The sequence below is a fragment of the Bradyrhizobium sp. 62 genome (genome assembly GCF_023073035.1).
Classification (GTDB): Bacteria; Pseudomonadota; Alphaproteobacteria; order Rhizobiales; family Xanthobacteraceae; genus Bradyrhizobium.
In genome coordinates this window covers 198,570-253,326 of sequence record NZ_JADPIT010000002.1, presented here as the reverse complement: position 1 = coordinate 253,326, position 54,757 = coordinate 198,570, and the positions used below count along the sequence as shown (strand labels likewise).

Sequence of the window (54,757 nt, the reverse complement as noted above, 5' to 3'; positions counted from 1 at the left end):
GATCGCCGCGATGTTGGTCTTGTAGGCGTCCTGCGTGCCGCCCCTGAACACGGACGTGCCGGCGACGAAGGCGTTGGCGCCGGCTGCGGCCAGGGGACCTGCGACGTCGGGGCCGACGCCGCCGTCGACTTCGATGTCGATCGGACGGCCCGCCGTCATCGCGCGGATGTCGCGGATCTTGCCGATCGCGGAGGGGATGAAGGCTTGGCCGCCGAAGCCGGGATTGACCGACATCACCAGCACGAGGTCGACCAGGTCCAGAACGTATTCGAGCGCGCTGATCGGCGTGCCCGGATTGAGCGAAACGCCGGCCTTCTTGCCGAGAGCGCGGATCGCCTGAAGCGAGCGGTGCAGATGGGGACCGGCCTCGGCATGCACGGTGATGTGGTCGCAGCCGGCTTTCGCAAAGGCCTCCAGGTAGGGGTCGCAGGGCGAGATCATCAGATGCGCGTCGAAGATCTTCTTGGTGTGCGGGCGCATCGCCTTGATGACGTCGGGGCCATACGAGATGTTGGGAACGAAGTGCCCGTCCATGACGTCGAGATGGATCCAGTCGGCTCCGGCAGCGTCCACGGCGCGCACCTCCTCGCCGAGCCTGGAGAAGTCCGAGGCCAGGATCGAGGGCGCGATTGCCAGGGGGCGGGGAGCGATGGCTTGGGTCATGGCGGTTTCCCGTGGCGGCCGTGAAAGATGGACTCGCCTAACATGGGCCTCTCAGCCGGGCAATGCAGGGGCGGCGTGCTTCCTGTGGGCGGAAATTTCTGCCGCGACCGGCATGAATTGCCGGTGTTCCCGGCCGTGCAAAGCGCGGTGAAAGCGGATTTCATTGAGCTTTTTGCGCTGGCACGGCGCTTGCTGACTTCACCTGAACAGAACATTGGCCGCGGCATGCCGCATCGGTTGGAGTTGTGCAATGTTGTTCGCTCTTGGGGCCGTATCGAGCGCGCTCGACGCGATCCAGTCGCTGACGAATTCGAAATCGTCCTCTTCGACGCAGAAGACGGGGTCCTCGCAAAAGCCTGCGACCAATCCGTTCGCGGTCGACAGCGGCAGCAACAGCACGACCGGCGCGACCTCGTCGGTCAATGCGGGCAAAACCCCGCAGATCTCGCCGGAGACGATGAACGCGCTGTTCGCCGCGCAGAGCCAATCCTCGGACACTACGAGCAGCGCAGCGAGCTCGACCTCGTCCAGTTCGACATCCTCGTCCTCGACGCGCCGCGACGCCGCCCTGAAGGACCTGTTCTCGCAGATCGATGGCGCCGGCGACGGCAAGATCACCAAGTCGGAATTCGAGAATGCGCTCGGCGCCGGCGGCACCAACCTCGCGCAGGCCGACGACGTTTTCTCGAAGCTGGATTCGAATACCGACGGCAGCGTCAGCCTCGATGAGATGTCGAAGGCACTGAAGAGCGGCCATCGCGGCCACCATCACGCGCAAGGTGCGGGCGATGCGTCCGGCGGCGGTTCGGATTCCTCCTCGCCGTCCAGCGGCGGCTCGACTTCGACTTCGACGACCGGCGCCGACGGCTCGACCACCACCACCGTCACCTACGCCGACGGCTTCAAGATGTCGACGACGGTCCCGGGCGCCTCCAGCCCCCGTAATTCGGCGTACGATCTGTTCGCGCAGTTGATGCAGCGGCAGGGCGGGCAGGGACAAGGCGCCTCAGCGGCTGTCGGTTCATCGATGTCGATGAGCGTGTAACCTTGCTCACGGCTAGCCTGCATATTCGTGAGTGATGTCACGGTAGACATAACGGTCGCGGATTTCGCGGTTGAAGAATGTACCCTTTGAGCGCGCATTCCTGAACGCCGCGGCGACCTCGGGCGGAACGTCCTCGTAGACATAGAGGCGTCCGCTCACGAAAGTCACTTTCAGCTCGCGAGTCTCGGGCGCATAACGGAAAAACCGGATCACGGAAGACGGCATGGCGGTGCACCTTGGCCCGTCAGGGTAACGCCGTGTCAGCCGTTTCGTTTCTAGCCGAACCGATCCTTCCACGCCGGCAGCGCGCCGGCAAACGGCAGGGCCGTCGCATTGTAGACGCCGCGAGCGATCGCGCGTGCGACCACGTTGGCGGCGACGGTTCCCAGTTCGGTGAGGCCGACCAGCGGCTCGATCGGCTTCTCGCCCGTTGCGGCGGCGAACAGCACGTCGCCATCGGTTGGGGCATGCACAGGATAAATCGCACGGGCGAACCCGGTATGCGCGATCATCGCAAGCCGCTTGGCCTGGGCCTTGGTCAGCATGGCATCGGTAACGACGAGGCCGATCGTGGTGTTCTCACGTGCGCTCGCGGCGGGTCCGCCCTTGATGCGCATCGCCAGCATGTCCGGCGTGAACGCGGACGGCAGGCCGCGCCCGCCGAACTCGCCGTTCTCCTCGAACGGTGCAGCCCAGAACCAAGGCCCCTCGCCAACCGTTGTGCTGCCGACCGCGTTGACGACGATGATCGCAGCGACCTTGATGCCATTGGCCAGGACCGCGGAGGCCGATCCCAGTCCGCCCTTGAAGGTTGCGGTGGTGGCTCCGAGGCCGGCCCCGACGCTGCCCAGCGCGAAATCGTCGCTGGCGGCCAACGCTGCGGCGTAGCCGAGATCGCGATAGGGCGCGAAGCGTCCCCAGCTCTTGTCGCCACCGTTGAGCAGGTCGAAAACGATCGCGCCGGGGACGATCGGAATCACAGCCTCGCGAATCCGCAAGCCGCGGCCTTGTTCGGCGAGCCAGGCCTGGATGCCGCCGCCGGCGTCGATTCCAAAGGCTGAGCCGCCGGACAGCGCAATGGCGTCAACGCGATCGACGGTGCTGGCGAGGTCGAGCAACGCGTCTTCGCGCGTGCCGGGTCCGCCGCCGCGAACATCGATGGCCGTAACAGCGGGGGCGTCGAAGATGATCGCGGTCGTGCCAGTGGCAATTTTCGCATCCTCGGCATGGCCGACGCGGACGCCGGCGATATCGGTGAGAAGGTTTTTCAAGGCGGCTCCGCAGGGCTGAAGGGCGTCCGCTTCAGCGATATCGCAGGGATGCCGCAGGCTCAACCCGCGAGCGCGGTCCTCAGCATCTTGGCGAGCTCGGACTTGCGGTAGGGCTTTGCCAGCAGCAGCACGCCGGAATCGAGCCGTCCGTGATGGACGATGGCGTTCTCGGTGTAGCCCGAGGTGAACAGCGTCTTCAAGTCGGGGCGGCGGCGAGCCGCCTCGTCGGCGAGCTGGCGTCCGTTCATGTTGCCCGGCATTATGACGTCCGTGAACAGCAGGTCGATGTTCTTGTCGGCGTCGATAATGACGAGGGCCTCGGCCGCGTTGCCGGCTTCGAGGGTGACATAGCCGAGGCTCTTGATCTGGGTCACGACATATTGGCGCACCAGCGCGTCGTCCTCGACGATCAGGATCTTTTCGTGGCCGCCGGTGACGGGCGCGTTCTGGAGCGCCTCGAACTCGGTCTCCTGCACGCCGCTCGAGCGCGGCAGGTAGATCTTCACGCTCGTGCCGTGGCCTTCCTCGCTGTAGATCTTGATGTGTCCGCCGGACTGCTTGACGAAGCCGAACACCATGCTGAGCCCGAGGCCGGTGCCCTTGCCGACCTCCTTGGTGGTGAAGAAGGGATCGAACACCCGGTCCATCAACTCCGGCGGGATTCCGGAGCCGGTGTCGCTGACGGCGATCATGACGTAATTGCCAGCCACCACGTCGGGGTTCATGCTGGCATAGCCGTCGTCAAGAAAGATGTTGCGGGTCTCCAGCACCAGCGTGCCGCCGTTGGGCATGGCATCTCGCGCGTTCAGCGCGAGATTGAGGATCGCGGTGGAAAGCTGGCCCGGGTCGATCAGTGCCGGCCACGCATCCTCGGTGAGTTGCGGCATGATGGTGATCTGCTCGCCGAGCGTGGGATGCAGGAGCTTTGCGGCCTCGAGCGTCAATGCGTTGACGTCGATTTCGCGCGGTTGGAGCGGCTGCTTGCGGGCGAAGGCGAGCAGATGCTTGGTCAGTTGCGCGCCGCGTTCGGCGGCGTCATCGATCAGCTTGGTGATGGCAGCGAGCTCGGGACGGTCAGCGACCGCGTCCGCCAGGATGCCGATCGTGCCGGTGATGACGGTCAGCACATTGTTGAAGTCGTGCGCGACACCGCCGGTCAATTGACCGATGGAGTCCATCTTCTGGACGTGCCTGAACTGCGCCTCGGCGGCCTGCTTCTCGGTGAGGTCGCGACCGATGAAGAAATGGCGCTTGACCGGATCGGACCAGGTGCCCATCCAGTTCAGCGTGACCTCGTGACCATCGTAGTGGTAGTAGCGCGCCTCGAAGCTGCGCTTGACCGCGCCACGCCGCGCCGCGCGCATCTCGTCGCGCGTCTTCTGGAGGTCATCGGGATGAATGAACTCGGTGGCGCTGTGCCCGATCATGTCCTCCGGACTCAAGCCCAGAATGGTCTTCACGCTGGGGCTGACCTGGATGAAATTGCCAAAACCGTCGGTGACCAGGATCAGGTCCTGCGAGGTCTCGAAGATCCGCTGCCGCTCCTCGACCTCGCGGCGCAGTTTTTCTCTTGCCTGCTTCTCTTCCGTGATGTCGTGGGCGATCTTGGAAGCGCCGATGATCTGTCCGTTGGCTGATTTGAGCGGAGAAACATTGAGAACGACGTCGAGCGGCCGACCGTCCTTTCGGATCCGGACCGTTTCATGCTGGGCGATCGTTTCATTGCCGCCGACCCTGTTCAGGATACCCCTGACCTCGGCCTTGCGGTCCTCCGGCACGATGATGTCGATCGGCTGGCCGATGGCCTCCGCGGCGGCATAGCCGAACAGATGTTCGGCGGCCTTGTTCCAGCCCGTGATGACACCGTCGAGGGTCTTCGTAATGATGGCATCATTGGCGGATTCGACGACGGCCCCGTACAGCGCAAGGCGCTTGCCATAATAGTCGCGATCCAATGCTGACTGCTGGCGCAACCTGCCGACGAGCCCCAGCGTGTGCGCCTGGAGGCGGACATTTTCGATCAAAAGCACTGCGAGCACGAAGGTCGCCGCGCAGAGGCCGTAGACGCGGCCGGCGTAGAAGCCGAGATCGAAGCGCGCGACGTTGACGATCGCCGACAGCGCGATGTCGAACAGCCACGCGCACATCACCACCATGAGCCAGACGTCGATGACCGAATGCGGACGGCGGAACCACAGCGAGACCAGCGCGGCAAAGCTCAAGGACCAGACAAAGGCCACCACGCCGATCATGATCTGCGTGTAACGGCCGTCGCGCAGCAGGACCGGAAGCAGGTCGTGCTGGGCAGTGACGATCCAGGTCAAGACGACCATGACCGCGGCGACGCCGACCACGCTGGCGTAGATCGCCTTGCTTGCCGAGCCCGCGATCCGGGCGCCGCCGTCGGCCTCCTTCAGCCAGGCATAGGCCAGCACGCAGAGCGGGAAGCCACCGTGCCAGATCATGTAGAGCCAGACCGTGGTCTGCTGGTTGGCTCCCAGCAGCCCGGTCGGCGAAAAAAGTCCGGGGAAGGTGAGGGCATGGACCACGGCCGCGGCAGCGGTGAACAGATAGCCCGTCGCCAGCACGAGCAGCGCGCGGGTCCTGAGCACCGCAAACTGCGACAACAGCAGGACCGCGGTGACGATGTCCGCGACGACGAGCGCGGATTGATAGCTCGCGACGAAGGCTGGCACGGGCAGCAGCGGGATACCTGCGAAGGGCACGGCCATTGCGAACAGGATCGACGAGACGCCCACGATCGCCAATGCTGCGGTGCGGTCTTTCGGGGTGGCCGGCAACGTCGAAAGGAATGTGCTCCGATCGGTCGGCGCGGACACGTGAAGCTCTCGCAGATCGGTCTTGAGCATCTTCGCCAATCTCATTTGGCCCAATCAATTTTGGTCCATGGTAGCGGGTTCTGGGCACGCATCATGACAAAACCCACCGCGACTCAACCGAAGGTTACAGTTTACTTAATTTTATGGGGAACGCGCACGGGGGATCGGGTAAGATGCGCTTTACTGGACGGTGCCATAATGCTCTCCCGCTGCTACGGGTTCCAGGTTTGAATCAGGCATTTTGAATCAGGATCCGGGAGTTGTTCCCTATGCCCCGCGTTCTCATCATCGACGACCAGAAGGACGTCCGTGCGATGGTCGCGATCGTGCTGCGCGTCAACCGTTACGACGTCGTTGAGGCCGATAGCGGCGCAGCCGGGGTGAAAGCCTTCACCGAGACCTGCTTCGACGCGGCAATCGTCGACATTTTCCTTGGCGATACCAGCGGCGTCGAGGTCATCACGACGCTGCGCGAGCTTGCACCGAGTCTCCCGGTCGTTGCGGTGTCGGGGATGATGGCACTGGACTTCATGGAACAATCGCCCCACCTCGCCAACGTGGTCTGCCTGCAAAAGCCGTTTCGGCCGAACGATCTTCTTCAGGCACTAAGGAACGCCCAAGCTGCGGCGGACGGCGCGCTGCCTGCAGCCGTCTGATTCTGACGCAGGAAGAAACGCCCCGGGGCAAGCCGGGGCGCTATGATGATTGAATGAGGCGTTCAGGCCCCCGGCAAGCGTGCTTAGGTGCCGTTGCCGCTGATCGCGGCGTAGCCGCCCTTGGCGTCCCATTTGTAGACGACGTAGTCGAGCTGCTTGATGTCGCCCTTGGCGTCATACTCGATCGGCCCGATCACGGTGTCCCACTTGCCGGCCTTGATGGCCGCCATGACCTTCTTGGCATCGGTGGTGCCGGCCTTCTTGGCCGCCTGCGACCAGACCTGCATCGCCGCGTAGGTGTAGAGCGTGTAGCCCTCGGGGTCGATGTTCTTGGCCTTGAAGGCCTCGACGATCTTCTTCGCGGTCGGCTTATTGCGCGGATCGGGGCCGAAGGTGAACAGCGTGCCTTCGCCGGCAGGGCCGGTGATGGAGGCATATTCCTTATCGGCGAGCGCGTCGCCGGCCATCAGCACGGTCTTGAGGCCCTGGTCGCGCATCTGGCGCAGGATCAGGCCGCTCTCCTGATGGTAGCCCCCGACATAGACGAGATCGATGTTGTCGCGCTTCAGCCGCGAGACGATCGCGTTGAAGTCCTTGTCGCCCTTGTTGTAGGACTCGTACATCTTCTCGGTGACGCCGGCCTTGTTGAGCGCCTTCTTGGTCTCGTCCGCAAGACCCTTGCCGTAGGTGGTCTTGTCGTTGAGGATGGCGATATTCTTGCCCTTGTAGTTCTTGGCGATGTACTGGGCGGCGACCAGACCCTGCTGGTCGTCACGGCCGCAGACGCGCGCCACGTTCCACAGTCCGCTATCGGTGAACTTCGGATTGGTGGAGGCGGGAGTAATCTGGAGCACGTTGCCGTCGGCATAGGCTTCCGACGCGGGGATCGACGACGACGAGCAATAATGCCCGGCCACGAAGGGGATCTTCGCGCCGGCGATCTTCTCGGCGATCGAGCGCGCCTGCTTCGGGTCGCAGGCGTCGTCCTCGACGGACAGCGCCAGCTTCTTGCCGTTGAGGCCGCCGGCGGCGTTGATGTCGGCTACGGCCATCTCGGCGCCGTTCTTCATCTGGCGGCCGAAAGCGGACTCGCCGCCGGTCATCGGACCTGCGACTGCGACGGTGACATCCTGCGCGAATGCCGCGCTCGACAGCGCGATCGACGCGCCGAATGCCAGACCGATGAGCTTCAGTGATTTCATGAGATACCTCGAGGGTGGTCGCCTGTGGGAGTTACCGGGCATGCCCGGTTCAAACCGGCGCTATTCTTGAATGAATTCGAGGAGAAGTCACCGGCAAAATACGGGCATGGGCAGAGATATCTCGCCACATTCGGCAGCGCGGGTTCGACCTGGGAGGCCTTAACCGTGCCGGCCGCCTTCCAGGTAGGCGGCGCGAATCTCGGGGCGCTGCAACAACTCGGCGCCGGTCCCGGCCAGCGTGATCAGGCCATTGACCATGACATAGCCGCGATGGGCGAGCTTGAGCGCATGGTTGGCGTTCTGCTCGACAATCAGCACGGTCAGGCCGTCCTGGCGGTTCAGGGTGCGGATCGCATCGAAAATCTGGCGCGCGATCAGCGGCGCCAGACCGAGCGAGGGCTCGTCGAGCAGGAGCAGGCGAGGACGGCTCATCAAGGCGCGGCCGATGGCCAGCATCTGCTGCTCGCCGCCGGACAGGGTTCCGCCACGCTGGGCGTAGCGTTCCTTCAGCCGCGGAAACAGCGTGAACACGCGTTGTAGCGTCGCCTCGCGTTCGGCGTCAGTGCACTCGGTGGCGTCCGCCCCCATCTGGAGATTTTCCGCCACGCTCATGCGCGGGAAGATGCGGCGGCCTTCCGGCGATTGCGCGATGCGCAAATGCGCAATCTCGTGGGTGGGCACTTCGGTGATGTCACGGCCTTCGTACAGGATCTGGCCGGCGCGGGCGCGCGGCTTGCCGAAGATCGTCATCATCAGCGTCGACTTGCCGGCACCGTTGGCGCCGATCAGCGCCACGATCTCGCCGGCAGTGATCTCGAGGTCGACGCCCTTCAGCGCCTCGATCTTGCCGTAGGCGGCGCGAAGGCCGCGGATCGCGAGCAAGGCAGTGGGCGACGTCACGACCCGCCCTCCATCACGGCCGCCGCCTCTTCCTCATCGGTGCCGAGATAGGCGGCGATCACCTTTGGGTCGTCGCGAACCTCGCGCGGGGAGCCTTCCGAGATCTTCACACCGTGGTCCATCACAACGATGTGGTCGGAGATCTCCATCACCACAGACATGTCGTGCTCGATCAGCAGGATCGAGGTGCCGAGCTCGTTGCGGATCGACAGCAGCAGCTCGCTCAGGGCGGCACTCTCGCGCGCGTTGAGGCCGGCTGCGGGTTCGTCCAGGCACAAGAGCGCGGGCTCGGTGCACATCGCACGTGCGATCTCGAGCCGTCGCTGGTCGCCATAGGCAAAATTACCGGCGGCATCGTCGGCGCGATCGAGCAAATTGACCCGCTTGAGCCAATCGGTGGCGAGATCGATCGCGCGCTTCTCGGCCTCGCGGTAGACAGGCGCGCCAATGAGCCCGAGCAAGGTGAAGCCGGAGGCGCGCATCAGCGCGTTGTGCTGCGCCACCATCAGGTTTTCCAGCGCGGTCATGCCGGGGAACAGGCGGATGTTCTGGAAGGTGCGGGCGACCTTGGCCTGCTTGGCGATGCGGAAATCGTTCAGCCGCTCCAGCGCGATCACCTTGCCGTCGTCATGGCTGAGGCGGATGGCGCCGCCGCTCGGCTTGTAGAACCCGGTGATGCAGTTGAACACCGTCGTCTTACCGGCGCCGTTGGGTCCGATCAGCGCGGTGATCTTGTTCCGCTCGGCAGCAAACGACAGGTCCTGCACCGCGACGATGCCGCCGAAGCGCATGGTGAGCCGGTCGACCTCGAGAATCTGGTCGCGGCTCATCCGTGTCCCTCCTTGACGAGGTCGGATGAGATCGCGTGGGCCTTGGTCAGATACACGGTCGGCGCGCGATGGCCGATCAGGCCGCGCGGCCGCCAGATCATGATCAGCACCATGGCCATGCCGAACACCAGCATGCGATAGCTCTCGAGGCTGCGGAACAGCTCGAAACCGCCGATCATGGCGAGCGCGGAGAGCGCAACCCCAAGCTGCGAGCCCATGCCGCCGAGCACGACGATGGCGAGCACCAGCGCCGATTCCTGGAAGGTGAAGGATTCCGGGCTGATGAAGCCCTGGCGAGTCGCGAAGAACGCGCCGGCAAAGCCGCCGAACATCGCACCGGTCGCGAATGCCGTGAGCTTGGTCGTCGTGGTGTTGATACCGAGCGCGCGGCAGGCGACTTCATCCTCGCGCAAAGCTTCCCAGGCGCGGCCGATCGGCAGGCGGCGCAGCCGGATCGTCACCCAGTTGGTGAGCAGCGCGAGCGCCAGGATCAGGTAGAACAGGAAGACGATGCGGTGGGTCGGCGAATATTCGATGCCGAGCCTGGCGGCGAGCCCGTTGTCGCTGTTGTCGAGCGGGATGCCGAAGAAGGAGGGGCGGGGAATGCTGGAGACGCCGTTGGGGCCGCCGGTCAGATCCTGCCAATTGATGATGACGAGGCGGATGATCTCGCCGAAGGCGAGCGTCACGATGGCGAGGTAGTCGCCGCGCAGGCGCAGCACGGGAAAGCCGAGCAGCACGCCCCAGAATGCGGCGAGGACGCCGGCGAGCGGCAGGCAGATCCAGAATGACCAGCCGAAATTGGTCGCAAGCAGCGCGTAGGAATAGGCGCCCACCGCATAGAAGGCGACGTAGCCGAGATCGAGCAGGCCGGCGAGGCCAACCACGACATTCAATCCCCAACCCAGCATGACATAGGTGAGCACGAGGATTGCGAGGTCGAGGATGTACCGCTGGTCATAGAAGATCACGGGCACCAGCAGCGTGAAGATCAGGAGCGCCGGTGCGAGATAGCGGCCGAGGAACGACATTCCGCTCTGCACCGCGGGCGGCACCAGCTTCTCAGCGCCGGTCGGACCGATCCATTGCTTGAGCAGCTCGAGCACGATCGAGCCGCCGAATACCGCGGCGACGAGGGAGGCGACCTCGCCGAAGCGCGTCCAATAGGTGAGCTGGCCGTCGGAACCGGCTTCGGTGCGGACGCCGACCATCAGCGAGAACAGCACCAGCGCGATCAGTGCGTTGACGCAGGCGGTCTTCAGGAGAGCGGGGATGCCCGATGCAGCTTTGGCCGTATTGCTCGAAGGAGTTTTCACGCGCGCGACCGTCAGACTTTTTCGACTTCGGGGCGGCCGAGCAGGCCGGTCGGCATGAAGATCAGCACGACGATCAGGATCGAGAACGCGGCGACGTCCTTGTACTCGACCGAGAAATAGGCCGACCAGAACGTCTCGATCAGCCCGATCGCGAGCCCCCCGAGCATGGCGCCGGGCAGCGAGCCGATGCCGCCGAGTACGGCCGCGGTAAACGCCTTGATGCCGGCGACGAAGCCCATGAAGAAATCGACCAGGCCGTAATAGAGCAGGTACATCAGGCCGGCCACCGCGGCGAGCGCAGCGCCGATCACGAAGGTCATGGAGATGGTGCGGTCGACGTTGACGCCCAGCAGCGCCGCCATGGTCTGGTCCTGCTCGCAGGCGCGCATGTCGCGCCCGAGCCGGGTGCGCGACACCAGCCAGGTGAAGATCGCCAGCAGCACGATGGTGGTGATGACCACCACGATCTGGATGTTGGAGAGCTGGATGACGAATCCATCGGCGCTCTCGTGCAGCGTATATCCGCCGGTGATCACTGGCGGCACTGGCTTCACCCGTGCGCCTTGCGCCACCTGCGAATAGTTGGTCAGCACGAACGACATGCCGATCGCCGACAGCATCGGCGCCAGGCGGAAGGAGTGGCGCAGCGGACGGTAGGCGATGCGCTCGATGGTCCAGCCATACAGGGCGGTGACCGCCATCGAGACCAGGATCACGATCAAAAGGATCACCGGGACCGCAGTCAGGCCGGTCGAGACCAGGAGAAGGAAGGTGATCAGCGCGATGAAGCCGCCGATCATGAAGACATCGCCATGGGCGAAGTTGATCATGCCGACGATGCCGTAGACCATCGTGTAGCCGATCGCGATCAGCCCGTAGATCGAGCCGAGCACGAGGCCGTTGATGAGCTGCTGGGCGAAATAATCCATAGGCTGCCGTACCCAAATCTGACGCGGCTCAAAGGGAGCTCTTCGAGAGAGAGTGCTGGTTTCTTCTCGGGCCCCGGCAGCCCTTAAGCATTCTCGTTTTGTAACAGGAGGGAACTGGCGGCTGCAACCGGCCCTGCCTCCGCATCAAGGCTTTTACAGAGATCATTTGGGGCGCTCCGGTTCCCCGCAATGGCCGGAACCGGCGCCGCCGGCGCCTAATTGGATGCCTGGCGGGAGGCAGTTAAGGTAAACAAAGGGTTTAAATTGCCGCCACAGTCTGATGCGAGTTAGCTCCCGGCAAAGCCTTCCATCGAAGGCGCGGGCCAAACGAAGCGGGAAGCGGCATGTTCGGAAACTGGCGGATCGGTTCGGTCAACGGCGCACTTCTGGCGGCCTATTTCATCCCGGCCTGGACCCTCGTTGCCTTCAACATCATGGTGGCGCCGGTGCACGGCCTCTATGAGCGGCCGAGCGTCGCAGTGGCGCTTTTCCTCAGCGACCATCTCCAGATGGCGGGGATGGACACGGTGCGCGCCGCCTGGCTGCTGGCACTGGGGCGACTGACGGTGGTGGCGTTCTTTGCGATCTACCTTGCGCTGCTCTGCATCCCCCGCATCCGCAAGAACGGCGGCAGCGACGAAGCGCTCGGCATTGCGCTTGCGATCGGCAGCCTGATCTCGTTTGCGAGCATGATCATGGCCTCGAAGGTCGGCGAGATGGCCGCGCTGCGGCTGCACGCCACCGAGCTCCTGCTCCTGCTCGGTGCCGCCATCGTGGTGGTGATCGAACGGCCCGCGGCGGCGCCCAAGATCGTTCAGAGGACCGTCGAGGCCACCCCGCCGCTAGGTCTTGAGCAGGCCGAGCTCCTGCACAATCGCTGAGGCTTCCTTGACGGCGTGGTTCGCCGCCGGCACGCCGCAATAAATCGCCTGCTGCAGCAGGATTTCCTTGATGTCGTCGGGCGTGAATCCGCCCTCGGCGAGGGCTGCGCGCACATGCAGGCGGAATTCGTCCCATTGGCCGAGCGCAACCATGGTGCCGATCACCAGCACCCGCCGCGTGCGCTCGTCGAAATGCGGCCGCGTCCAGATCTCGCCCCAGGCGTAGCGCGTGATCATGTCCTGGAAATCGGTGTTGAATGCATTGCGACCCGCGATCGACTTGTCGACCCAGGCATTGCCCAGCACTTTTCGGCGCACGTTCATGCCGGCATCGCGGCGTTTCTGGTCGTCCATGCTGTTCTCCTCCTTCGTCATTGCCAGTCTGTCACCGCGGAGGGATTGCAATCCAGAATCCGTGCCGCGGAAATAGCTGGATTGCTTCGCTGCGCTCGCAATGACGGTTGCGACTAACGTTGCGTCAAGAAGCCCACCACTGCGTCGGTGAACGCGTGCGGCTGCTCGACATTGGAAATATGGGCGGCGTCGATGATGGTCATGCTTGCGCCGGGAATGTTTGAGCGGATCAATTCACCCGCCGAAATCGGCGTCGCCATGTCGTGGCGGCCGGCGATCACCAGCGTCGGGCTTTTGATCTTCGGCAGCAGCGCGCGCTGGTCGAGCGTCGACAGCGCTTCGCAGCAGGCGAGATAGCCTTCGACCGGCGAGGCCAGCAGCATCGTCTTCATCCTGGCGCTGATGTCGGGTGCGCGCTCGCGGAAATCCTGGGTGAGCCAGCCGGCAATAACGGCATCGGCGACGGCGGCGATGCCGCCCTTCTTCACGGCATCGATGCGCTCGAGCCATTTGGTCGGCTCGGCATAGTAGCAGGAGGTGTTGGCGAGGATGAGCTTGCCGAAGCGCTCCGGCGCGTTCGCGCCCAGCCATTGCCCGACCATGCCGCCCATCGACAGGCCGCACCAGTGCACTTTCTCGATATTGAGGTCGTCGAGGATCGCGAGCACGTCGCGGCCGAAGCGCTCCATCGTATAGGGGCCGGGCGGAACGTTGGACTTGCCGTGGCCGCGGCGGTCGTAGCGGATGACGCGGAATATCTGCGTCAGCGCCTTCATCTGCGGCTCCCACATCTGCAGCGTGCAGCCGAGCGAGTTCGACAGCATCAGCGTCGGCCCGCCGTCGCGGCCCTCGACGGAGACGTTGATCAGGCAACCGTCGGCATCGATCATGGGCATGCTGGCGTCTCCGTTTTATGTCCGCTCAAGGCTGCTCTATTCGCGTTCGAGGCTGTCGAGCAGGCGGTCGATCAGGGCTTGGGAAGCGCCTTGATAGGCCATCGGCTCGAACAACGCCGCAATTTTTTCCTGCGAAAGATACGCAGTGACCTGCGAATCGGCTGCGAGCACCTCGCGCAGATGCTTCTTCTCGGCGACCGCGCGCTTGCTCGCGGCCTCGATCAGATGATGCGCATCGCTCTTGCCGATCTTGTCGGCCAGCGCAAAGGTGACCGCTTCCGCCATGATCAGCCCGTGCGTCGCATCGAGATTGCTGCGCATGCGCGCGGCATCGACATCGAGACCCTCGGCGATGTCGACGATGGCGGCAAGCGCGCCGGAGGTGACCAGCATTAATTGCGGCAGCGTCGGCCATTCCGCGTGCCAGGGACCGGCGCTGCGTTCGTGGTCCTGCACCTGTGCGGCAAAAATCGTCGCTGCGAGCTGAGGCGCCATGGTCGCGCAGCCCAGCGCACTTGCGGCCGCGACCGGGTTGCGCTTGTGCGGCATGGTCGAGGAGCCGCCGCGGCCTTCGCCGGCAGGCTCGAACGCTTCGCCGACATCGGTCTGCATCAGCAGCGAGACGTCGCGCGCGATCTTGCCGCAGCTGCCGGCGAGAATCGCAAAGCTTGATGCGGCTTCCGCGATGCGGTCGCGATGGGTGTGCCAGGGCGCTTCGGGCAGCAGCAGGTTCAGCTCCCGCGCCAGCCGTTCGGAGACCACGAGCCCCTTGTCGCCGAGTGCTGCAAGCGTGCCGGCCGCGCCGCCGAATTGCAGTGCGAGGCCCTCGCGGGAGAGCCGCCTCAAGCGGCAGCGGGCGCGGGCGAGGCTTGCGGCGTATTCGGCAGCCTTCAGGCCGAACGGCATCGGCAGCGCGTGCTGGAGCCAGGTCCGCGCCACCATCGCCGTGTTGCGATGAGTGCGCGCCAGTGCGGCAAAGCCCTTGATGGCGCGGCTGAGATCGGCGTCCAACGCATCGATGCCGGCGCGAAGCGTGAGCATGGTCGCGGTGTCGATGACGTCCTGGCTGGTCGCGCCCCAATGCACGTAGCGGGCGGCCTCTGCGTCGGCCCTGCCGACATTGGCGGTCAGCGTCTTGACCAGGGGGATCGCGAGATTGCCGGATCGCGTCGCGGCCTCGGCCAGCGCAGCCATGTCAAAGGTATCGGCCTTGCATGCGGCTTCGATCGGGCCCACCGCGGACGCGGGAATCACACCGGTGGCGGCCTCGGCTCGGGCCAGGGCTGCCTCGAAATCGAGCATGTTCTGGAGGGTCGACCGGTCGTCGCAGACCGCGCGCATGGCCACGCTCGACAGCATCGGCGCGAGCAGGGGGGAGAGGGATGTGCTCATATTATGCGGGACCTAACCACCATGGCCCGCCTGTGCCAATCCCAAACCGGCGGCGCAAGCTTTTTGCAGTTGCGAATATGCATTGCCCGTGACCGGAGGCCACCCTTTCTTTTGCCGCCTCCGTGCGGTACTTGAGCAGCATTAAAGTTGCACGATCCAAGTTCGGTATCCGGGGAGGCACCCAATGGCCATGACGATGAACGGCGAAGTCCAGCTTGCGGCGCCGCGCGAGGCCGTGTGGGCCAAGCTCAACGATGCCGAGGTGCTGAAGGCCTGCATCCCCGGCTGCGAGGAGCTGGAGAAGACCGACGATGGCGGCTTTCGTGCGACGGCGAAAATGAAGGTCGGTCCGGTGTCGGCGCGCTTCAAGGGCAAGGTCACGCTGTCCGATCTTGACCCGCCGAACGGCTACAAGATCTCCGGCGAAGGCGAGGGAGGGGTGGCCGGCTTCGCCAAGGGTGGCGCCGTGGTCAAGCTTGCGGAGAAGGACGGCGGCACCCTTTTGTCTTACGAGGTCGAGGCACAGATCGGCGGCAAGTTGGCGCAGCTCGGGCAGCGCCTGATCAACGGCGCCGCCAAGAAACTGGCCGACGAATTTTTCGCGAACTTCGCCAAGGCGGTACAGGGCTGAACGCTATCGCCTTTCGGCATGGCGCCTTGCATTCCCGGTGATGTTGCCCCGGGGCATAATGGCCCATATGATGGGTTGGAATAATTATAAGAACCGCTTCGACGGGACCCGTCGGGGCGCTGATAGAGAGTGCTTATGGCAAAAATCTCCCTCATCGTGAACGGCAATCCTGTTACGGCCAATGTCGATCCCCGCACCCTGCTGGTGCAGTTCCTGCGCGAGAATCTGCGGCTCACCGGCACCCATGTCGGCTGCGACACCTCGCAGTGCGGCGCCTGCGTCGTGCATCTGGACGGCAAGGCCGTGAAGTCCTGTACCACGCTCGCCGTCATGGCCGATGGCCACGAGGTCAAGACGATCGAGGGGCTGGCCGCCGACGGCGCGCCGCTGCATCCGATGCAGGAGGCCTTCCGCGAACACCATGGCCTGCAGTGCGGCTTCTGCACGCCCGGCATGATCATGACCGCGATCGACATCGTCCATCGCAAGGGCAACGAGCTCGACGACCACACCATCCGCGAGGAGCTGGAAGGCAATCTCTGCCGGTGCACCGGCTACCAGAACATCGTCACCTCGATCTCCGCCGGCGCCAAGGCGATGGCGAAATCCGATCTCGCGTAAACCTCGCGCGCACTCTGCGATCAGGACATTCAGATGTACGACTTCAAATATCATCGCCCCGGGACCGTTCGGCAGGCCGCCAACATCCTGGTCAAGAACGAAGACGCCAAGGTGATCGCCGGCGGCCATACGCTGATTCCCGTCATGAAGCAGCGCCTCGCCAGCCCGCCGCATCTGGTCGACCTCTCCCATATCGATGGGCTCAACACGATCGAGATGAAGGGCCGCGCGCTTGTGATCGGCGCCACCGCCAGGCATGCCGAGGTCGCAAGCTCGGCCATCGTCGGCGAGGCGATCCCGGCGCTCGCGAATCTTGCCAGCCAGATCGGCGATCCCGCCGTGCGCCACAAGGGCACGATCGGCGGCTCACTCGCCAACAACGACCCGACGGCGGACTATCCGGCTGCAGTGCTCGCGCTCGGCGCCACCATCGTCACGAACAAGCGCCGCCTCAAGGCGGAGGAGTTTTTCCAGGGCCTGTTCACGACGGCGCTCGAAGCCGACGAGATCATCACCAAGGTGATGTTCCCGCTGCCGAAGAAGGCGGCCTATATCAAATTCCGCAACCAGGCCTCGCGTTACGCGCTGGTCGGCGTGTTCGTGGCGCGGCGTCCCTCCGACGTGCGGGTCGCGGTCACCGGCGCCGGCTCCGAAGGCGTATTCCGTGTCACCGCGTTCGAGGAAGCCCTGAAGAAGCGCTTCGCCGCGAAAGCGCTTGACGGCATCGAGGTGCCGGCGGACGGCCTCAACAGCGACATCCATGGCAGTGCCGAATACCGCGCGCACCTCATCGGTGTGCTGACGCGGCGTGCCCTCGACGCCGCCAACGCCAAGGAGTGAGTGATCCTCACGCCTCGGCCCAAACTTGTCCCCGGTGAGGGCGTAGCGAGACTGGCTTTTTCATGACCTCAGCGGCCAATACGTCCGGTGCCAATACTTCAGTTGTATTGCCGGCATCGGTCGATTCGATGCTCGAACTCCTGACGTCGCGCGGCTATCTCGCCGAGCGATCGCTGGCGACGGTGACCTATCTGTCGCTGCGCATGGGCCGGCCGCTGTTTCTCGAAGGTGAGGCCGGCGTCGGCAAGACCGAGATCGCAAAAGTGCTGTCGGCGGCCCTGGGGCGGAAGCTAATCCGCCTGCAGTGTTACGAAGGCCTCGACGTCTCCTCGGCGGTCTACGAGTGGAATAGCGCCGCGCAGATGATCGCGATCCGGATGGCCGAGGCCGCCGGAGATACCGATCGCGATCAATTGTCGTCCGACATTTTCGCCGATCGCTACATGATCAAGCGACCGCTGCTCCAGGCGCTCGAGCCTGACGTCGCCGGGCCGCCGGTGCTGCTGATCGACGAGCTCGACCGCGCCGACGAGGCGTTCGAGGCCTATCTGCTCGAAATCCTCAGCGACTTCCAGGTGACGATCCCCGAATTCGGCACCGTGAAGGCGCCGAGCCCGCCGATCGTCATCATCACCTCCAACCGCACCCGCGAGATCCACGACGCGCTGAAGCGGCGTTGTCTCTACCACTGGGTCGATTATCCCGACGCCGACCGCGAGCTCGCGATCGTCAAGTCGCGCGTGCCCGGCATCTCCGCAAAATTGTCGCAGCAGGTCGTGCGCTTCGTCCAGGCACTGCGCAATCAGGATTTCTACAAGTCGCCGGGCGTCGCCGAGACCATCGATTGGGCCACCGCGCTGTCGGAGCTCGACGCCCGCTCGCTGACCCCGCAAGTGGTCGGCGACACGCTGGGCGCGCTGCTCAAATACCAGGACGACATCACGCGGATGCAGGGCGACACCTTGCAGAAGGTACTGAAGGACGCGACGAGCGACTAACTTGTCATTCCGGGGCGCGCGAAGCGCGAACCCGAAATCCCATTGGGCCGCAGAGTGAGTAGATTGAATGGATTCCCGACTCGCGCCCATGAGGGCGCGCCCCGGAACGACGGCTGAGAGTGATGAACCATGGCCATCAACCACCTTGCGCCTGAGCAGACCGAGCAGTTCGCCGACAACATCGTCGGCTTTGCCCGCGCGCTGCGTTTGGCGGGCATGCCGGTCGGGCCGGGTGCGGTCATCGATGCCATGAGCGCGCTCCAGGTGATCGACATCGGCAACCGCGCCGACGTCTTCACCACGTTGGAGGCGATCTTCGTCAAGCGCCACGAGCATGCGCTGATCTTCAAACAGGCTTTCAACCTGTTCTTCCGCGCGTCGGAAGAGTGGAAGCACATGCTGGATTCGGTGCCGTTGCCGGAGCAGGCCAAGAAGAAGCCGCAGGCCGGCTCGCGCCGTGTGCAGGAGGCGATGTCGCAGCCGCGCATGACGGAGACGCCGCAGCACCAGGAGCAGGATTTGCGTCTGTCGGTCTCGGACAAGGAAATCCTTCAGAAAAAGGATTTTGCGCAGATGAGCGCGGCCGAGATCACCGAAGCGCTCCGCGCCGTCGAGCGGATGCGGTTGCCGCAGGCCGAGCTTCTGACGCGCCGGCACCGGCCCGATCCCCGGGGCCTGCGCCTCGATCTCCGCCGAACGCTGCGCGCCTCGTTACGCACGGGCGGCGACATCATCGACATCCATCGCCTCGGGCGGATCGAGAAACCGGCGCCGATCGTCGCGCTGCTCGACATCTCGGGTTCGATGAGCGAGTACACCCGCCTGTTCCTGCATTTCCTGCATGCCATAGGGGACGCGCGAAAACGTGTCTCGGTCTTCCTGTTCGGCACCCGCCTCACCAACGTGACCCGGGCGCTGCGCCAGCGCGATCCCGACGAGGCGCTGGCGAGCTGCTCGGCCTCGGTGGAGGACTGGGCCGGCGGCACGCGGATCTCGGCCTCCCTGCACAATTTCAACAAATTGTGGGCGCGGCGCGTGCTGAGCCAGGGCGCCATCGTGCTGCTGATCTCCGACGGGCTGGAGCGGGAGGCCGATTCCAAGCTCGCCTTCGAGATGGACCGGCTGCACCGTTCCTGCCGGCGGCTGATCTGGCTCAACCCGCTGCTGCGGTTTGGCGGCTTCGAGGCCAAGGCCCAGGGCATCAAAATGATGCTGCCGCACGTTGACGAATTCCGTCCGGTACATAATTTGAGCTCGATCCAGGAGCTGATCACCACGCTCTCCCGGCCGCTGCCGCCGCATCACCGCAGCTTGATCCGCTCCGCAGCCTGAGAGGTAGCCATGCTCGATCGCGACGAGGATATTCTGAAGGCGGCGGAGGACTGGCAGAAGGCCGGCCGTGGCGTCGCGCTCGCCACCGTGGTGGAGACCTGGGGCTCGGCACCGCGCCCGGCGGGCTCGAGCCTCGTCATCAACGACGAGGGCACGTTCCTGGGGTCCGTCTCCGGCGGTTGCGTCGAGGGCGCCGTGGTCACGGAGGCCATGGATGTGATCCAGAGCGGCAAGCCCAGGATGCTGGAGTTTGGCGTTGCCGACGAGGCTGCCTGGAATGTCGGGCTGTCCTGCGGCGGCACCATCCGCGTCTTCGTCGAGAAGGTCGGCTAGCCGTGAAGCTCGCAATCCTGCACGAACTCAATGCCGAGCGCGCCGCGCGCCGCCCGGTGATCCTGGTGACGGACACCGAGAGCGGCGAGCAGCGCCTTGTGAAAGCCAAGGATTTCGCCAAGGATCCCTTGGGCGCTGAACTCGACAAGCAGCTTCGCATGGGCAAAAGCGCCAGTGTCGAGGCCGGCGGCAAGAAGCTCTTCCTCAACGTTTATGCGCCGACCGCAAAGCTCGTCATCGTCGGCGCTGTCCATATCAGTCAGGCGCTGGCGCCGCTGGCGCGCTCGCTCGGCTACGACGTCACCGTGGTCGATCCGCGCACGGCCTTTGCGAGCCCCGAGCGCTTCCCAGACGTTCCCTTGGTCGCGGAATGGCCCGACACGGCGCTGCCGCCACTCAACGTCGATGCCTACACCGCTTTCGTCGCGGTGACGCACGATCCAAAGATCGACGATCCCGCGCTGCTGCACGCTTTCGAGCGCAACTGCTTCTATATCGGCGCGCTCGGCTCGCGGAAGACGCATGCCAAACGCGGCGACCGGCTGCGGGCGCAGGGCGCCAAGGACAACGACATCGCGCGCATCCATGCGCCCATCGGGCTTGCGATCGGCGCGGTCTCGCCGTCCGAGATCGCGGTGTCGATCATGGCCGAGATCACGGCGGTGCTTCGCCTGCCGCCCAAAGAAAAAGAAGAAGCCGCATGAAATTCGGCCCGGCGAGTCCCAGGGATGCGATCGGCGGGGTGACCGTCCACACCCTGCGCCAGGGACCGCTGGTGCTGAAGAAGGGCACGACGATCGGGCCTGCCGAGGTCGAGGCGCTGGAGCGCGCCGGCATCAAGGACATTGTGGTGGTGCGGATGGAGGCGGGCGATGTCTCCGAGGACGTCGCTGCCGCCAGCATCGCGCTCGCCGTCGGTGGCGATGGCATTCATGTCGAGCGTGCCTTTACCGGTCGAGCCAATCTGTTCGCCGCGCGCCCGGGCGTGCTGGTGATCGATCGCGCCGCAGTGGACCGCATCAACAATATCGACGAGGCCATTACCTTTGCCACGCTCTCCGCCTTCAAGCCGGTGGTCGAGGGCGAGATGGTCGGCACCGTCAAGATCATTCCGTTCGGCGTCGAAGGAAACTTGCGTGATGCCGCGGTGAAGGCCGCGGGTCGCGACGTTCTGAAGATCGCGCCTTACGTCATCAAGCGTGTCGGCGTGGTCTCGACGCTGTTGCCCGGCCTGTCCTCCAAGGTGATCGACAAGACGTTGCGCGTCACCGCCGAGCGGCTTGCGCCAGCCGGCGCTGGCATCATCGCCGAGCGGCGGGTCCCCCATGAGGAGCAGGCGCTGTCGGCTGCGATCAACGAACTGCTGGAACTTGGCGCCGAGCTCGTGATCGTGTTCGGGGCATCCGCGATCGCCGATCGCCGCGACGTGATCCCTGCGGCCGTGACCGCCGTCGGCGGCGAGATCGAGCATTTCGGCATGCCGGTCGATCCCGGCAATCTTTTGCTGATTGCCCGGGCCGGCGCCGTTCCTGTGCTGGGTGCGCCCGGCTGCGCGCGCTCGCCGGTCGAGAACGGCTTTGACTGGGTGCTGATGCGGCTGCTGGCCGGCATCAAGGTGACGCGGTCCGAGCTGATGGGCATGGGCGTCGGCGGCCTCCTGATGGAGATCGTCACGCGTCCGCAGCCGCGCGCAAAACCGGAGATCGAGGGCAACAACCAGGTCGCGGTTATCGTGCTCGCGGCGGGCCGTTCGACCCGGATGGGTGGGCCGAACAAGCTACTGGCCGAGCTCGACGGCAAGAAGCTGGTGCGGATTGCGACCGAGCAGGCGCTGGTCTCGAAAGCATCGGAGGTCATCGTCGTCACCGGCCATCAGACCGAGCTGATCGAGCAAGCCTTGCAAGGCCTGAAGGTGCGTTTCGTCAAAAATCCGGATTTTGCCGGCGGCATCGCAAGCTCGGTCAAGGCCGGTATCGCGGCCGTTCCAGAAGCTTGCGACGGCGCTGTGGTCTGCCTCGGCGACATGCCGCTGATCAATGCCGGCCTGATCGACCGTCTCATCGACGCGTTCGCACCGGACCGCGGCAATCTCATCGTCGTGCCCGTCAGCGAAGGCCGGCGCGGCAATCCCGTGCTGTGGTCGCGCCGCTTCTTCACGGAGTTGATGACGCTCGATGGCGATGTCGGCGCGCGCCATCTGATCGCCAAGCACACCGAGGCGGTCGCCGAAGTGCCGGTCGACGGCGAGAGCGCCTTCCTCGACATCGACACGCCGCAGGCGTTGGAAGCGGCAAGACGCGGGTGACGCTGCGGTATGGTGGGCAAAGGCGCGTAGCGCCATGCCCACCATTCCCCAGACTGCGATCTGAAATTGGTGGCACGCCTCAATTTCAACGCCCCGTTCACCATCTGGAAACGACCGGCGCTTACAGTCCACTTCACCTGCCTTGGGGGGAGGGGTTTTTCCATGGCTTCGAACGTCGTCGCGCGCCGTTGCGCGATGTTTTTCTTTGCGCTGTCCGTCTGCGTCGCGGGCGCTCGCCATATCACCGATGCGCACGCCGCCGGTGCATTTGCGGTCGGCAAGTGCGGCGCCTATGGCCAAGCGTTTGATTATGGCGCCGAGCACGAAGCGCGTGCGGCGGCGCAGAAGCAGTGCAAGGGCGATTGCACGACCGTGACGATGAAGCGCGCTTGCGCCGCGATGTCGGTCGATCTGTCCAATCCCTGCGGCGCCTATGGCTATGCCGTCAAGCCGAAGATCTCGGCCACGCTCAATGCCGCGACGCGCGAATGTTACAAATACGGCGGCAAGGAATGCGTGATCCGCGCCTGGGCCTGCGACGCAAAGGGTTGATTCCTGTTGCCGTCATTCCGATGTTGCGTAGCATCGAGTCCGGAATGACAGTTGGGGAATTCAATGCAATTCGACACTAAAATCGCCGTTGTGATCCGCACTGATCTTCAGCCCTGGCAGAAGCTCAACGTTGCCTCGTTCCTGACCAGCGGCATCGCGGCTGCGTTTCCCGACTGCATCGGCGAGCCCTATGAGGACGCGTCGGGCACGAAATATCACGCGCTGATCGGACAGCCGATCCTGATCTATGGCGCCGACGGTCCCGCATTGACGCGCGCGCTCGATCGGGCCCTGACGCGCAGCGTCAAGCCGGCGGTCTACACCGAGGACATGTTCAAGACCACGCATGATGCCGCCAATCGCGAGGCGGTGAGGGCAGTGGCGCGCCCTGACCTCAACCTCGTTGGACTTGCGATGCGCGCCGAGCGCAAGGTGATCGACAAGATCGTTGATGGGCTGAAGTTTCATAGTTGACGTGAATGCGCGCGGTCTTGCGCGCTTCCACTTGCGATGCCTTACCCCGGCGGCATGCCAGCGAATTTCGGCAGGTCCGGGTCAAGACGATCCCAGTCATGTCCGCGCGCGGCGAAAGTGACCGCCTGCGGCTTGTAGCGGGCGGGCTCGTCGAGGCTTGCGGCGCGGATCGTAAAGACGTCGGGCTGTGCCGCGAAGGTCATGTACACAGGCACGCCGCACTGCGTGCAGAAACCGCGCGTCTTCACGTTGCCGCTGTTGGCGACCATGTCCCAATGCGTCGCCTCGCCGGTAAGCGTGACGCCGGCGCGCGCGAAGGTTACGTAAGAGCCGTGCCCGCTGCCGCTTTCGCGCTGGCAGTCCCGGCATTGGCAGTGATTGCTGAACAGGGGCTCACTGGCGATCGAATAGCGGATCGCGCCGCAGGCGCAGCCGCCGGTAAAGGGCTTGGTCATGCGATAACTCCTTACTTATCTTCGCCGCTGATCTCGTCGAGCTGGCGGACGACCTTCTTCCAGCCGCCGCTCATGCCCGTGTAGGCCGACTGGTTCCTGGGTATGACGAAGCCCGCATGAACCAGACGGATCCGCGTGCCGGCCTCCACCGGGGTGAGGGACCACGTCACGACAGTGTCGAGCGGCGCGCCGTAGCCGGTGTTGCGCTCATCGCCGCCCTTCCAGGCGTAGACGAGGCGCCGGTTCGGCATGACTTCAAGGACGCGACAATGGATGACGCCATCCCAGGCGCCACCCGGCGTGGTCTGGTAGGTGAAAGTGTTGCCTTCGACGGCCTCGAAACCGGTCGGCGGCATCAGCCAGCGCGCGATGAGCTGGGCGCTGGTCAGCGCCTTCCAGATCGTCTCTGGCGCGTGAGGGAGCACCTCGTCGAGGACGATGTCTTTTGTCTCGGCTTTCAATTCAAGAGCACTCACGGATCGATCTCCTTCAAGAGGTCACGCAGGTTCTGGAAGCGCTCGCGCCAGAACACGCCGTAATGGTCCATCCAGGAGACCAGCGGTTCGAGGCCTTGCGGCGCGGCACGGTAATAGACGTTGCGGCCCTCGGCACGCTCGGCGACGAGGCCGGCCTGCTTGAGGGACTTCAAGTGTTGCGAGATCGCGCCTTGCGTCACGCCGCTTCCGCGCGTGAGCTCGGCGACGCTGATCTCCTTGCTCTCGAAGACGCGCTCGAACACCGCGCGCCGGGTCGGATCGGCGAGGGCGCGCATCACGGTGGTGACGGGATTTGGGGCGGCTTCGATCATGGGAATTAGATTAGTATCAACTAATGAATTAGTCCAGGCTAATTTATTGGCCTGGTTGGGTCTGTAATCCTGTCTTGACTGTGACTGACCAGTCAGTCATGTAATCAGAATGACCAAGAAGCCGACCAAACCCGCCGCTCCGTCCACAGATCGCGCCAGCGCAAAGGCCTCTGCACGCGCTGGCAACGACGCGGCACCCGCGTCGAGCCGCGCCACGCGCGCGGCGGAACGGCGTGCCGCGATCGTGGAGGCCGCGATGGAGGAATTCATCGCGCGCGGCTTTGCCGCGACGCGGCTCGACGACATCGCGAAGCGCGCGGGTGTCGCCAAGGGCACCATCTACCTGCACTTCAAGGACAAGGAATCCATGTTCGAGGAGCTGGTGCGGACCGTGATCGTCCCTGTGGTGACGCGGTTGACAGCATTGCCGCCGCCGGCGGGCTCGGTGCGTGATCTCGTCGAGACGTTTGCCAGCAACTTCCTCAAGGAGGTGATCGGCACCAGACGCGGTGATCTCGTGCGCCTGATCGTGGCCGAGGGACCGCGCTTTCCGTCCGTGGCCGATTTCTACTACCGCGAGGTCGTCTCGCGCGGGATGGCCGCCATGCGCGCCCTGATCGAGCTCGGCATTGCCCGCGGCGAGATCCGCCAGAAGAACCTGGCGCATTACCCGCAGATCCTGGTCGCACCCGCGATGATCGCGGTGATCTGGCAGAGCCTGTTTGCGCGGCACGCGCCGCTCGACGCGCAGGACATGCTGCGCGTCCATCTCGATTTGATTTTTGGCGAACGGAGCACGGCATGAGGTCGTTGCGAGCAATTTTTATATTCGCATCAGTCGCGGTCCTCGCAACCGGGCTTGCTGGCTGCAAGGACAAGCGTGAGCCCGGCTTCCAGGGCTGGGTCGAGGCCGACATGATCTTCGTCAGCCCGGACGAGGCGGGCCGGGTGACGAAGCTGAACATCCGCGAGGGCGACGAGGTCAAGGTCGGAGATCACCTCTATTCAGTCGACGACGATCTCCAGCTTGCCGATCTCAACCTGAACAAGGCGACGCTTGCCAACGCGCAGCAGACCTATGACCGCGCGGCCTCGCTGAGCAAGACCGGCTCGGGCACGCAGGCCAATCTCGACTCGGCCGTCTCTGCCTTGCGCGTCGCCGAGGCGCGGGTGGCGACCTCGGAGACGCGGATGGCGCGGCGCAAGGGCTTTGCGCCCGTGGCCGGTACCATCCAGCAGATCTATTTTCGCGAGGGCGAGATGGTGGCAGCGCAGCGGCCCGTGCTCTCGATCATGCCTCCCGGCAACATGAAGCTGCGTTTCTTCGTGCCGGAGACCGAGCTGCCGAAGCTTGCGATCGGCGACACGGTGCGGATCGCGTGCGACAGTTGCGCCGCCGATCTCACAGCAAAGATCTACTTCATCGCGACTTCGGCCGAATACACCCCGCCTGTCATCTACAGCCTCGAGGAGCGCAACAAGCTCGTCTACCTGATCCAGGCGCGGCCGTCGCGCCCCGATGCGCTGCGTGTCGGACAACCTATCGACGTCCATCTCAATCCAAAAACCCCCGTGGCGGACAAGCGATGAACGGCGGCAATGGCATTGCGATCGACGTCAAGGGCCTGAGCAAGTCGTTCGGCGGCCGCGAGGTCGTGCACGATTTGTCGATGCAGGTGAAGCGGGGTTCGATCTACGGCTTCCTCGGCCCGAACGGCTCGGGCAAGACGACGACGATCCGCATCCTCTGCGGCCTGCTCACGCCCGACAGCGGCGAGGGCACCTGCCTCGGCTACGACATCAGGCGCGATGCCGAAAAGATCAAGCGCCAGGTCGGTTACATGACCCAGCGCTTCAGCCTCTATCAGGATCTCTCAGTCCGCGAAAACCTCGAATTCGTCGCGCGCCTATACGGCCTTCGCGATGCACGCGGCGCCGCGCGCGACATGATCAAGCGGCTGGGGCTCTCGGGCCGCGAGGAGCAGCTCGCGGGCGAGCTCTCCGGCGGCTGGAAGCAGCGGCTGGCGTTGGGCGCCTGCACATTGCCCAGTCCTAAACTGCTGCTGCTGGACGAGCCGACCGCCGGCGTCGACCCGAAGGCGCGGCGCGATTTCTGGAACGAGATTCATGCACTGGCGGCCGACGGTCTCACCGTGCTGGTCTCGACACACTACATGGACGAGGCCGAGCGCTGTCACGAGATTGCTTATATCGCCTATGGCCATCTGCTCGTGCACGGCACCGTGGACGAGGTAATCGCGAAATCCGCGCTGACGACCTACACCGTGACGGGCGAGGACCTGAACGAGCTTACGGCTGCGCTCACCGGCAAGCCCGGGATCGACATGGTGGCGCCGTTCGGCACGTCGCTGCACGTCTCCGGCCGCGACGTCGCCGCGCTCGAGGCCAGCATCGCGCCGTGGCGCGAGAAAAGCGGGCTGCATTGGCACAAATCATCGCCTTCACTGGAAGACGTGTTCATCGAATTGATGAGTCGTTCCAAGGACAATTTCCAATGAGCGCGGTCGATCGTCCCGAACCCCAGCACGCGATCCGGGAGCGCTTCGGCTTCTGGAGGCGCTCCTATGCGATGCTGATCAAGGAGTTCATCCAGCTCAGGCGCGACCGGGTGTCGTTTGCAATGATCGTGATGCTGCCGGTGATGCAGCTGCTCCTGTTCGGCTATGCCATCAACACCACGCCGCACAATCTGCCGAGCGCGGTGTTGCTCCAGGAAGACTCCGATCTCGCCCGCTCGATCCTGAAGGCGCTGGAGAACACCGCCTATTTCCACTTTCTCTACGAAGTGCACGACGTCGATGACTTCGACAATCTCCTGAAGTCAGGCAAGGTTCTGTTCGGCGTCGAGATCCCGCGCGGCTTCGAGCGGGCGGTACGGCGCGGCGACAGACCGGCGCTGCTGGTCGCGGCCGACGCGACCGATCCCGTTGCAGCGAGTGCGGCGATCGGCTCGCTCGGCATGGTCGTGCAGACCGCACTCAAGCACGATCTCTACATCGGAGATCCCCCGGAGATGCCGTTCGAGATCCGCGCGCATGCCCGCTACAACCCCGCCGCCGCGTCGAGCCTCAACATCGTGCCGGGCCTCGTCGGCACCATCCTCACCATGACCATGCTGATCTTCACCGCGCTCTCGGTCACGCGCGAGGTCGAGCGCGGCACGATGGAGAGCCTGCTGTCGATGCCGATCAGGCCGGTCGAGGTGATGTTCGGCAAGATCATCCCGTACGTGCTGGTCGGGTTCGTGCAGGCGTTCCTCATCATCGGCATCGGGGTCGGCCTGTTCGGCGTGCCGGTGCTCGGCAATCTGTTCCTGCTGGCGCTGCTCTCGACGCTGTTCATCACGACCAACCTGGCGATCGGGTATACGATCTCGACGCTGGTGCAGAACCAGCTCCAGGCGATGCAGATGTCGATGATGTTCTTCCTGCCGAGCATCTTGCTGTCCGGCTTCATGTTCCCGTTTGCCGGGATGCCGGCCTGGGCGCAATATGTCGGCGAGTGCTTGCCGCTGACGCATTATTTGCGCATCGTCCGCGCCATCATGCTGAAGGGCGCGAGCATGCAAAATTTGCATTTCGACGCGCTGGCGCTGGCGGTCCTGATGCTGCTCGCCATGACCATCGCCGTGACGCGCTTCCGCCGCACGCTGGATTGAGGCAAGATGCCCCGGAATCAAGGGGGCGGAATGGTCAGTTTTGCGAGCAGGAAGGCCCGGCAGCATGCCGTGGTCTCCGAAGACTTCGAGCGCGAGCTGACGCGCGAAGTGCTGCGCACCGAGCTCGTGCGGGTGAGGGCGCTGATCACGACGGGCTGCGTCATCGTCGTGTTTCTCACTGCGATCTATCTTGTCGATTCCTCCGTGGTGCAGCGGGTCTGGCGGGGCACCGAGGGGCTTGCCGAGGTCTATGGTCTCCTGACCGGCTTCATCCTGTTCGAGGTCTGGGTCCACAGCCAGATCAGGCGAAACCTCAAGCTCGACCGCGATCTGCCGGTGATCCGGCGCTATATCGGTGCGCTGATCGAGACCTCGCTGCCAACCGTCATCCTGATCCTGCAGATTCGCAGCATGGGCGCGAGCCAAGCGCTCGGCTTCGTCGTGCCGCTGATCTATTTCATTTTCGTCATCCTTTCGACCCTGCGGCTGGACTTCTGGCTGTCCACCTTCACCGGCTTCGTCGCTGCGGGTGAGTTGCTCACTGTGGCGCTGATCTTCGATCCCGCCAGCGGGAGCGGCGAGCCGCAGATCTATTTCCACGCGGTACGAAGCACCATCATCCTGATCTGCGGCGTGCTTGCCGGCGCGGTCGGTGCGCAGCTCCGCCGCCAGTTCGCCGCGAGCATTGCCGCAGCGACCGCGCGCGACCGGGTGACCAACCTGTTCGGCCAGCACGTTTCGCCGCAGGTGGTGGAGCGGCTGATGGCGGCGGGGACGAGCGCCGCCGGCGACCTCCGCCGCGTTGCCGTGATGTTCGTCGATTTTCGCGGCTTCACCGCGGGCGCGCACTCGCGAACCCCGCAGGAGGTGGTCGACCGGCTCGACGGCGCCTTCGCCGTCCTGGTCGACATTCTCGACCGCGAGGGTGGCATCGTGAACAAGTTTTTGGGCGACGGCTTTCTCGCCCTGTTCGGTGCGCCGCTGGAGACTTCCGACGCCGCGCACCGCGCGGTCGCCGCGGGCCGCGAGATGCTAACCGCGATGGAGCGCATCAACGCGCAGACGAGCTGGCCACTCAAGATCGGCATCGGTATCCATTTCGGCGAGGTCGTCGCCGGCAATATCGGCTCGCCCCGGCGCAAGGAATACACCGTCATCGGAGACACCGTGAACTTCGCCTCACGGCTGGAGGCGCTGAACAAGGAGTTCGGCTCGCAGCTCTTGATCTCGGCGGCCGTTCGCGAGGCACTTGGCAAGGACTGCGACGATGCGGTCTCGCTTGGGGAGGTCGAGGTGCGCGGTTACGAACAGAAGGTGGCGGTGTTTCAACTGGGGTGAGGGCCGCTTCCTGCGCTTTCAAATGTGAGTCGCGCTTCGCTGAAGCGGGTCGGGTTCGTTGAAGGCGCGTGATGAAATATCTCTGCCAGCTTTTGGGGCTTGCATTGTGGAAGCCGCTTCTCGGCCTCCAACGCGTCACCGCGATTGCTCCGATTGCACTCAATTTTGGGGAATGACGGACGATGTTGCCGGCTTGTAGAGTGCCGGCGACGCGGCCGATTGCGGCTGCGATTGCGTAAGGGAAATGAAGATGCAGCGCCGCTACATCACCGTCGACGTGTTCACCGACCGCGCCTTCGGCGGCAACCAGCTCGCCGTGGTACTCGATGCCGGCGGGTTGTCGACCACGCAAATGCAGGCGATCGCGACCGAGTTCAACTATTCCGAGACGACCTTCGTGTTGCCGCCGCGTGACAAGGCGAATGATGCAGAGGTGCGCATCTTCACGCCTGTCAGGGAGCTTCCTTTCGCTGGCCATCCCAATGTCGGCACCGCCTTCGTGCTGGCCTCGATCGCGAAGGAGCCGAAACCGCGTCTGCGGTTCGAGGAGAAGGCGGGGCTGGTGCCGGTCGATATCTCGCGAGAGCAGGGGCGGGTAATCAGCACCGAGCTCACCGCGCCGCAGCCTCTGACCCGCCTGTCGCAGTTGTCTGCCGCTGATGCCGCGAGCTGCATCTCACTCAGTGCAGACGACATTAGGGTCGACCGTCACGCTCCACAGGTCGTCAGCGTTGGAACGCCGTTTCTGGTGATTGAGGTGCACTCGCGCGATGCGCTCAAACGGGCGAAGTCCGACGCGGCGGCCTTCGGCAAGGTATTTCCGTGCGACGGCGCGTTCGCGGCGTGGTTCTATACGCGCGATGTGCCCGCGGCGGAGGCGCCTTGCGAGCGGCAGGCGCGGATGTTCATGCGCGGCGCCGGCGGCCTCGCCGAAGACCCCGCCACCGGCAGCGCAACGGTCGCGGCCGCCGCGCTGTTCGCCGATCTCGATCCTGTCCGCGACGGCGAGTTGAAGCTCACGGTCGGCCAGGGTTTTGACATGGGGCGGCCGAGCCTCTTGCTGACGCGCGTGCGCAAGCAGGACGGCAACATCGTCTCCGCTCATGTCGGCGGCAGCTGTGTGCAGATGATGGAAGGCACGTTCCGGCTCGCGGGGGAGGGGTAGCTCTCTATTCCCGGCCATGACGGAGAGAGTCGTTCAGGCCTGCCGTCCCGCCAGATTCTTCACTGCCACTCCATCGCGCTCTTCGATGATCTCAGCGATCATCTGGCGGTGGCAGTGGGTGTGATCGCGCTCGTAGCAAAGCAGACAGACGGGACCTGCTTTCTTCACCAGCGCCGAGAGCTCGTCCATCTGCTCCCTGGCCTCCGGCGTCTTCAGGTGCTTTGAGAAAACCTTCTCCAGCACATCGTATTGCCCGCTGCGGGCGGCGAGGCGGCCTTCCTTGGGCGTTCCGAGCGCTGCCAGATGGACATAGGCGATGCCGCGTTCATCGAGGCCTGCGGCGAGCTGCCTCTTGGAAAAGCCGGGCCGGCGCGATGACGTCACCGCGCGCACGTCGACGACGAGCTTGACGCCGGATTGCTCCAGCTCGTCGAGCACTGCCTTGGGCGGCGTCTGCTCATAGCCGATGGTGAAGAGCTTTTTTGCCTTTGCCATGAGACACCTTTAGCGAAACACGTCAGCTCACCCGCGCGATCAGCTCCATGGCGCCGGCCGGCGCGCGCACCTTGCCCTCGTGGATGACATAGGCGAACACGTCGCGCGGCTCCTTCTTCGGCTTGGCCTTGTCGACCTTCGGCAGGTCGTCGGGTTCACTTCCCTCGGCCCAGTGCTGAAAGCGCTTTGCCCAGGCATCGAGCTGCTTCGGCGGATAGCATGTCTTGATCTCGTCATTGCCCTTCTGCAGCCGGGCATAGACGAAATCGCCGGCGACGTCGGCGATCGCGGGATATTTGCCGTGCTCGGCGAAGACGACGGGCGTCTCGAATTCGCGGATCAGCGCGACGAAGTCCGGCGCGCAGAAACTGTCGTGACGGACCTCGACGACGTGGCGCAGGGCGCGTCCGTCGAGCTTGCGCGGCAACAGCTCGAGGAATTTGCCGAAATCGGCGCCGTCGAATTTTTTGGTCGGCGCGAACTGCCACAGCACCGGCCCAAGATGATCGCCGAGTTCCAGCACGCCGGAATCATAGAAACGTTTGATGGAATCCCCAGCCTCGGCCAGCACGCGCCGGTTGGTGGCGAAGCGCGGCCCCTTGACCGAGAACACGAAACCATCAGGCACCTCGCTCGCCCATTTGCGAAAGCTCTCCGGTTTCTGCGAGCCGTAATAGGTGCCGTTGATCTCGATCGAGGTCAGTTTCGAGGCGGCGTAGGACAGCTCCTTGGCTTGCGTCAGCTTCTCCGGATAGAACACGCCGCGCCAAGGCTCGAAGGTCCAGCCGCCGATGCCGATAAAGATGTTGCCTGATTTTTTAGACGCGGTTTTTGCTTTGGCCACGGGAGGATCTCGGATGACGGGAGGAGGGGCCTCCATCCTAATCAAACGAGTTGTGATTGGCCAGTTGCGACGTCCCGTCTAAGCTCGCGACGGGATCTGCGAAAAAAGGAGAACAAGATGCGGATGCTGATGGTGGGAGCGGCGCTCGTTATGATGACATCTGCTGCCATGATATCTTCAGTTATGGCCGACGATGACGATGCCAAGGGTGCGCAGAAGCTCGCCATGCAGGGCCGCGACGATTATTGGCATTGCCTGGCGCGGGAATATTCGCGCGACGGCAATCAGGGCCTGTCGGAACAGGATTTTGGCCGCTCCGTCGCCGGAGCCTGTCCGTCGGAGCGACAATACTACCGGGTGGCACTGCTCGATTATCTCACCACGCAATATCCCGATATTGATGCCGGCGCGCATCTCGCGACCGCGAACAGGGCGGTGGAGGCGGCGCAAAAGGACATCGTGACGGCCTTCGTCAAGCACAAGCCGCCGCAGAAATAGCCCATGGACCGGTGCCTCCGGCAAGCCCTTCCTGCGGCGCGCTCATCCATGGTATTATTGAGCGCATCTGGAACAGGGATGAGTTTCCATGTCGTCTGAGTCGGTGGGGGGCATTTTGGGCGCGATCGTCGCGGCGATCGTGCTTGCGGTGGCCGTCGTCTTCGGGCCGATCGGCCAATACGGCAAGCCGCCCAGGCCCGCGAAAGTCGACCCGGCCGCCGTTACGGCGCCGGCGGCCCCTGCCGCGCCCGTGCCGCGAGGGCCGGTGATCAAGGAAGTCCCGAACCAATAAGGGCGTGAAAAGGGCCTCTTTCGCCCCTTGTAAAGCGGCGTTGCCGTTCCCATTTAGCTTATAACGGCGACGTTGAGCGAAAAACTCCGGCGCTGGAACGACCTTGGAATAGCACAGGCTGCGCCGGATGTACGCGCGGCCCGCCGTTCCGGGGTCGTTGGCATTTTTGGGCCCCTTTTGGGCCGCTCCCCAGAGAAACCCCGGCTTGCGAGCGCAAGTTCGTGGCAGCACAAGTTCTTGGCAGCACGGGACGCGGCGGATATACGCTGCCGTCATGAATGAAGCGATCAGACCGGGCTCCGACACCCAAAAGGCGGCTTCGCCGGCGCCGGAATTGTCGGTCGTCGTCCCGACCTTCAACGAACGCGACAATGTCGCGGTGCTTTACCGGCGGCTGGAGGCCGCGCTGGCCGGCATCGCCTGGGAAGTCGTGTTCGTCGACGACAATTCGCCTGATGGCACTTGGGACGTCGTGCGCGCGCTGGCCCAGCGCGACAGCCGCGTGCGCTGTGTCCGCCGCATCGGCCGCCGCGGCCTGTCGGGGGCCTGCATCGAGGGCATCCTGGCCTCCAGCGCGCCCTATGCGGCCGTGATCGACGCCGATCTTCAGCACGACGAGACGCAACTGCCGAAGATGCTGTCGCTGCTTGCGAGCGGGCAGGCCGAGCTCGTGGTCGGCAGCCGCTACATCGAGGGCTACAAGAGCGAAGGCTTCAACAAGCAGCGCGCCGGCGCCAGCGCGCTGGCAACGGAACTCGCCAGGAAAGCGCTGCGGGTCGAGATCGCCGATCCCATGAGCGGCTTCTTCATGGTTCGCCGCGACCGTTTCGAGCAGCTGGCGCCGAAACTTTCCGTGCACGGCTTCAAGATCCTGCTCGACCTCGTCGCGAGCGCGAACGGCAGCTTGCGCGCCATCGAAATTCCCTACACGTTCGGTGAGCGCCAGCACGGCGAAAGCAAGCTCGATTCTATGGTCGCGCTGGATTTTCTCGGCCTGGTGCTGGCAAAGTTCACCAACGACGCTGTCTCGTTGCGCTTCCTGCTGTTCGCGATGGTCGGCGGGATCGGCCTCGTGGTGCATCTCACCACCCTGTTCATATCGCTCGAGCTGTTCAAGGAGCCGTTCGCGGAAGCGCAGGCCTCCGGCGCCATCGTCGCGATGACCAGCAATTTCGTCCTCAACAACTTCCTCACCTATCGCGACCAGCGGCTGAAGGGCTTTGCGCTGCTGCGCGGCCTGATCGCGTTCTACATCGTGTGTAGCGTCGGCCTGCTCGCCAATGTCGGCGTCGCCTTCTCGGTCTACGACCAGGAGCCGATCTGGTGGCTTGCGGGTGCGGCCGGGGCGCTGATGGGCGTGGTGTGGAACTACGCGATGTCCGGACTGTTCGTCTGGCGCAAGAAATAGCTCACGATGGGCGGGGCTGACGCGCGGATCGTCCGCAATACGGCGCTGGTGATCCTTGCGCTGGTCGGCTTGCGGCTCGTCGCAGCCGCCTTCACGCCGATCACCTTCGATGAAGCCTATTACTGGATGTGGTCGCAGAACCTCGCCGGGGGGTACTACGACCACCCGCCGATGGTTGCCTACGTCATCCGCGCCGGCACCCTGATCGCCGGCGACACCGAACTCGGCGTCCGCCTGGTCTCGATCCTGCTCGCGCTGCCGATGAGCTACGCGATCTATCGCTCCGCCGCGATCCTGTTCGGCGGCGCGCGGGTGGCGGCGACCAGCGCCATCCTGCTCAACGTGACGCTGCTGGCCTCGGTCGGCACGCTGATCGTCACGCCCGATGCGCCACTTCTGGTTGCCTCCAGCTTCGTGCTGTTCTTTCTCGCCAAAGTGCTGGAGAGCGGCCGCGGCGTCTGGTGGCTCGCGGTCGGCGCAGCCGTCGGCGCGGCGCTCCTGTCGAAATACACCGCGATGTTCTTTGGGCTGGCGATCCTGATCTGGATCGCGGCCGTGCCGAAACTGCGGCACTGGTTTCTCTCGCCCTGGCCGTATCTCGGCGGTTTCGTTGCGCTCGCGCTGTTCTCGCCGGTGATCCTCTGGAATTCCGATCATCAATGGGTCTCGTTCGCAAAGCAGCTCGGGCGCGCCAGGATCGAGGATTTTCGTCCGGTCTTCATTGCCGAGCTGATCCCGACCCAGATCGCGTTCGCAACCCCGCTGGTGTTCATCCTCGGCGCGATGGGGCTGCACGCGCTGACCTGGCGTCGGGCCGGCGCGCTGGCCTCGCGCGTGCTGATCGAGACGATGTTCTGGACCATCGTCGCCTATTTCGTCTGGCATTCGCTGCATGCCCGCGTCGAGGCCAACTGGTTCGCGCCGGTCTATCCGCCTTTCGTCATCGCGGCGGCGGCCGCTGCCAATCTCGTGCAGTGGAAGCCGCGCCAGCGCCGGCTGGTGGACTTCTGCCTGCGCTGGGCCGCACCCACCGGCATCGTGATGTTTGCCGCGCTGATCGTGCAGGCCAATACCGGCTGGCTGTCCGGCTATCGCCGCGATGCGACCGTGCGCAGCGTCGGCGTCGGCTGGCGCGAACTCGCTGCCGAAATCGAAGCGGTGCGCGCCCGCAATGGCGCGACCTGCGTGCTTGCGCCGGACTACGGCACGACGGGCTGGCTCGCCTTCTATCTGCCGCGCGGCAGCTGCGTGGCGCAGCAGAACCAGCGCATCCGCTGGGCCAACATGCCCGAGCCGGATCCAAAGCTGCTTGCGGGCAAGCTGATCTATGTCGACGAGCTGCGAGCTGACGGCCATCCGGCGGTCCACGACCTCTTTGCCAAGGTGACGCAGGTCGCGCAATTGCAGCGCAAGCGCGGCTCGCTCGTGATCGAGACTTACAGCATCGATCTGCTCGAAGGCGCCAAGGGCGACGTGCTGGATCGCTCGCCGCCGCCGGAAGCGCGGTAGCTCTTCGTCGGGACGATGGCGAAGGTTCAGTCGATCATCTCGGCCTTGGTCGCGGCCTGGTTCGGCCTGTCCTGGTCGCGCCAGAACCAGACGGTCACGACGCCGGAGCGGCCGCGGACCTGCGTGAGCAGGGGGCCCGACAGAATGCCGTCGGGAGCGCCCTGGAAGTCGGCCGCATCCAGCAGCGTATCGCTGAACGCGAGCCGCGCGCCGTTCTGGACGGCAACCTCCATCAACCGGCTCGCGACGTTGACGGTGTCGCCCGTCGCCGTGATGTGCTGATGGCTCTCGCCGAGGCGCGAGGCGACGATCGGGCCGAAATGCGCGCCGATCTTGAAGCCGAGCTGGTGCCCGATCGCAGACGGCAGTGACGCGATCCAGCGTTCGACGCCGCGATGCAAGTCGATCGCGCATTTCAGTGCGCGTGCGGCGTCGTCGGGCATTGCGCCGGGCAGGCCGAACAGGATCATGGCGCCGTCGCCGAGAAAGCCGCTGATCATGCCACCGCAATCGACGGCGGTCTTCTCGATCAGCGCGTGAAACGCCTTCAGAATGTCCTGGAGTTCGCCCGGATCGATCCGCTCGCTCAGCGCCGTGAAGCCGGAGAGATCGATGAAGACCATTGCTGCGTCCTGCCGGACGGGTGTCGACAGGAAATTCGGATCGCGCGCCAGCCACTCCTGCACGGCCGGCGCCTGGAATTGCGCGAGCGACCGGCTCTTGGCGGCGAAATATTGCGTGCGGCGGCCTCCCGCCCACAATTGCACGCCGGCAAAGATCGCAACCGGCGGCACTGCTGCGGCGAGCGTGGTCGCGGCGTTCAGCCAGACGCCATGTGTGAACGCGAACAAATTGAAGCTGGCCCAGGCGATCATCACCGCGGCCGCGGCAACGATGCCAAGCGCGCTGCGCCGCCAGGCGAGCAGACCTACCAGCAGCATCGGCAACAGGATCGCGATGAGCGCGTCGGCGATGTGGACCTTGCGGTCGCGCACGATGCTGTCGCCGGCGACGAGATGGGTGATCGCGGTGGAGACCACTTCGACGCCGGGCATCAGGGAATCGAACGGTGTTGGGTAAAAATCACCGCCGCCGGCGACCGAGGCCCCGATCACGACGATCCGGTTCTCGATCGCCGCGCGACTTAACGTGCCGTCGAAGATGCTCTGTGCGCTGACGGTGCGGATGGTCCGGCGCGGGCCGTAATAGGTGATCGGTAGCGCGAAGTCGGTATCGGTGGGCACCGCGCGGTCGCCGAGCATCAGATGGTCCGGCGCGATCGTCAGCGACTTGTCGAGCGCGCGCGCCGCGACCCGCAACGGAAAGGACAGCTCGACCTTGTCGCTGGTCCGAAATAGCATCGGCACCGAGAGCGGTGAGCCAGACTGGCCGGTCGCAACATTGACGACGCCGACCTCGGCATGATCGGCGAACGCCGGCAAGGGCAGCAGGAAGCGCTCGGCCTGCGGCAGGGCGGCGAGGGGGCCTTGGCCGCTGGTCTCCACGGTCTCGCTGGCGGACGGGAAGATCGCCGCGGCGGCAAGAACGATGGGACCGGTAGCCAGCGTATTTGCCAGCGTGGCGTCGCCGATCGCAGCGCTGCGGTCGACCAGCAGCAGGTCGATCGCGACGACCTTCGGCTTGAACTGCACGATGGTGTCGACGACGCGGGCGAGATCGGCGCGCGGCAGCGGGTAGCTGCCGCCGCGCTTCACGACGGTGTCGTCGATCGCTACGATGGTGATGAGATCGGGCGGAACCCGCACGCCACGGACCTGCGTCCGCCAGTCCGTCAGCGTCGCCTCGAGGCGGTCGAGAAAGCGCAGATGACCGTTGGCGTGCCCGGCATAGATGCCCGCGCCCCACAGTGCGGTGAGGACGAGTGCCACCAGGATCTGAACGCGTCGGCTACTCATGTGGTCGTGTTGCAATTTCTCTATCGTCCAAATGCTGTTGGCCGAGCCCAGCTGACTCGAACTTATTGGCCTGGCCCTATTGACCAAGTCTTGCCATCAATGCGTCGACGCGCGGCTGGCCCCATGTCTTGACCGTCAATGGGCCTGTCGCTTCCACGTCGACGCCTTGGCCGCGGCCCAATACCACGCCGCGCCCGCCGCTCCTGCGGCTCACGCCGACACGGCCGTCAGCCACGAAGACGGAGGTCTTGGCCTCCGCCACATCGACCGCCCATTTCGTGCCGCGCACCGCGGCGATCGCCTGCGGCGTCAGGACCTTGAAGGGATTGCCGCCGGGCTTCTTGGGCACCTCGACCAGCAGCGCTTTGCTGCTCAACTCCACGGAGTCTATATGTCCGTCGCGGTTAGCGTCCTTAAGTTCAAATCTGGCACCGCTTTCGGCAACGATCGTGATGCCGTTGTCGCAGCGCCAGGTCTGCGTACCGGCAGCAGACGGCGCCGCCGTGCAGCCCACATTGGCAGCAGGCTGTGCAATCGCATGTCCGATCAACAGAAACGACCCCGCCAGAGCGAAAAACCCTGCGCGCACGAACTCTCTCATGCCAGCCTCCGTTTGCGTGCTCGGCACAGTTCAAGGCGATCTTGATACGGTACCGTATCACACGCAGAGGCTGCTGAAAAGTGCCGGTTGCCGTAGCTATTTTCTCGCTGCGGCCTTTTCCAGTGCGGTGCAATCAACTTTCGGTCAGGGCACCGGCTCGCGCGCGCGGTCTGTGATGTGGCTGCTGATAACCGCGCTGCGGCTACGGACGAGAGGGGGCTGTGCGCACCAGCCTCGCGCAACGTTTCCCCGTTATCTTCCGGGTATTGAAGACCACGAAAACGACTTGGTTGGATGGCCTTAGAGATGCGGCCGGAGACGGTTGCCGGCAACGCTAAATCCCGCCGAGAATCATAGTTAACAGACGCGCTTAAGTCCGTAATTCTGCGGGCTTTTTTCTCGAAATGGGACACCCGAACGGGTTGCCCCACATCCGCCCGAACTTAATCCGCATTTAACTAAAAGTGGCCTTAATGACGCTCCGACCCTCTGCGAGATGCTGTTCCCGGATCGTGACCAGCGGCGCTTCGAAGGGGGACTGAGTGACACCGTTCTGGACGCAAGGCGAATGAGTACGAGTATCGCTGCGCAAGGCATCGCGGCACGAAAGTCCAAAGGATTCTCGAGCACTTCTTATCGGAAGCCTTCCCGGAAAATGACCACGCAAAACGTGCTTGGCGCCGCCGTAATCGGCTGCGTCGTGCTTGGCGCCGGCTGGACCATCTACAGCAACATCTTTGCCGCGAGCGTATATCCGACCGTTGGCAGCAACGGCTACGACGAGCCCGTGATCAAGCGGGCGCCCAGGGTCGCGTTGCGCGAGGCCGGGGAGGCCGTCAAGGACGCCTTTGCGCTCTTGCCCGACCGCTTGCAGGTCGCAGCGCCGATCTCGCGCGAGATGTTCAACGATCGCTTTGCCGCGGCTGCGACCCAAGGCGTGACATCGAATGCGGCCAGCGCCGCGCCCGCAACCAAGGTCGCCGAAGCCAAGGACGCGCCGAAGCCGAGCGTGATCGCGAGGGTCGCGGAAGTCCTGAAGCCGGGTCCGGCCAAGATCGCTGACGCTGCGAAGTCCAAGCGCGGCGCTGACGCGCCGGTGCAGCTTGCCTCGGCAGATCCGGCCGAGATCGTGCCGGCGCCTGAGGCGAAGCCAAAATCGATTGCCGATCGCGCAAAGGCTGCGGTGATGTCGATCACCGGACCGCGCCAGTCGATGGTGGAAAAGCTCTGGGGCAAGCGCGAGCCGTCCGGTGGGCTGCTCGCCTATGCCTCGGCCGACGCCAGCGTGACCGCGTCCATCGCGCCGAGGGAGCAGAACCCCATGCTCGGCGGTTCGGCGCCCTATGAGCGTGACACCGCGGTCTACGACATCTCCGCTAAAACCGTTTACTTGCCCGACGGCACCAAGCTCGAGGCGCATTCCGGCCTCGGCTCCAACCTCGACGACCCACGCTCCTCGCGCGTCCGCATGCGCGGCGTGACGCCGCCGCACATCTACACGCTGAAGCCGCGCGAGGCACTGTTTCACGGCGTGCCTGCGCTGCGCCTGACCCCGATTGGCGGTGAGAGTGCGATCTACGGCCGCGACGGCCTGCTCGCGCACACCTTCATGCTCGGGCCCAACGGCGATTCCAACGGCTGCGTGTCGTTCAAGGATTATTACGCGTTCCTCGACGCCTACCGCAACAAAGGCATCCGCAAGCTCGCGGTGCTGGCGCGGGTGGACTAACTTCCGTCAATTCGAGATCACGCAAAAGGGCCGCTTGCAGCGGCCCTTTTCTGTTTCGCTTCGCGAGGACGTTTTAGCCCGGCCAGCACTGCCCGCCGCCGTCGATCCGCAGCACCTGACCGGAAACGAAGGCGCCCATGGGCCCTGCGAAGAATTCGACCACGCGCGCGACCTCGTCGACGGTAGCGATCCGGTCGAGCGTGCCGGTCTCGACCATTCTGTCGGGGTCGACTGCGCGCGTTCCGAGGAAGCGGCCAGTGCGGGTATCTCCGGGCGCGATGCAGTTGACGGCGACATCGTAGGGGCGGAGCTGGTCGGCCAGGCATCGCGTGTAGTGGGTCACACCGGCCTTCGACACCGCATAGATCGAGCCCTGGGTACGTCCCTTGAAAGCGGCGACCGAGCCAAGCGTGACGATGCGGCCGCGTCGGCGCTCCATCATGCCGCGCGCGACCGCCTGGCATGTCAGGATGGTGGAGAGCAGATTGCGCTCCAGCACCGCGCGCACATCGGCCTCCTTGATATTCACCGCATCGTTCGGATCGGGCTTGCCGCCGCCGGCCGCGATATCGCCGCCGGCATTGTGCACGAGAATGTCGATCGGGCCGAGTGCCGCTTCGGTCTCCGCGATGACGCGTGCGATGTCCTCGCCCTTGGTGAGATCGCCGAGCACGCGCTGGCTGCGGACGCCGAATTCGCGGCCGATCTCGACGGCGACCGCGGTGAGGGTGGTGCCCTCGCCATACTCGGCCGGCCCGTTCTCACGCATGCCGTGGATGGCGACGTCAGCGCCAAGCGCGGCAAGCTTCTCTGCAAAAGCGCGGCCGAGCCCGCGTCCCGCGCCGGTCACCAGCGCAACTTTGCCTGCCAGAAGCTTGTTGGTGTCATGCGATGTCATGATCTTGTTCCTGTTGTGAATGTCAGTCTGCTGCGAGGTCGAGGCCGATCGCCAACGCCTGCACGAGGCACATCGGTGCGACAAGCGTACGCAGCGCGGGCTCAGGCATATCCTGGATCTCGAACACGACGCTCGCGCCCTCGACGATCGGGCTCAAAAGGCTGTCGGTGATGGAAATCGTGGGCACGCGCCGCGCGACGAGTTCAGGAAACAACCGCGCCGTATCCGGATAGTAATTTCGGAAGCTGATCGCGACCAGCGCGTCGTCTGATGTCGCCGCGTGCGACTGCTCGTGGATGCTGCCGCCAAGACCGTCGAGCAGGACGACGCGCCGTCCGAGCTTGCGCAGCACGTAGGCGAGGTGGATCGCAACCGGAAACGAGCCGCCCAGGCCGAGCAGATAGATGTCACGTGCCTTGGCAAGGATCGCGGTTGCGGCGTCGAGTTCGCGCGCATGGACGGATTGGCTGAGCGCGACCAGCGATGATTGCGCTTCGGACACGAAGCGCGACAATACCGCGGCCGGCTGGCGGCCGAGCACTGACTTCTCCTGGCTCTTCATGCGGGCGAGGCGCGCCTTGTAGCTTGGCGCGACGCCGGCAACGAGGCGTGAGCGGAACACCTGCTGCATCTCGGTGAAGCCGCCGAACCCGAGCGCATGCGCGAACCGAACGATCGCCGACGGCGGCACCCCTGAGCGCTGCGCCACCTCCGCCACGGTGCCGAGCGCGACATCGGTCGGGTGATCGAGCACGAACTCCGCGATCTGCTGCAGCCGGCCGGACAGCGCCCGGTGCCGCTGCGCAATCGCGCCGCGCAGTTCGTCATAACTCATGGCGCCAGCCGCCTTGTTCATCGAGTCGGATCTCCGGATCGGTCGCTTGTTTAACGGCATTTCATCGTTTGGATCAAATATTCTACTTTACATAACGGATGGAATGAATATTCTAATCTCACAAAAAAGCAAAAGACTTCGAAAACGGGAGGACACGATGAGAGGGCGTCAGATCTCACGGCGAAGCGTTCTGAAGGGCAGCTTGATGGCGAGTGTCATCGGCGGCACCGGCAGCTTCTTTGGGCCGTGGCGGCAGAATCATGCCTGGGCGCAAGGCGCGAAACCGATCAAGCTTGGCCTGACCTGCGATGCCAGCGGTCAATACGGCAACAGCGGCCAGGATGATTTCCGCGGCATCAAGATGGCGATCGACGAGATCAACGCCAAAGGTGGCGTACTCGGGCGCCAGGTCACGTTCATCACCGCGGACACCGAGACGACGCCAGCCACCGGCAGCCGCGTCGCCGAACGCTTCATCACCCGCGAGGACTGCACCATCCTGATCGGCGCGCTGCATTCGGGCGTCGCCAACGCCATCACGCAGGTCGCCAGCAAATACGGTGTGATCTACATGAACACCAATTCCTCGGCGCCGAGCGAAGCCGGGGAGAACTGCTCACGCGTGAAATTCGTCTGGGACGGCAACGGCACCAATTTTTCCAAGGCGTCGGTCAAGAATGCGGTGGACTCCATCGGCAAGAACTGGATGCTGCTGACCAACGACTATGTCTGGGGTCACACGACGTCTGCCGCGACAAGAACGCAGGTCGAGAGCGCTGGTGGCAAGATCCTCGACAATCTGCTGGTGCCGCAGAACACGCGCGACTTCACCGCCTATCTGCTGAAGATCCAGCAGGCCAAGCCCGACGTTGTGGCGACCGCGGTTGGCGGCGACGACATCAAGGCATTGCGCGAGCAGGTGGCGCAGCTCAAGCTCGACGGCAAGCCGGCCTGGATCAACAACCAGCAGGATTGGCCCGACGTGTGGGGTGCGCCCGACAGCCTGTTCGGCGTGTTCGGCACGACCTGGTATCACAAGCTGCCGCTGCCCGGCGTCGCCGAATTCGTCAAGAAGTGGCAGGCCGCCAACAAGGACGGCCCGATCCCGGTGCCAGGCAATGTCTCCTACAACGGCTACATGTCCACGCGCGAGCTGCTCCGCGCGATCGAGCGGGCTGGGTCGACCAACAACGTCAAGATCATCAAGGAGCTTGAGAACCTGAAGGTCTCGGCGACCGACCGCATGCAGCATTTCGACGCCTACATGGATCCGATGACGCACCAGATGCAGCAGACGATCTACCTGGCGCGACGCAACGCCAAGCCGGCCGACAATACCGATCTGTTCGAGATCATCAGCTGGACAGAGCCGAAATCCGCCGCTGACGATGCGGCGGCCGGCAAGTGCAAGCTCACGCCCTACGAGCAGGTGCCGACCGTCGACTCCTGAAGACGGCGCGTCACGTCGCAGAACGAGCGGCGCGCATCTCGCGCGCCGCGCACCGGGACCATCAGCGTCCCGGGTGACACATGCCAGTTGCGAGAGCCAAAAACCTTGTTCGACCTTCTTCCGCATCTCCTCAACGGCCTGACGCTCGGCCTGCTGTTCGCGCTGATCGCACTCGGCTTCATGCTCATCGTCGGGCTGATGGAGCAGATCAACCTCGCGCACGGATCCCTGTTCGCGCTCGGGGCTTATGTCGCCATGCAACTCACGGGGCCGCGCCCGCCATTGCCGACGGAACTTGCGAAAGCGTGGCTCGCGCTGCCGCTCGGCTGGCGCTATGCCGCCACGTTGATCATCGCGCCCGTGATCGTGAGTCTGGTCGGCATGCTGATCGAGCTCTGCATGCGGCGCACTTACGGCAAGGATCCGCTGTACGGGCTCCTCCTGACCTTCGGCGCCGCGATGGTGATCGAGGAGATGATCCGCCTGGTCTGGGGCACGCGCGACTACGTGCTGCAGGTGCCGTCTGCCATCAATGGCGGCTTCCTGTTCGGCGACCTGATCTGGTCGACCTATCGCTTCTACGCAGCGGGTATCGCCGCCGGGGTCATCGGCCTGGTCTGGCTGTTGATCGAAAAGACCTCCTTCGGCGCGACGGTCAAGGCCGGCGCGCATGACAGTGAGATCGTGCGCGCGCTCGGCATCAATCTGTCACGATTGCGGCTGCTGGTGTTCGTGTTTGGCACGATGCTGGCCGCGATCGCGGGCATCATCGTCGCGCCGATCTGGGGCATTCGCCCGCATATGGGCGTCGATGCCGTCATTCCTGCATTCCTGGTGATCGTGCTCGGGGGCGTCGGTAGTTTTTGGGGTGCGGTCGTGGCGGGTCTTTTGGTCGGACTGTGTGTCGGCCTCGCCGGTGCCTACGCGTCCGAATGGTCGCTGTTGTCGATGTACATCTTGCTCGTTGCCGTCGTGACGTTCCGCGCGCGTGGCCTCTGGGGCAAGAAGAGCGTGCTCGAAGCCTAAAGGGAATGATTGTGGAATCAAAATCTTCACCGGACGCCGCGCGCCTCGTGACGCCGACGATGCTGGTGCTCTGGCTCGTGCTTGCAACAGTGCCGCTCTGGATCACGCGGATCGGGCTCTATCCCTATCTCGGCATCGAAATCCTGATCTGGTCGCTCTACGCGCTCGCGTTCAACCTGGTGCTGGGCACCGCCGGACTTCCGTCGTTCGGTCATGGCGCCTATTTCGGCATCGGCGCTTATGCGTTCGGTCTCTGCCAGCTCGAAATCGTTGCAAATCTCTGGATATGTCTGATGGCCGCGGCCGCGGTCGCGGGCCTCGCCGGCGTGCTGGTGGCGCTGTTCATCTCGCACAGGCGCGGCATCTATTATGCCTTCATGACGATTGCCTTCGGCCAGATCTTCTGGACACTGGCGATCAAATCGCACCGGGTCACCGGCGGCGAAGACGGCCTACTCAAGATCAAACGGTTGCCGGCCGATTTCGGGCTGGTGTCTTTCGATCTCACCGACAATGTCGCGTTCTACTATTTCGTGCTCGCCGTCTTTGCGGTCGGCACCGCTGCATTGTGGCGGCTGGTGCACTCTCCCTATGGCCGCGTGGTCGCTGCGATCAGGCAGAGCGAAGTTCGTGCAAGCCATCTCGGCTATAATGTCTGGCTCTACAAGGTCGCGGTCTTTGCGCTGTCGGCCGCGGTCTCGGGCTTTGCCGGCGGGTTGTTCGCCATGGCTCAGCTCGCCGCATTCCCTGACGTCATGAGCCTGCATCAATCCGGCTACGTCGTGATGATGACGCTCGTCGGCGGTGGGCTTGTCAGCTTCTGGGGCCCGGTGATCGGCGTGTTTCTCTTCCTCACCGCCCGCGACGTGATCGGCGCGCTGACCAATGCCTGGATGCTCTATTTTGGTCTGCTTTTCATCGCGATCGTGCTGTTCCGCCCCGAAGGCATTGCCGGCGCGATCTCCGCTGCCGTGCAGCAGCACTCTCTCGGCGCCTTACGGCAGCGCGGTACCTCGGCGATGCGGCTGCTGTTCGGGAGCGGGCGATGAACATGATCGAAGCCGCGGCCGTTCATGTCCGCTTCGGCGATCGCGTCGTGCTGGAGAGCGTCGATCTCGCGGTCGCGGAGGGCGAGTTTCACGGTGTGATGGGTCCGAACGGCGCCGGCAAGACCACATTCTTCAATGTCCTCACCGGCCGAGTGAAGCCGAACCGGGGCCGAGTCCTGCTCGGCGGCGAGGATGTCACGGGCCTCAGCCCGCACCGCATCGCCGCCAAGGGCATCGCCCGCTCATTTCAGATCATGACGCTGTTCGACGAGTTCTCCGCGCGTGACAACGCCATGATGGGATTGCCCGAGTTTCGCGCCCGTGGCCACGATGTCGCGCGCGCAGCGGCAGGCGACAGCCGGTTTGCGGCGAAGTCCACCGAAGCGCTCGCAGCGGTCGGGCTTGCCGACAAGGGCGGCATCCGAGCGAAGGACCTGTCCTATGGCGACCGGCGCGCGCTGGAGATCGCGGTCGCCCTGGCGCAGGCGCCCCGCGTGCTGTGCCTGGACGAGCCGACCTCCGGTCTCGGCTCCGATGGGGTGCAACGGCTCGCAACCCTGATTGCTCGCCTGAAGGGGCGGCTGACCATCGTCGCCATCGAGCACGATATGGAGTTCCTGTTCTCGTTGGCTGACCGCATCTCGGTCATCCATTGGGGCCAGGTGGTGGCGCGCGGAACGCCACACGAACTGCAGCAGAACGAATGGGTGCGGCGCTCCAATCTCGGGAAGTTCGCATGATCCTCGAAGTGGACGCGGTCGATACCTTCTACGGCGAGACCCAGGCGCTGTTCGGCGCCTCGCTCGCGATCGAGCACGCCAAGGTGTTTGCGCTGCTCGGCCCCAACGGCGCCGGCAAGACGACAATGCTCCGCTCGATTCTCGGGCTGACGCGCCCACGCCGCGGCTCCGTTTGTTTCGACGGCCACGATGTCACGCGCGATCCAACCCACGAGATTGCGCGCGCCGGCATCGCTTGGGTGCCCGACGACCGCCGGCTGTGCCCGACATTGACGGTCGCACGCAACCTGTCGATCGCGCAAAAGCGCACGCGCTTTCGCCACTGGAGCCTCAAGGAGGCCGCTGCGATCTTCTCACCCCTCGAATATCTCGTGGAGCGCGACTGCGAAAACCTGTCGGGCGGCGAAATGCAGATGGTGGCGATCGCCCGCGCGCTGGTCGGCTCGCCGGGACTGGTGCTGTTCGACGAGCCGAGCCAGGGACTAGCGCCAAAAATCGTCGGCGACGTGCTTGCGACGATCCTGCGCATGAAGGACGAGGGCATTGCCTCGCTGGTCGTGGAGCAGAACGCCGAGATCGCGCTGTCGGTCGCAGACCATGCCGCGGTGATCGACCGCGGCCGGATCGTCTGGACCGGGGAGGCCGCGGTCTTGCGCGATGATCGCGGGCTTCGTCAGCGCTTGCTGGGAGTACAATAGTGGCCGCACCGCTGCTCGTTCTCGACGACGTGCGGAAGGTCTATACAAGGGGCCGCGTGATCCGCCGACCGTCATTCGCGCTGCAGGCGAACCTGTCGCTGGACGAACCTGACATCGTCGGTGTCGTCGGCCCGAATGGGGCCGGCAAGACGACCCTGTTCGAGATGATGACGGGCTCGAACGCACCGACCTCGGGGCGCGTGCTGGTCGCGGGCACCGATATCCATGGCGTCAAATATCGTGAGCGCGATCGGCTCGCGATCCACTATCACCAATCGTATCAGGTCAGGCGCTTTCGCAAGCGCATTCCGTCCGCCTTCCTGGCGCCATCGCCGACCCCGACGCCGCTGGTGCACCTGTTCGACGAACCGCAGTTCAACCTGCAGGACGGTTATATCGGCTTTATGCTCGATTTCTTCCGCAAGCTGCGCGACGAGGGCCGGCTGGTCGTGCTCTGCATGCACCCGACGGCCGCCTGGCACCTCGAGATCCTCGCCGAGATCGCCGGACGATTCCTGTTCGTGGCCGGCGGTAGCGTAACACCCATGGCGAATTTCGGCGCGCTCGTCGCAGATCCGCGCTGTCGCGCTTATCTCGGGCCGGAAATGACAAGGGCGGCGGACGCGATTTGTCGCGGTGCCGTTCACAGCTCGACCTAAAAGGAGAATCCATTGGCCTATTCGAACACCCAGCTTTTCATTGGCGGCAAATGGCGACCGGCCCATTCGGGCAAGGTGATCGAGGTGCGCAATCCCGCGACCGAAGAGGTGATCGGCACCGTCGCCCATGCCGGACGGTCCGACCTCGACGAGGCACTCGCCGCAGCCAGCGCGGGCTTCAAGATCTGGCGAAACGTTGCTCCCTTCGAGCGCTGCCGGATCATGCGCAAGGCCGCCGCGATCATGCGCGAGCGCAATGACGAGATCGCACCGTTGCTTACGATGGAGCAGGGCAAGACTCTCGGCGAAGCCAAAATGGAGGCGATGGCCGCCGCCGACGTGATCGAGTGGTTTGCTGAAGAAGCCAAACGCGCCTATGGCCGGCTGATCCCCGCGCGCGGCCCGGGCATCTATCAGCTCGCGATCAAGGAGCCGGTCGGCCCGGTCGCAGCGTTCACGCCCTGGAATTTTCCGATCAATCAGGTCGTGCGCAAGCTCTCCGCCGCACTCGGCGCCGGCTGCTCGATCATCGTCAAGGCCCCGGAGGAGACGCCGGCCTCGCCCGCACAACTGATCCGTGCATTTGCGGATGCCGGCGTGCCCGATGGCGTCATCAACCTGGTCTACGGCGTTCCTGCCGAGATCTCCGAATATCTCATTCCGCATCCGGTGATCCGCAAGATCTCGTTCACGGGCTCGACCCATGTCGGCAAGCAGCTCAATGCGCTCGCCGGCTTGCACATGAAGCGCGCCACCATGGAGCTCGGAGGTCATGCGCCGGCGATCGTTTTCAAGGACGCCGACGTCGCGTCGGCGGCCAAGATTCTGGCGGCAGCAAAATATCGCAATGCCGGTCAGGTTTGCATCTCGCCGACGCGGATGCTGGTGCAGGATGACGTGTTCCGTGAATTCGTCGACACCTTTGTCGACAGCGCCAAGACATTCAAGGTCGGCAACGGCCTCGATCCCGACTCCAAAATGGGTTCGCTCGCCAACCCCCGCCGCGTCACCGCCATCGAAGGTATGGTGCAGGATGCCGTCGGCAAGGGTGCAAAACTCGAGACCGGCGGCAAACGCGTCGGCAACAAGGGTCATTTCTTCGTGCCGACCGTGGTGAGCGACGTGCCGAAGGATGCGCGCGCCATGAACGAGGAGCCGTTCGGCCCGCTCGCGCTGATTTCGCGCTTCTCATCCTTCGACGAGGTGGTCGAGGAGGCCAACCGGCTGCCTTTTGGGCTGGCGTCCTACGCCTTCACCAGCTCGGCCAAGACGGCGGCCGCGATCGGTTCGGCGATCGAAGCCGGCATGATGTCGATCAACAGTTTTGGTCTCGCGCTGCCCGAAGTGCCGTTCGGCGGCATCAAGGATTCCGGCTACGGCTCGGAAGGCGGCACCGAGGCGATGGAGGGCTATTTCAATACCAAGTTTATCAGTCAGACCGGCGTGTGAACGCTGGACGATGCACGATCAGCGTTTGACGAAGACCAGGCCGCAGGCGCGTGCCTCGTTGCGCTTGCCGGTGCCGCGGGTGCGATCGAACTGCGCATCCACCGTAAAGGCGTAGGGCGAGCCGGGCGCGAGGTTGTTGAGAGTGTAGGTGCTCGCCCCCGTCGTTCCGCGCGCGCTCAAGGTCGTCTTGCCGTCCGCGGGGATCTGGCCATCGATCTCCAGGCGGTTGACGGCGCCCTGGCCCTGGGCGTCGGCATGAAAGACGCCGTTCGCAACCGTGGCAGACAGGGCCCGGGTGAAGCCCTGCGCCTTGCCAGTAGGCGGGCAGTTCAACGTCACGTCCCAATTGCCGTCGAAGTCCTTCGCGGTACGGGCGTTGCCGCTTGCCGGCGCGAGCGCCACTTTCTGCTTCAGACCTTCAATTCGGGCCTTGGCAAGCGTGGCGAAGATGCAATTTGGGAATCTCGTGAGATGGTCCTCGTATGCGCCAAGCGTGCCGATGCCGTCCGCGGCCTTCCAGTGCGCCTCTGCTGCCGCGCAGGGATCAGCCCGGGGTGCGGCTTGCGGCGCCGCCGGCGCTACCGTGACCGACACCGGCCCGTTCAGGTAGAACTTGCCGATGATCGACAGCGACAGCTCCGGGAGCTGGGTCTTGCCGCTGGAATCGTAGACGTCGCTGCTGATGTCGCGAAAGACCTCGCCGATCTCCTGGGGCTCCTCGATGTGCTTCAGGAACGCCGTCGTATAGGGGCTGTTGCGGCCGCTGCCGTCGGCCGCGGTCTGCCCTGACTGGGTTGAGAACGATACGATCGTGCCGCGTGGTGCTTCGACTTTCGACAAGCCCCGCCCGATCGAGGCAGCGCGCGTCATGCCGGCGGAGCGTTTCAAGGTTTCGGCCAACGGATTGTCGCGGCAGGAATCGAGGATCAGGATGCGCAGGTTCTTGGCCTGCTGCAGATCGTTCACGATATCGTCGACCCGCACGAAGCGCTTCAGATCCGCTTCGTCGCTCAGCACGGCGTCGACAGGCATCAGATAGTTCACGCCGTTGTACTGCATCGCATGGCCGCTGTAGTAGAACATGGCGACGTCGGCTTTGCTCGCGGCGCGCGCGAAGCGGATGGTCAGGTCCTGCATGTCGGCCTGGCGCAGGTCGCTGCCCTGGAGCACTTCGAAGCCGCTGCGCTTGAGCGAGGCGGCGACGTCTTCGGCATCGTGAGACGGATTGGGAAGCTTCGCCGTACTGGCATAGGCGCCGTTGCCGATCACCAGTGCGACCCGCGTTTCCGCCGATGCCGGCGCGACGAAAAGCCAGCAGGCGAGGAGGGCGAGGCAAAGTCCGGCCGGGCAAAATCTGGAAAGAGCACGCATGAATGCCTTCCAATGAAATGTCGAAAAATATCCCTCCAGATTAGCGCATGCCGCGCCGACATCAATGCCCTGCCAGAGAAAACGCGCGGATTTCCCGGCCGTGACATCCTGTCATGCCGGGCTCGCCGCCATCGTCTTGCGCACGGCCATTTCGGTCGCAATCGCGTCCCGCACGGCCGGTCGGGCCTGCATGCGCGCGAGATAGGCCGACAACGATGGCCATTGCGCGATGTCGACTCCTGCCGGACGAAGCAGCAGCAAAGCCCAGGTGAGGTGGGCATCCGCGACGGTGAAGCTGTTGCCGACGAGGAATTCGCGGCCCGCCAGATGCGTGGCAGGCATCGACAATGTCTGCGCGATCCTTGCACGCGGCTTGGCGAGCGAGGCGTCGTCCTTGTACCAGAAGGTTGGAAACAGGAACGCCTTGTGGATCTCGGCCCCGACGAAACTGAGCCATTCCTGGAGCCGATACCGGTCGGGATCCCCGAACGCGGGTGCAAGGCCCGTCTCGGGCTTCAAATCGGCGATGTATTGCAGCACCGCGGCGCATTCGGTCAGCCGCTCGCCATTCTCCAGCACCAGGACCGGCACGGCGCCCTTCGGCGAAACGCCGAAGAAATCGCTGCCGTCGTCCACGACCTGCTTGGTCTGGAGATGGACCGGATGATAGCGGGCCTCGAGGCGCGCTTCCATCAGCGCGATGCGGCTCGCAAGCGAGCAGGCCATCGGGGAGAAATAGAGTTGCAGCATCGCCCACGCTCCTTCAGGTCAGCGCCTCGGTTTGCACGATGATCGCAAACCGGTCCGACAATTCGGCCAGGGCGACTTCGTGGATGGTCCTTGCGGAGAGCGCTCCGCCGCGGCCGTCGGGAAGATCGCGTGTTGCACAGGCATCGGCTGCGATCGTCGTGCGCAGGCCGAGGTCGAGCGCGGCGCGGGCGGTCGAGCTGATGCACATATGGGTCATGAAACCGGCCAGCACGATGTTCGTGCGTCCGGTTGCGGCCAGCCGGACCTGAAGGTCGGTGCCGGCAAAAGCATTCGGCAGCGCCTTTTCGATCACGGCTTCGCTGGCGAGCGGCGCCACGTTCCTGACGATCGCGCCGCGCGCGGCCTCGCGGTCGAACAGGCTGCCGGCACGTCCCTTGTGCGCGATATGGAAGATCGCAGCGCCGCTCGTCCTCGCGCGGGCCAGCAGGCGCGCGGCGGCGGCGATCGCGGGCTCCGCATCCGGCAATACAAGCGGGCCGGCGCAATATTCATTCTGGATGTCGATCAGCACGAGGCAGGAATCGGCGAGCCTGGCCGGATTGAGATCTGCGCCGGACAATTCAAGCAGGGTTTTTGGGGCGGTCATGCGGGTTGGGCTTTCCTGGCGGTATCGGATGGCGCGACAGTAGCGGGACGGCGGCCTGCCAATGTGCAGGACTATTGCAGCATATGGCTGCAAATTTGCAGGAGCCGGTCGTGCCTGATAGGTTCATCGCCATGAATTGGGACGATCTGCGCATCATCGCCGCGGTCAGGGACGAGGGCACCTATGCCGGCGCCAGCGCACGGCTGCGCATCGACGAGACCACCGTCGGCCGCAGGCTTGCACGCATCCAGCGCGATCTCGGCGTGCCGCTGTTCGATGCGGTGGACGGCCAGCGTCGGCCGACGCGGAGTTGCGAGGCGGTGCTGGCGCATGTCGAGGCGATGGCCGCACATGCCGCCGAGATCGGTCGCGTCGGCGAGAGTCTGGCAGGCCCGGTGGGACGCCTGCGTATCGCCTCCACCAACACGGTTGCCGAGGAGGTTCTGTCGCCCCGCGCGAGCGACTTCCTGCGCGCCAATCCCGGCCTGACGCTGCAATTCCTCACCTCGAGCGAGAACGTCAAGTTCTCGCGCTGGGAAGCCGATCTCGCTATCCGTCTGCGCAAGCCTGACAAGGGCGACTTCGCGATCTCCAGGCTCGGTGACGTCAAGCTCTATTATTTCGAGCCTATTACGACCGAGGGCGAGCCGGTGCTGTGCGCCTATCCGGACGAACTCGGTGCCATTCCCGAGATGCAATTCCTGCGTATGAAGCAAGCCCACGCGCGCTGCGTCACCGACAACGTTCGCGTCATCCGTAACCTGATCCGCGCGCATCAGGCCGCCGGCGTGTTGCCGGAGCATGTCTGCGCGGACTTGCTCGGCGATCGCCGCTTGCGCGCCACACTGCTGCCTGGGCGCCGCGACGTCTGGCTGCTGGTGCAGAACCATCTCAAGCGAGATCCGGCGACGCGGCTCACCATCGAATGGATCCGCCGTTCCTTCAGCGATCTCGCGCGCGGCTGATTGCGACCCGTGAACGCGATCCGCGCGCGGCGCGACCAAGCAATGGGATTGCGTGCGCGCGAAGGTTGCGTAATCTCGTGACGACCACGGGCTTGATCAGGGCAGGCGCATGACCACTCTTCAGGAAACCATCCACCCGCAAGCCAAAGTGCGGGAATGGAAGGCGATCGTCATCCTGATCCTCCTGATTCCGGTGCTGTGGTCGCCGCCGTTCCTGTTTCGCATCTTCCTGTTCCAGCCGTTCAACATGCCGTCCGGCTCGATGACGCCGACGCTGGTCGTCGGCGACTACGTCTTTGCCGCAAAATATGCCTATGGCTATGGCCGCTATTCGTTTCCGTTCGCGCCGTCATGGATCTCTGGGCGTTTCCGGGCCGCCGAGCCCGAGCATGGCGACGTCGTCGTGTTCCGGACGCCAAAGGACACCTCGGTCGACTATGTCAAGCGCGTGGTCGGGCTACCCGGTGATCGCATCCAGATGCGGCAGGGCCAGCTCATCCTCAACGATCGCGCGGTGACACGCGTTGCCCTGAAGGCGGTGGTTGCCGGCTCCACTTGCGGCGCGGATGACGCTGCGAAGGCCAAGCGCTGGCGCGAGACGCTGCCGAACGGCGCCTCCTACGTGACGCAGGACTGCGTCGACAACGGCTACTACGACAACACCGACGTCTACACCGTGCCGCCGGGCCATTTCTTCGTGCTCGGTGATAACAGAGACAACTCGAGCGACAGCCGCGTGATGTCGTCGATCGGATTCGTGCCGATGGATAATCTGGTAGGCAAGGTGACGAGGATATTCTGGTCGCTCGACCAGCACGGCGAGCCGCACATGGAGCGGCTGGGGAAGGTGTGGTGAGGCCGTCCCGTCATTTCGGGCCCGGCGCTGCGCGCCGCTCTGGAATGAGGAGCGGAGAAAACAAAAACCCCGGCATCGCTGCCGGGGTTTCGCATTTTGTCGTTTGCCGGAATGGCTGGACTTAGAAATCCATGCCGCCCATGCCGCCGCCCGGGGGCATCGCGGGACCGGAGCCGCCCTTCTTGGGCAGCTCGGCGACCATGGCTTCCGTGGTGATCAGGAGAGCCGCAACCGAAGCCGCGTTCTGGATCGCCGCGCGAACCACCTTGGTCGGGTCGATGATGCCCTTCTTGACGAGATCGCCGTATTCGCCGGTCTGCGAGTCGAAGCCGTAAGCGTACGACTTGTTCTCGAGGATCTTGCCGACGATCACGGAGCCGTCTTCACCGGCGTTGATCGCGATCTGCCGAGCCGGCGCGGAGAGCGCCTTGCGCACGATCTCGACGCCGGTCTTCTGGTCGTCGTTCTTGGTGCGCAGGCCCTTGAGCTGCTCGGAGGCACGGAGCAGGGCGACGCCGCCGCCCGGGACGATGCCTTCCTCGACCGCGGCGCGGGTCGCATGCATCGCGTCATCGACGCGATCCTTGCGCTCCTTCACCTCGACCTCGGTCGCGCCGCCGACGCGGATCACCGCGACGCCGCCCGCGAGCTTGGCAAGACGCTCCTGGAGCTTCTCACGGTCGTAGTCCGAGGTGGTTTCCTCGATCTGCGCCTTGATCTGGGACACGCGCGCCTCGATGTCGGCCTTCTTGCCGGCGCCATTGACGATCGTGGTGTTCTCCTTGTCGATCATCACCTTCTTGGCGCGACCGAGCATGGCGAGCGTGACGTTCTCCATCTTGATGCCGAGATCTTCAGAGATCGCCTGACCACCGGTCAGAACCGCGATGTCCTGCAGCATGGCCTTGCGGCGATCGCCGAAGCCCGGAGCCTTGACGGCCGCGACCTTCAGACCACCGCGCAGACGGTTCACGACAAGCGTGGCCAAAGCTTCGCCTTCGACGTCTTCGGCGACGATGACCAGCGGCTTGCCGGTCTGCACCACGGCTTCGAGCAGCGGCAGCAGTTCGTTCAGGTTGGAGAGCTTCTTCTCGTTGATCAGGATGTAGGCGTCGTCGAATTCAACGCGCATCTTGTCGGCGTTGGTGACGAAGTAGGGCGAGATGTAGCCACGGTCGAACTGCATGCCTTCGACGACGTCGAGTTCGGTCTCGAGCGACTTGGCTTCCTCGACCGTGATGACGCCCTCGTTGCCGACCTTCTTCATGGCGTCGGAGAGGAACTTGCCGATTTCGGCGTCGCCGTTGGCGGAGATGGTGCCGACCTGGGCGATTTCCTCGTTCGAGGTGACCTTCTTGGAGTTCTTGACGAGGTCGGCGACCACGGCTTCCACCGCCATGTCGATA

At 64.4% G+C, this 54,757-nt stretch carries 58 protein-coding genes (1 of these 58 running past the window's edge); 33 read left to right on the top strand and 25 right to left on the bottom strand.

The features are described 5' to 3' along the window. Positions 1 to 663: the 5' portion of a ribulose-phosphate 3-epimerase gene (rpe, locus tag IVB47_RS01295; protein ID WP_247459423.1), read on the bottom strand. It extends 39 nt beyond the left edge of the window; 663 of the gene's 702 nt are visible here — the first part of the coding sequence; the start codon lies at positions 661 to 663; its stop codon lies off the left edge, out of view. Between the two features lie 250 nt (positions 664 to 913). Between rpe and IVB47_RS01290 the strand changes: the two genes are divergently transcribed. Next, a complete protein-coding gene (locus tag IVB47_RS01290) occupies positions 914 to 1,708 on the top strand; it encodes an EF-hand domain-containing protein (protein ID WP_247459422.1) in 795 nt (264 codons plus the stop codon). Between the two features lie 12 nt (positions 1,709 to 1,720). Here IVB47_RS01290 and IVB47_RS01285 read toward each other — a convergent pair whose 3' ends face one another. From IVB47_RS01285 to IVB47_RS01275, 3 genes are read right to left on the bottom strand one after another with little or no spacing between them, the layout of a single operon-like run. Then, the gene (locus tag IVB47_RS01285) at positions 1,721 to 1,933 is read right to left on the bottom strand and encodes a KTSC domain-containing protein (protein WP_247459421.1); all 213 of its coding nucleotides are present in this window, start codon (positions 1,931 to 1,933) and stop codon (positions 1,721 to 1,723) included. Between the two features lie 50 nt (positions 1,934 to 1,983). Further along, positions 1,984 to 2,979: a P1 family peptidase gene (locus tag IVB47_RS01280; RefSeq protein WP_247362384.1), complete on the bottom strand. Its 996-nt coding sequence runs from the start codon at positions 2,977 to 2,979 to the stop codon at positions 1,984 to 1,986. 59 nt (positions 2,980 to 3,038) lie between these two features. Beyond that, positions 3,039 to 5,849, bottom strand: coding sequence for a PAS domain S-box protein (locus IVB47_RS01275; RefSeq protein WP_247362382.1), 2,811 nt, complete (start codon positions 5,847 to 5,849; stop codon positions 3,039 to 3,041). 239 nt (positions 5,850 to 6,088) lie between these two features. Here IVB47_RS01275 and IVB47_RS01270 point away from each other — a divergent pair, with 239 nt between their 5' ends. After that, positions 6,089 to 6,475: a response regulator gene (locus IVB47_RS01270; protein ID WP_027567703.1), complete on the top strand. Its 387-nt coding sequence runs from the start codon at positions 6,089 to 6,091 to the stop codon at positions 6,473 to 6,475. Positions 6,476 to 6,558: 83 nt separating this feature from the next. On the opposite strand, the gene IVB47_RS01265 is transcribed toward IVB47_RS01270, so the two are convergent. From IVB47_RS01265 to IVB47_RS01245, 5 genes are all read right to left on the bottom strand, one after another. Beyond that, positions 6,559 to 7,677: a branched-chain amino acid ABC transporter substrate-binding protein gene (locus tag IVB47_RS01265; RefSeq protein ID WP_007602405.1), complete on the bottom strand. Its 1,119-nt coding sequence runs from the start codon at positions 7,675 to 7,677 to the stop codon at positions 6,559 to 6,561. Positions 7,678 to 7,836: 159 nt separating this feature from the next. Then, positions 7,837 to 8,577 carry an ABC transporter ATP-binding protein gene (locus IVB47_RS01260; RefSeq protein WP_027518807.1) on the bottom strand — a complete coding sequence of 247 codons (741 nt, stop codon included), beginning with the start codon at positions 8,575 to 8,577 and terminating at the stop codon, positions 7,837 to 7,839. Continuing rightward, entirely contained in the window at positions 8,574 to 9,407 is an 834-nt protein-coding gene (locus tag IVB47_RS01255; RefSeq protein ID WP_247400338.1) for an ATP-binding cassette domain-containing protein, read from the bottom strand. Before IVB47_RS01255 ends, IVB47_RS01260 begins: the two co-directional genes overlap by 4 nt. Continuing rightward, positions 9,404 to 10,723: a high-affinity branched-chain amino acid ABC transporter permease LivM gene (gene livM / locus IVB47_RS01250; RefSeq protein WP_027567705.1), complete on the bottom strand. Its 1,320-nt coding sequence runs from the start codon at positions 10,721 to 10,723 to the stop codon at positions 9,404 to 9,406. The genes IVB47_RS01255 and livM overlap by 4 nt, the downstream gene beginning before the upstream one ends. An 11-nt stretch (positions 10,724 to 10,734) precedes the next feature. Continuing rightward, complete coding sequence (locus tag IVB47_RS01245; RefSeq protein WP_007602412.1) at positions 10,735 to 11,652, bottom strand: branched-chain amino acid ABC transporter permease; 918 nt, start codon at positions 11,650 to 11,652, stop codon at positions 10,735 to 10,737. Positions 11,653 to 11,996: 344 nt separating this feature from the next. Between IVB47_RS01245 and IVB47_RS01240 the strand changes: the two genes are divergently transcribed. Then, a complete protein-coding gene (locus tag IVB47_RS01240; protein ID WP_027567706.1) occupies positions 11,997 to 12,533 on the top strand; it encodes a hypothetical protein in 537 nt (178 codons plus the stop codon). Here the strand turns inward: IVB47_RS01240 and IVB47_RS01235 are convergent. The 3 genes from IVB47_RS01235 to IVB47_RS01225 all read right to left on the bottom strand — a co-directional run bounded on the left by IVB47_RS01235 (position 12,495) and on the right by IVB47_RS01225 (position 15,175). Beyond that, positions 12,495 to 12,887, bottom strand: coding sequence for a carboxymuconolactone decarboxylase family protein (locus IVB47_RS01235; RefSeq protein WP_027567707.1), 393 nt, complete (start codon positions 12,885 to 12,887; stop codon positions 12,495 to 12,497). The two genes, IVB47_RS01240 and IVB47_RS01235, sit on opposite strands and share 39 nt — an antisense overlap. Before the next feature lie 113 nt (positions 12,888 to 13,000). Beyond that, entirely contained in the window at positions 13,001 to 13,783 is a 783-nt protein-coding gene (pcaD, locus tag IVB47_RS01230; protein WP_027567708.1) for a 3-oxoadipate enol-lactonase, read from the bottom strand. Positions 13,784 to 13,819: 36 nt separating this feature from the next. Next, complete coding sequence (locus IVB47_RS01225; RefSeq protein ID WP_247459420.1) at positions 13,820 to 15,175, bottom strand: 3-carboxy-cis,cis-muconate cycloisomerase; 1,356 nt, start codon at positions 15,173 to 15,175, stop codon at positions 13,820 to 13,822. A gap of 184 nt (positions 15,176 to 15,359) precedes the next feature. On the opposite strand from IVB47_RS01225, the gene IVB47_RS01220 reads away from it, so the two are divergent. The 10 genes from IVB47_RS01220 to IVB47_RS01175 all read left to right on the top strand — a co-directional run bounded on the left by IVB47_RS01220 (position 15,360) and on the right by IVB47_RS01175 (position 23,261). After that, complete coding sequence (locus tag IVB47_RS01220; protein WP_018455582.1) at positions 15,360 to 15,806, top strand: carbon monoxide dehydrogenase subunit G; 447 nt, start codon at positions 15,360 to 15,362, stop codon at positions 15,804 to 15,806. A gap of 135 nt (positions 15,807 to 15,941) precedes the next feature. Next, complete coding sequence (locus IVB47_RS01215) at positions 15,942 to 16,427, top strand: (2Fe-2S)-binding protein (protein WP_007602418.1); 486 nt, start codon at positions 15,942 to 15,944, stop codon at positions 16,425 to 16,427. A gap of 33 nt (positions 16,428 to 16,460) precedes the next feature. Further along, complete coding sequence (locus tag IVB47_RS01210) at positions 16,461 to 17,267, top strand: xanthine dehydrogenase family protein subunit M (RefSeq protein WP_027567711.1); 807 nt, start codon at positions 16,461 to 16,463, stop codon at positions 17,265 to 17,267. A gap of 62 nt (positions 17,268 to 17,329) precedes the next feature. After that, positions 17,330 to 18,265, top strand: coding sequence for a MoxR family ATPase (locus IVB47_RS01205; protein ID WP_247287225.1), 936 nt, complete (start codon positions 17,330 to 17,332; stop codon positions 18,263 to 18,265). 129 nt (positions 18,266 to 18,394) lie between these two features. Beyond that, entirely contained in the window at positions 18,395 to 19,597 is a 1,203-nt protein-coding gene (locus IVB47_RS01200) for a VWA domain-containing protein (protein ID WP_247400335.1), read from the top strand. A 9-nt stretch (positions 19,598 to 19,606) separates the two neighbouring features. Further along, complete coding sequence (locus IVB47_RS01195; RefSeq protein ID WP_247362366.1) at positions 19,607 to 19,930, top strand: XdhC family protein; 324 nt, start codon at positions 19,607 to 19,609, stop codon at positions 19,928 to 19,930. A 2-nt stretch (positions 19,931 to 19,932) separates the two neighbouring features. Continuing rightward, positions 19,933 to 20,634 (top strand): XdhC family protein, encoded by a 702-nt coding sequence (locus IVB47_RS01190; RefSeq protein ID WP_247362362.1) that lies wholly within the window; start codon positions 19,933 to 19,935, stop codon positions 20,632 to 20,634. After that, complete coding sequence (locus IVB47_RS01185; protein WP_247459417.1) at positions 20,631 to 22,235, top strand: molybdopterin-binding/glycosyltransferase family 2 protein; 1,605 nt, start codon at positions 20,631 to 20,633, stop codon at positions 22,233 to 22,235. The genes IVB47_RS01190 and IVB47_RS01185 overlap by 4 nt, the downstream gene beginning before the upstream one ends. 162 nt (positions 22,236 to 22,397) lie before the next feature. Then, positions 22,398 to 22,787, top strand: coding sequence for a DUF4189 domain-containing protein (locus tag IVB47_RS01180; protein ID WP_007611990.1), 390 nt, complete (start codon positions 22,398 to 22,400; stop codon positions 22,785 to 22,787). Positions 22,788 to 22,850: 63 nt separating this feature from the next. After that, positions 22,851 to 23,261, top strand: coding sequence for a DUF2000 family protein (locus tag IVB47_RS01175; RefSeq protein ID WP_247362359.1), 411 nt, complete (start codon positions 22,851 to 22,853; stop codon positions 23,259 to 23,261). A 41-nt stretch (positions 23,262 to 23,302) separates the two neighbouring features. Here IVB47_RS01175 and IVB47_RS01170 read toward each other — a convergent pair whose 3' ends face one another. The 3 genes from IVB47_RS01170 to IVB47_RS01160 are packed head-to-tail and all read right to left on the bottom strand — an operon-like array spanning position 23,303 to position 24,524. After that, positions 23,303 to 23,716 (bottom strand): GFA family protein, encoded by a 414-nt coding sequence (locus IVB47_RS01170; RefSeq protein WP_247459416.1) that lies wholly within the window; start codon positions 23,714 to 23,716, stop codon positions 23,303 to 23,305. An 11-nt stretch (positions 23,717 to 23,727) separates the two neighbouring features. Beyond that, a complete protein-coding gene (locus tag IVB47_RS01165) occupies positions 23,728 to 24,192 on the bottom strand; it encodes an SRPBCC domain-containing protein (protein ID WP_027567718.1) in 465 nt (154 codons plus the stop codon). Next, positions 24,189 to 24,524, bottom strand: a complete 336-nt coding sequence (locus IVB47_RS01160; RefSeq protein ID WP_007611986.1) for a metalloregulator ArsR/SmtB family transcription factor — start codon at positions 24,522 to 24,524, stop codon at positions 24,189 to 24,191. Before IVB47_RS01160 ends, IVB47_RS01165 begins: the two co-directional genes overlap by 4 nt. Before the next feature lie 109 nt (positions 24,525 to 24,633). Between IVB47_RS01160 and IVB47_RS01155 the strand changes: the two genes are divergently transcribed. From IVB47_RS01155 to IVB47_RS01130, 6 genes are all read left to right on the top strand, one after another. Continuing rightward, the gene (locus tag IVB47_RS01155) at positions 24,634 to 25,329 is read left to right on the top strand and encodes a TetR/AcrR family transcriptional regulator (RefSeq protein ID WP_247459415.1); all 696 of its coding nucleotides are present in this window, start codon (positions 24,634 to 24,636) and stop codon (positions 25,327 to 25,329) included. Next, entirely contained in the window at positions 25,326 to 26,114 is a 789-nt protein-coding gene (locus IVB47_RS01150; RefSeq protein WP_247459414.1) for an efflux RND transporter periplasmic adaptor subunit, read from the top strand. The genes IVB47_RS01155 and IVB47_RS01150 overlap by 4 nt, the downstream gene beginning before the upstream one ends. After that, positions 26,111 to 27,043, top strand: coding sequence for an ABC transporter ATP-binding protein (locus tag IVB47_RS01145; RefSeq protein WP_027567721.1), 933 nt, complete (start codon positions 26,111 to 26,113; stop codon positions 27,041 to 27,043). Before IVB47_RS01150 ends, IVB47_RS01145 begins: the two co-directional genes overlap by 4 nt. Further along, entirely contained in the window at positions 27,040 to 28,203 is a 1,164-nt protein-coding gene (locus IVB47_RS01140; RefSeq protein WP_247459413.1) for an ABC transporter permease, read from the top strand. The genes IVB47_RS01145 and IVB47_RS01140 overlap by 4 nt, the downstream gene beginning before the upstream one ends. 30 nt (positions 28,204 to 28,233) lie before the next feature. Continuing rightward, the gene (locus IVB47_RS01135; protein ID WP_247459412.1) at positions 28,234 to 29,541 is read left to right on the top strand and encodes an adenylate/guanylate cyclase domain-containing protein; all 1,308 of its coding nucleotides are present in this window, start codon (positions 28,234 to 28,236) and stop codon (positions 29,539 to 29,541) included. 250 nt (positions 29,542 to 29,791) lie between these two features. Continuing rightward, positions 29,792 to 30,706 carry a PhzF family phenazine biosynthesis protein gene (locus IVB47_RS01130; protein ID WP_247459411.1) on the top strand — a complete coding sequence of 305 codons (915 nt, stop codon included), beginning with the start codon at positions 29,792 to 29,794 and terminating at the stop codon, positions 30,704 to 30,706. 33 nt (positions 30,707 to 30,739) lie between these two features. Here the strand turns inward: IVB47_RS01130 and IVB47_RS01125 are convergent, their stop codons facing one another. Continuing rightward, positions 30,740 to 31,201 carry a DUF488 domain-containing protein gene (locus IVB47_RS01125; protein WP_247362341.1) on the bottom strand — a complete coding sequence of 154 codons (462 nt, stop codon included), beginning with the start codon at positions 31,199 to 31,201 and terminating at the stop codon, positions 30,740 to 30,742. A 22-nt stretch (positions 31,202 to 31,223) separates the two neighbouring features. After that, positions 31,224 to 32,045: a DUF72 domain-containing protein gene (locus tag IVB47_RS01120; RefSeq protein ID WP_247287208.1), complete on the bottom strand. Its 822-nt coding sequence runs from the start codon at positions 32,043 to 32,045 to the stop codon at positions 31,224 to 31,226. Between the two features lie 117 nt (positions 32,046 to 32,162). Here IVB47_RS01120 and IVB47_RS01115 point away from each other — a divergent pair, with 117 nt between their 5' ends. The 4 genes from IVB47_RS01115 (at position 32,163) to IVB47_RS01100 (ending at position 35,752) form a co-directional block, all read left to right on the top strand. Beyond that, on the top strand, positions 32,163 to 32,543 hold the full coding sequence (locus IVB47_RS01115) for a hypothetical protein (RefSeq protein ID WP_106944528.1): 381 nt from the start codon (positions 32,163 to 32,165) through the stop codon (positions 32,541 to 32,543). 88 nt (positions 32,544 to 32,631) lie between these two features. Beyond that, on the top strand, positions 32,632 to 32,835 hold the full coding sequence (locus IVB47_RS01110; RefSeq protein WP_027518781.1) for a hypothetical protein: 204 nt from the start codon (positions 32,632 to 32,634) through the stop codon (positions 32,833 to 32,835). Positions 32,836 to 33,109: 274 nt separating this feature from the next. Further along, positions 33,110 to 34,243: a glycosyltransferase family 2 protein gene (locus IVB47_RS01105; protein ID WP_247362336.1), complete on the top strand. Its 1,134-nt coding sequence runs from the start codon at positions 33,110 to 33,112 to the stop codon at positions 34,241 to 34,243. A 6-nt stretch (positions 34,244 to 34,249) separates the two neighbouring features. Continuing rightward, positions 34,250 to 35,752 (top strand): glycosyltransferase family 39 protein, encoded by a 1,503-nt coding sequence (locus IVB47_RS01100; RefSeq protein ID WP_247459409.1) that lies wholly within the window; start codon positions 34,250 to 34,252, stop codon positions 35,750 to 35,752. 26 nt (positions 35,753 to 35,778) lie between these two features. On the opposite strand, the gene IVB47_RS01095 is transcribed toward IVB47_RS01100, so the two are convergent. Continuing rightward, positions 35,779 to 37,668: an adenylate/guanylate cyclase domain-containing protein gene (locus IVB47_RS01095; RefSeq protein ID WP_247459408.1), complete on the bottom strand. Its 1,890-nt coding sequence runs from the start codon at positions 37,666 to 37,668 to the stop codon at positions 35,779 to 35,781. 76 nt (positions 37,669 to 37,744) lie between these two features. After that, positions 37,745 to 38,269 carry a FecR domain-containing protein gene (locus tag IVB47_RS01090; RefSeq protein ID WP_247459406.1) on the bottom strand — a complete coding sequence of 175 codons (525 nt, stop codon included), beginning with the start codon at positions 38,267 to 38,269 and terminating at the stop codon, positions 37,745 to 37,747. 655 nt (positions 38,270 to 38,924) lie between these two features. Here IVB47_RS01090 and IVB47_RS01085 point away from each other — a divergent pair. Beyond that, positions 38,925 to 39,998: a DUF2778 domain-containing protein gene (locus IVB47_RS01085; protein ID WP_247362326.1), complete on the top strand. Its 1,074-nt coding sequence runs from the start codon at positions 38,925 to 38,927 to the stop codon at positions 39,996 to 39,998. Between the two features lie 73 nt (positions 39,999 to 40,071). On the opposite strand, the gene IVB47_RS01080 is transcribed toward IVB47_RS01085, so the two are convergent. Both IVB47_RS01080 and IVB47_RS01075 read right to left on the bottom strand, forming a co-directional pair. After that, positions 40,072 to 40,896, bottom strand: a complete 825-nt coding sequence (locus tag IVB47_RS01080) for an SDR family NAD(P)-dependent oxidoreductase (protein WP_018455609.1) — start codon at positions 40,894 to 40,896, stop codon at positions 40,072 to 40,074. A 22-nt stretch (positions 40,897 to 40,918) separates the two neighbouring features. Beyond that, positions 40,919 to 41,752, bottom strand: a complete 834-nt coding sequence (locus IVB47_RS01075) for a MurR/RpiR family transcriptional regulator (protein ID WP_247459404.1) — start codon at positions 41,750 to 41,752, stop codon at positions 40,919 to 40,921. Between the two features lie 184 nt (positions 41,753 to 41,936). Here IVB47_RS01075 and IVB47_RS01070 point away from each other — a divergent pair, with 184 nt between their 5' ends. The 7 genes from IVB47_RS01070 to IVB47_RS01040 all read left to right on the top strand — a co-directional run bounded on the left by IVB47_RS01070 (position 41,937) and on the right by IVB47_RS01040 (position 48,802). After that, positions 41,937 to 43,181, top strand: coding sequence for an ABC transporter substrate-binding protein (locus IVB47_RS01070; protein WP_063995819.1), 1,245 nt, complete (start codon positions 41,937 to 41,939; stop codon positions 43,179 to 43,181). A gap of 105 nt (positions 43,182 to 43,286) precedes the next feature. After that, complete coding sequence (locus tag IVB47_RS01065) at positions 43,287 to 44,207, top strand: branched-chain amino acid ABC transporter permease (protein ID WP_247400321.1); 921 nt, start codon at positions 43,287 to 43,289, stop codon at positions 44,205 to 44,207. A gap of 5 nt (positions 44,208 to 44,212) precedes the next feature. Next, the gene (locus tag IVB47_RS01060; RefSeq protein WP_247287200.1) at positions 44,213 to 45,256 is read left to right on the top strand and encodes a branched-chain amino acid ABC transporter permease; all 1,044 of its coding nucleotides are present in this window, start codon (positions 44,213 to 44,215) and stop codon (positions 45,254 to 45,256) included. Then, positions 45,253 to 45,996 carry an ABC transporter ATP-binding protein gene (locus tag IVB47_RS01055; protein ID WP_247459402.1) on the top strand — a complete coding sequence of 248 codons (744 nt, stop codon included), beginning with the start codon at positions 45,253 to 45,255 and terminating at the stop codon, positions 45,994 to 45,996. Before IVB47_RS01060 ends, IVB47_RS01055 begins: the two co-directional genes overlap by 4 nt. After that, complete coding sequence (locus IVB47_RS01050) at positions 45,993 to 46,694, top strand: ABC transporter ATP-binding protein (RefSeq protein ID WP_247459401.1); 702 nt, start codon at positions 45,993 to 45,995, stop codon at positions 46,692 to 46,694. Before IVB47_RS01055 ends, IVB47_RS01050 begins: the two co-directional genes overlap by 4 nt. Continuing rightward, positions 46,694 to 47,353, top strand: a complete 660-nt coding sequence (locus IVB47_RS01045; protein WP_247459400.1) for an ATP-binding cassette domain-containing protein — start codon at positions 46,694 to 46,696, stop codon at positions 47,351 to 47,353. Before IVB47_RS01050 ends, IVB47_RS01045 begins: the two co-directional genes overlap by 1 nt. A 12-nt stretch (positions 47,354 to 47,365) precedes the next feature. Beyond that, positions 47,366 to 48,802 (top strand): NAD-dependent succinate-semialdehyde dehydrogenase, encoded by a 1,437-nt coding sequence (locus tag IVB47_RS01040; RefSeq protein ID WP_247459398.1) that lies wholly within the window; start codon positions 47,366 to 47,368, stop codon positions 48,800 to 48,802. A gap of 18 nt (positions 48,803 to 48,820) precedes the next feature. On the opposite strand, the gene IVB47_RS01035 is transcribed toward IVB47_RS01040, so the two are convergent. The 3 genes from IVB47_RS01035 to IVB47_RS01025 all read right to left on the bottom strand — a co-directional run bounded on the left by IVB47_RS01035 (position 48,821) and on the right by IVB47_RS01025 (position 51,530). Further along, positions 48,821 to 50,173 (bottom strand): caspase family protein, encoded by a 1,353-nt coding sequence (locus tag IVB47_RS01035; RefSeq protein ID WP_247459397.1) that lies wholly within the window; start codon positions 50,171 to 50,173, stop codon positions 48,821 to 48,823. A 111-nt stretch (positions 50,174 to 50,284) separates the two neighbouring features. After that, a complete protein-coding gene (locus IVB47_RS01030; protein ID WP_247459395.1) occupies positions 50,285 to 50,923 on the bottom strand; it encodes a glutathione binding-like protein in 639 nt (212 codons plus the stop codon). 13 nt (positions 50,924 to 50,936) lie between these two features. Beyond that, positions 50,937 to 51,530: a cysteine hydrolase family protein gene (locus tag IVB47_RS01025; RefSeq protein WP_247459393.1), complete on the bottom strand. Its 594-nt coding sequence runs from the start codon at positions 51,528 to 51,530 to the stop codon at positions 50,937 to 50,939. 131 nt (positions 51,531 to 51,661) lie between these two features. Here IVB47_RS01025 and IVB47_RS01020 point away from each other — a divergent pair, with 131 nt between their 5' ends. Together IVB47_RS01020 and lepB are read left to right on the top strand one after the other, a co-directional pair. Next, on the top strand, positions 51,662 to 52,495 hold the full coding sequence (locus IVB47_RS01020) for a LysR family transcriptional regulator (protein WP_247459540.1): 834 nt from the start codon (positions 51,662 to 51,664) through the stop codon (positions 52,493 to 52,495). Positions 52,496 to 52,604: 109 nt separating this feature from the next. Next, positions 52,605 to 53,351: a signal peptidase I gene (gene lepB / locus IVB47_RS01015; protein ID WP_247459391.1), complete on the top strand. Its 747-nt coding sequence runs from the start codon at positions 52,605 to 52,607 to the stop codon at positions 53,349 to 53,351. A gap of 121 nt (positions 53,352 to 53,472) precedes the next feature. Here the strand turns inward: lepB and groL are convergent. Next, on the bottom strand, positions 53,473 to 54,757 hold a 1,285-nt coding region (gene groL / locus IVB47_RS01010; RefSeq protein ID WP_247459389.1), incomplete at its 5' end, for a chaperonin GroEL.

Bases quoted from the DNA above. Each gene is read 5' to 3' on its own strand.
- IVB47_RS01290 (WP_247459422.1), top strand. From the start codon at position 914: ATGTTGTTCGCTCTTGGGGCCGTATCGAGCGCGCTCGACGCGATCCAG.
- IVB47_RS01285 (WP_247459421.1), bottom strand. From the start codon at position 1,933: ATGCCGTCTTCCGTGATCCGGTTTTTCCGTTATGCGCCCGAGACTCGC.
- IVB47_RS01275 (WP_247362382.1), bottom strand. From the start codon at position 5,849: ATGCTCAAGACCGATCTGCGAGAGCTTCACGTGTCCGCGCCGACCGAT.
- IVB47_RS01270 (WP_027567703.1), top strand. From the start codon at position 6,089: ATGCCCCGCGTTCTCATCATCGACGACCAGAAGGACGTCCGTGCGATG.
- IVB47_RS01265 (WP_007602405.1), bottom strand. From the start codon at position 7,677: ATGAAATCACTGAAGCTCATCGGTCTGGCATTCGGCGCGTCGATCGCG.
- IVB47_RS01255 (WP_247400338.1), bottom strand. From the start codon at position 9,407: ATGAGCCGCGACCAGATTCTCGAGGTCGACCGGCTCACCATGCGCTTC.
- IVB47_RS01245 (WP_007602412.1), bottom strand. From the start codon at position 11,652: ATGGATTATTTCGCCCAGCAGCTCATCAACGGCCTCGTGCTCGGCTCG.
- IVB47_RS01240 (WP_027567706.1), top strand. From the start codon at position 11,997: ATGTTCGGAAACTGGCGGATCGGTTCGGTCAACGGCGCACTTCTGGCG.
- IVB47_RS01235 (WP_027567707.1), bottom strand. From the start codon at position 12,887: ATGGACGACCAGAAACGCCGCGATGCCGGCATGAACGTGCGCCGAAAA.
- pcaD (WP_027567708.1), bottom strand. From the start codon at position 13,783: ATGCCCATGATCGATGCCGACGGTTGCCTGATCAACGTCTCCGTCGAG.
- IVB47_RS01225 (WP_247459420.1), bottom strand. From the start codon at position 15,175: ATGAGCACATCCCTCTCCCCCCTGCTCGCGCCGATGCTGTCGAGCGTG.
- IVB47_RS01220 (WP_018455582.1), top strand. From the start codon at position 15,360: ATGGCCATGACGATGAACGGCGAAGTCCAGCTTGCGGCGCCGCGCGAG.
- IVB47_RS01215 (WP_007602418.1), top strand. From the start codon at position 15,942: ATGGCAAAAATCTCCCTCATCGTGAACGGCAATCCTGTTACGGCCAAT.
- IVB47_RS01210 (WP_027567711.1), top strand. From the start codon at position 16,461: ATGTACGACTTCAAATATCATCGCCCCGGGACCGTTCGGCAGGCCGCC.
- IVB47_RS01205 (WP_247287225.1), top strand. From the start codon at position 17,330: ATGACCTCAGCGGCCAATACGTCCGGTGCCAATACTTCAGTTGTATTG.
- IVB47_RS01200 (WP_247400335.1), top strand. From the start codon at position 18,395: ATGGCCATCAACCACCTTGCGCCTGAGCAGACCGAGCAGTTCGCCGAC.
- IVB47_RS01195 (WP_247362366.1), top strand. From the start codon at position 19,607: ATGCTCGATCGCGACGAGGATATTCTGAAGGCGGCGGAGGACTGGCAG.
- IVB47_RS01185 (WP_247459417.1), top strand. From the start codon at position 20,631: ATGAAATTCGGCCCGGCGAGTCCCAGGGATGCGATCGGCGGGGTGACC.
- IVB47_RS01180 (WP_007611990.1), top strand. From the start codon at position 22,398: ATGGCTTCGAACGTCGTCGCGCGCCGTTGCGCGATGTTTTTCTTTGCG.
- IVB47_RS01175 (WP_247362359.1), top strand. From the start codon at position 22,851: ATGCAATTCGACACTAAAATCGCCGTTGTGATCCGCACTGATCTTCAG.
- IVB47_RS01170 (WP_247459416.1), bottom strand. From the start codon at position 23,716: ATGACCAAGCCCTTTACCGGCGGCTGCGCCTGCGGCGCGATCCGCTAT.
- IVB47_RS01160 (WP_007611986.1), bottom strand. From the start codon at position 24,524: ATGATCGAAGCCGCCCCAAATCCCGTCACCACCGTGATGCGCGCCCTC.
- IVB47_RS01155 (WP_247459415.1), top strand. From the start codon at position 24,634: ATGACCAAGAAGCCGACCAAACCCGCCGCTCCGTCCACAGATCGCGCC.
- IVB47_RS01150 (WP_247459414.1), top strand. From the start codon at position 25,326: ATGAGGTCGTTGCGAGCAATTTTTATATTCGCATCAGTCGCGGTCCTC.
- IVB47_RS01145 (WP_027567721.1), top strand. From the start codon at position 26,111: ATGAACGGCGGCAATGGCATTGCGATCGACGTCAAGGGCCTGAGCAAG.
- IVB47_RS01140 (WP_247459413.1), top strand. From the start codon at position 27,040: ATGAGCGCGGTCGATCGTCCCGAACCCCAGCACGCGATCCGGGAGCGC.
- IVB47_RS01135 (WP_247459412.1), top strand. From the start codon at position 28,234: ATGGTCAGTTTTGCGAGCAGGAAGGCCCGGCAGCATGCCGTGGTCTCC.
- IVB47_RS01130 (WP_247459411.1), top strand. From the start codon at position 29,792: ATGCAGCGCCGCTACATCACCGTCGACGTGTTCACCGACCGCGCCTTC.
- IVB47_RS01125 (WP_247362341.1), bottom strand. From the start codon at position 31,201: ATGGCAAAGGCAAAAAAGCTCTTCACCATCGGCTATGAGCAGACGCCG.
- IVB47_RS01115 (WP_106944528.1), top strand. From the start codon at position 32,163: ATGCGGATGCTGATGGTGGGAGCGGCGCTCGTTATGATGACATCTGCT.
- IVB47_RS01110 (WP_027518781.1), top strand. From the start codon at position 32,632: ATGTCGTCTGAGTCGGTGGGGGGCATTTTGGGCGCGATCGTCGCGGCG.
- IVB47_RS01105 (WP_247362336.1), top strand. From the start codon at position 33,110: ATGAATGAAGCGATCAGACCGGGCTCCGACACCCAAAAGGCGGCTTCG.
- IVB47_RS01100 (WP_247459409.1), top strand. From the start codon at position 34,250: ATGGGCGGGGCTGACGCGCGGATCGTCCGCAATACGGCGCTGGTGATC.
- IVB47_RS01095 (WP_247459408.1), bottom strand. From the start codon at position 37,668: ATGAGTAGCCGACGCGTTCAGATCCTGGTGGCACTCGTCCTCACCGCA.
- IVB47_RS01090 (WP_247459406.1), bottom strand. From the start codon at position 38,269: ATGAGAGAGTTCGTGCGCGCAGGGTTTTTCGCTCTGGCGGGGTCGTTT.
- IVB47_RS01085 (WP_247362326.1), top strand. From the start codon at position 38,925: ATGACCACGCAAAACGTGCTTGGCGCCGCCGTAATCGGCTGCGTCGTG.
- IVB47_RS01080 (WP_018455609.1), bottom strand. From the start codon at position 40,896: ATGACATCGCATGACACCAACAAGCTTCTGGCAGGCAAAGTTGCGCTG.
- IVB47_RS01075 (WP_247459404.1), bottom strand. From the start codon at position 41,752: ATGAACAAGGCGGCTGGCGCCATGAGTTATGACGAACTGCGCGGCGCG.
- IVB47_RS01070 (WP_063995819.1), top strand. From the start codon at position 41,937: ATGGCGAGTGTCATCGGCGGCACCGGCAGCTTCTTTGGGCCGTGGCGG.
- IVB47_RS01060 (WP_247287200.1), top strand. From the start codon at position 44,213: ATGATTGTGGAATCAAAATCTTCACCGGACGCCGCGCGCCTCGTGACG.
- IVB47_RS01055 (WP_247459402.1), top strand. From the start codon at position 45,253: ATGAACATGATCGAAGCCGCGGCCGTTCATGTCCGCTTCGGCGATCGC.
- IVB47_RS01050 (WP_247459401.1), top strand. From the start codon at position 45,993: ATGATCCTCGAAGTGGACGCGGTCGATACCTTCTACGGCGAGACCCAG.
- IVB47_RS01035 (WP_247459397.1), bottom strand. From the start codon at position 50,173: ATGCGTGCTCTTTCCAGATTTTGCCCGGCCGGACTTTGCCTCGCCCTC.
- IVB47_RS01030 (WP_247459395.1), bottom strand. From the start codon at position 50,923: ATGCTGCAACTCTATTTCTCCCCGATGGCCTGCTCGCTTGCGAGCCGC.
- IVB47_RS01025 (WP_247459393.1), bottom strand. From the start codon at position 51,530: ATGACCGCCCCAAAAACCCTGCTTGAATTGTCCGGCGCAGATCTCAAT.
- IVB47_RS01020 (WP_247459540.1), top strand. From the start codon at position 51,662: ATGAATTGGGACGATCTGCGCATCATCGCCGCGGTCAGGGACGAGGGC.
- lepB (WP_247459391.1), top strand. From the start codon at position 52,605: ATGACCACTCTTCAGGAAACCATCCACCCGCAAGCCAAAGTGCGGGAA.